Below are 55,414 nucleotides of genomic sequence, written 5' to 3'. Positions count from 1 at the left end.
GCCGGAGCGGTCACCCGGGCGGTCACTGGGTCGGTGTTCGGAGAGGGGGCCGGAGAGCGGGCCGGACAGGGGGTCGGACAGGCCGCCGGTCAGGCGGTGGAGCGCACCGTTCATGACCGGGTGCTCCGGGGGAAGGGCTGCGACGAGGCTCGTAACAGGGGCGGTCTGGGCATGCCGGTGCCTCCGGAAAGGGCTGGGGACAAGGAAGGGCACCGGTCGGACGGAACCGGGCCGGCGCCTGCGGTCGACGATAGGGAGCCGTTCACCCGTCTGCATGCCGCGGACTCCGTTCGGGTGTCGCTGCGCAGTTCGGACGGGTGCAGAACAGGCCGCCGAGGCTTAGGTCCTGAAGTATGACAATCCGGATGTCGCCTTTCCGTTCCCGCTAGAATGTCAACGACGCATCAAGATTCACGCGTCACAGGGCGCGCCGGGAAGTCTGGTCGGCACTGCACCACAGGTGCATCCGGACACCGTTCTCGCCGCCCCAGGAGGTCCCTCGTGGCCAGCCAGCCGCCCGTCCAAGAGCCGACGACCCGACGCCGCCAGCTCCTCGGCAGGCTGTCCCTCCCCGAGCGCACGTACGTCACCGACGCCCTGCGCACCGAGACGGTCGGCGGCATCCTGCTGCTGATCGCCGCGATGATCGCGCTGATCTGGGCCAACGTCTGGCCGCACGCCTACGAGAGCGTCCTCGACTACACCGTCGGCCCCTCCGGCCCGCTCCACCTGGACCTCACGCTGGACGCCTGGGCCAAGGACGGCCTGCTGGCGATCTTCTTCTTCGTGGCCGGCATCGAACTCAAGCGCGAGCTCGTCGCGGGCGAGCTGCGGAACCCGAGCGCCGCGCTGCTGCCGGTGGTGGCCGCGGTCTGCGGTGTCGCGGTACCGGCCGTCCTCTTCGCCCTCGCCAACGCGGGCGCCGGCGGCCACCCGGGCGGCTGGGCGATCCCGACCGCCACCGACATCGCCTTCGCGCTCGGGGTGCTGGCCGTCGTCGGCAGCCACCTGCCGTCCGCACTTCGCGCCTTCCTGCTCACCCTGGCCGTCGTGGACGACCTGATCGCCATCCTGATCATCGCGATCTTCTACAGCTCCGGCATCAAGTTCTGGGCGCTCGGGCTCTCCTTCGCCGGTCTGGTGCTGTTCTGGTACCTGCACCGGCGCGGGGTGCACGGCTGGTACCTCTTCGTCCCGCTGGCCTTCCTGATCTGGGCGCTGATGCACGAGAGCGGCGTGCACGCCACGGTGGCGGGCGTCGCGATGGGCCTGATCCTCCGCTGCCACCGGGAGGGCGACGAGAAGCAGTCCCCCGGCGAGCACATCGAGCACCTGGTCCGCCCGGTCTCGGCCGGGCTGGCCGTGCCGGTCTTCGCCCTGTTCGCCGCCGGGGTGACGATCACCGGGCCCGCGCTCGGCGAGGTGTTCACCCAGGCCACTCCGCTCGGCATCATCCTCGGCCTGCTGGTCGGCAAGACCGTGGGCGTCTTCGGCGGCACCTGGCTGGCCGCGCGCTTCACCCGCGCCGAGCTGAACCCACAGCTCAGGTGGGCCGACATGTTCGCCGTGTCGGTCCTGGCCGGCATCGGCTTCACCGTCTCGCTGCTGATCAGCGAACTGGCCTTCCCCGACGACCCGGCGCTCGCCGACCGGGCCAAGGCGGCCGTCCTGGTGGGCTCGCTGCTCTGCGCACTGATCGCCACCGTGCTGCTGAAGCTGCGCAACCGTCACTACCAGGAGCTGTGCGAGGAGGAGGACCGCGACCTGGACGGCGACGGCATCCCCGACGTCTACCAGCTCGACGACCCCGCCTGGCAGGCCCGCATGGCCGAGCGGGCCCGCGCCGCCGAGCAGGCCGGCACGGCCGAACCGCCCCGCGGAGCGGAGCCCACCCACCCCGGTGAGAACGGCCCGGACGGGACCCGCTGAGGCGGCCCGCCCACCGGGACACGTCCCTCCGGCGGGGCCCCCGGAGTGGTGTGCGCTCGGGCGGTAGGGGCATGATTCTGAACTGTCGACAGTCCACCGACGCCGCCGGGCCCGCCCCGGTCCCCCGGAACCGCCCGGGAGCCGCACCGCGCGGCGGCGTCACACGCCGCACGGCCGAAGAGGAGAACAGCTGATGCCCGCAGGAGCCGCAGACCCGTCCAGCAACGGCCGGGCGCCCTACGAGGGCGAGCGTTCGGTGGGGCAGCTGTTCGCGGCGGCCACCGCCGACCTGTCCGCGCTGGTCCACGACGAGATCGCGCTCGCCAAGGCCGAACTGCGCGCGGACGTGAAGCGCGGCGTCTCCGGCGGCGTCTCGCTGGCGGTCGCCGGCGTGGTGGCACTGGCCGCCGTCCCGATGCTGAGCGCGGCCGCCGCGTACGGGATCCACGCGCTGGGCCTCTCGCTCGGCTGGTCGTTCCTGATCGTGGCGGGCGCGTACCTGCTGCTGGCCGTCCTGCTCGGCCTGCTGGCGCTGCGGTCGTTCAAGCGGATCGAGAAGCCGCACCGGACCATCGAGGGCGCCCAGAAGACCGCCGACGTGCTCAAGAACGCCCGGCCGCGTCCCGCCACCAAGGAGGAGATCGACCGGGCCCTGGGCCGCATCCCGTAAGGGCGGAGCGGCCGGGCGCCACAAGCCGGACGGTCTGACAGGCTGACGCGCTGACGGGCGGACCGGCGGGCGCAGGCCGGCGGACACGCGGGCCGACCGGCAGGTCCCTGCAGGCGGGCGGTACGGGGCCCGGTACGTGGCGGCGGTTCGGCGCGGCGGTACGCGCCGTGCGCACGGCACTCCCTGACGCACCGAGTGCGAGTGCCGGGCACGTGTCCGGCACGGGGATGTGACACGCTCTCGGTATGTCGCCCGACCAGAAGCCCGTGCCCGCGCAGCCGTCCGCCCGCTCCGGCGGAACACCCGGTGACGGCGGCGACGCACACGACAGCAGCCTCGGCGCCGCCGAGGGCACCACCGGCGGGGCCGCCGACGGGATCACCGACGGGACCGACCACGGGACGGACCACGAGACCGACGGCGGGACCGCCGAGGGCACCACCGGCGGGGCCGCCGACGACGCTCCCCCCGGAGCGGACTGGGACATCCGGCAGGCGGGTCCGTGGACCCACCGCGACCTCGCCGCCAACGGCGCCCGGTTCCACATCGCCGAGCTGGGCGAGGGCCCGCTGGTCCTGCTGGTGCACGGCTGGCCCGAGTACTGGTGGGCCTGGCGCCACCAGCTGACCGCGCTCGCCGAGGCCGGCTACCGGGCCGTCGCGCTCGACCTGCGCGGGATCGGCGGCAGCGACCGCACCCCGCGCGGCTACGACCCCGGCAACCTCGCGCTCGACATCACCGGTGTGATCCGCTCGCTCGGCGAGAACCGCGCCCACCTCGTCGGCCACGCCTCCGGCGGCACGCTCGCCTGGGTGGCGGCGGTGATGCGGCCGTCGGTGATCCAGAGCCTCACCGTGGTCTCGGCGGCGCACCCCCGCGACCTCCGCCGGGCGCTGCTCACGGACCGGCGGCAGGTGGCGGCGTTCGAGCACGTCCTGGGCTTCCAGCGGCCGTGGATACCGGAACGCCGTCTCGTCGCCGACGACGCGGCGCTGGTCGGCCGCTACCTGGACGAGTGGACCGGCCGGAACCAGCTGGACCGGGCGACGGTGGCCGCGTACCGGCGGGCGATCCAGATCCCCAGCACCGCGCACTGTTCGATCGAGCCGTACCGGTGGCTGCTGCGGTCGATGGCCCGACCGGACGGCATCCAGTTCGCCCGGCGGATGAAGAAGCCCATCACCGCGCCCACGCTGCACGTGCAGGGCGGCGCGGACCCGGTGCTGCTGTCCCGCACCGCGCTGGGCGGCGGGGAGTACGTGGCCGCGCCGTACCGCTGGCGGCTGCTGCCCGGGCTCGGGCACTTCCCGCACGAGGAGTCGCCGGAGCAGTTCACCGCGGAGCTGCTGGACTGGATCGGCCGCCACAAGGACTGAGCGGGCCGCGTACCGGGGCGGCGTCCGGGGCCCTCCGGGTCCGGTCCGGGTCCGTCCGGGTTCCTCCGGGGCCGGACGGGCGAACGCGACCGGAGGCCCCAACTCCCTTTACAGTGTGCTCATATGACAAACGCATAGGCCAAGTTCGACACAACTCCCGTGGTTACCCCCGTCGGCCCAGGGGCATCCATTGCGGTATGACCTGGATGCCCGATCGCGACGGCGCCCCGCGCGGCCGACGCCACAACAGCCCGCAGCGCTCCGCCGCCCACCGCCGCGACTGGGCGGACGACCTGGGCTACGACGTCGTGGACCGCCACCAGCGCGCGGTCCAGCGGCAGCTCGGCATCCCACATATCCTCGGCCGCCGCGCCCGCTGGGTGGGCGCCCGGCTGCGACGCGAGAGCTGAGGCCCACCGCCCGGCAGCCGCCGCACCGAGCCCGCCCCCGGCGCAACCGGCGGGGCGGGCCAGGGGGCGGCCCGACGGGGCACCCCGGTGAGGCGGCCCGACGGCGGAACCGGCGGCGGAACCGGCGAACGGTCAGAGGGCGCAGCCCTGGGTGTCCACCCGGGCCGTCGCCGTACTGCCCTTCTCGGCGTCCTCCCGCACCTCGGCGGCGGTCAGCACGTACCCGGTGTCGGCGCTGTCCAGCGACTTCGCGAACACCATCCCGAAGACCTGGCCGTCCGGCGTGAGCAGCGGACCGCCGCTGTTGCCCTGGCGGACCAGCGAGCGCACCGAGTAGACGTCCCGGACCACCTGGCCGCGGTGGTAGATGTCCGGGCCGTTCGCCTGGATCCGGCCGCGGATGCGCGCCGGCTGCACGTTGAAGGCGCCGTTCTCGGGGAAGCCCGCCACGATCGCGCTGTCGTTGGTCTTCGCCTCGCCGGCGAAACCGAGCGGCGGCGCGTTGAGCTTGGGCACGTCCAGGATCGCGATGTCGCGCTGCCAGTCGTAGCGGACCACCGTCGCGTCGTACAGCTGACCGACCCCGCCGATCTGCACGGTGGGCTCGTCGACGCCGCCGACCACGTGGGCGTTGGTCATCACCCGGTGCGGCGCGTAGACGAAGCCGCTGCCCTCCAGCGTCTTGCCGCAGGAGGTGGCGGTGCCGACCACCTTGACCAGGCTCTGCTTCGCCTTCGCCACCGCCGGGCTGGCGGCCAGCGCCGGGTCCGGGATGTCGACCTGGGTGATGGGCTCGTGCTCGAAGGGGTTGAACACCTGGGGGAAGCCGTTGCGGGCGAGCACCTTGGAGAAGTCCGAGAACCAGTTGGGTGCGTCGGAGGGCAGGGTGTCCTGCACGCCGCCCAGGATCGCCGAGGTGCGGACCTGCTTGGAGACGGTCGGCAGGGACGTCCCGGCGAGCGCCGAGCCGATCAGCCAGGCCACCAGCAGCATCGAGATCACGTTGACCACGGCGCCGCCGGCCGCGTCCAGCGCCCGTGCCGGGCGGCGGTCGATGTGGCCGCGCAGCTTCCAGCCGAAGTGGGTGGTGACCGCCTGGCCGATCGCCGCCAGCACGATCACCACCACCACGGCGATCACCGAGGCGGTGGTCCCCGGGCTGAGGTGGTCGAGCAGCAGCGGCAGCAACTGGACCGCGATCAGGCCACCGCCGAGGAAGCCGAGGACCGACAGCACGCCGACCACGAAGCCCTGCCGGTAGCCCGACACGGCGAATCCCACGGCGGCGGCGATCAACAGCACATCCAGGACGTTCACCCGGACACCCTCCCATGCCGGGCCGCACACACGGACGGGCGGCCCGGGACGGTGCGGCCGACCGCTTCCTCCCGGACGGCGGCCCGGGCCGCCAGGCCCCCGCGGACGACCACGCGACCCGCGCCCCCGCGGACGACCACGCGACCCGCCGCAGCCCGGCGCGCGACGGCAGGACCTGCCACGCCCTCGCTCACGACGACCCGGCGTCGCGGCCGAGCACCGCGCGGGAGCGGTCACGGTCGCCCTGCACCAGCTCCAGCGCCTCGTCCGACAGGTCGACGATCCTGGCGGTGTCCCACGGCCGCTCCATGCCGCTGTGGTGGAGCACCCGGTCGATCACCCCGGCGGTGAAGCCCCACACCAGACGCCCGCCGACCGCGAAGGCCGGACCCAGGTGGCCGGAGGGGTGGCGGAGCCTGGCCCGGTTGGCCGGGTCGGTCAGCTCGTCGATCGTCACCCGGAACACCGCACCGGTCTCCCCCGTGTCCACCGGCCGGACCGGCGACTCCTCGCGCCACCAGCCGAGCACCGGGGTCACCACGAACCGGCTCACCGGGATGTAGAGGGCCGGCAGCGTCGCGAAGACCTGCACTCCGGCCGGATCCAGACCGGTCTCCTCCCAGGCCTCCCGCAGCGCCGCCGCGACCGGCCCGGGGCCGGCGGGGTCGCCGTCCTCCGGGTCCAGTGCGCCGCCCGGGAAGGACGGCTGGCCGGCGTGCGAGCGCAGCGACCGGGCCCGTTCGATGAGCAGCACGTCCGGCCCGCCGACGCCCTCGCCGAACAGCATCAGGACGGCTGCGGCACGGCCGCCCTCGGCGGGCGGCAGGAAGCGGCTCAGCTGCTCGGGCAGCACCCGTTCGGCGGCGTCCCGGACCGGCTCCAGCCAGGACGGCAGGCCGCCCCGCTCGATCCCGGCCGCACCGGCCGTCACTCGGCCACCGCCAGGTCGGCCACCTTGCCCCGGTGGGCGGCGGCGTCGGCACGGGCGGCCGCCTCGCCCGGGAAGTCGGCGGGCGGCCGCAGCCGCTGGCCGGGCTCGCCGCCCATCTCGTACTTGAGCAGCTTCCGCGCCTTCTCGGGGTCGGTCTCGCCCTCGCCGTACGAGGGGCAGAGCGGCGCGATCGGACAGGCCCCGCAGGCCGGCTTCCGGGAGTGGCAGATCCGGCGGCCGTGGAAGACGACCCGGTGCGAGAGCATCGTCCACTCGGACTTCGGGAAGATCTCCGCGACGACCGCCTCGACCTTGACCGGGTCCTCCTCCGCCGTCCACCCGAACCGCCGGGCCAGCCGCCCGAAGTGGGTGTCCACCGTGATCCCGGGGACGCCGAAGGCGTTGCCGAGGACGACGTTGGCGGTCTTGCGGCCGACGCCGGGGAGGGTGACCAGGTCCTCCAGCCGGCCCGGGACCTCGCCGCCGAACTCGTCCCGCAGGGCGATCGAGAGGCCGATCAGCGACTTCGCCTTGTTCCGGAAGAAGCCGGTCGGCCGGATGATCTCCTCCAGCTCCGACGGGTCGGCGGCCGCCATGTCCTCCGGCGCCGGGTACTTCGCGAACAGCGCGGGCGTCGTCTGGTTCACCCGCAGGTCGGTGGTCTGCGCCGACAGCACCGTGGCCACCAGCAGCTGGAACGGGTTGTCGAAGTCCAGCTCCGGATGCGCGTACGGATACAGCTCGGCCAGCTCCCGGTTGATCCGCCGAGCCCGCCGCACCATCGCCAGGTGCGACTCCGGCTTCCTCGGCCTGACCGCCTTCTGCGCCGGCTTCGCGACCGCCCCGGTCGCGGCCTTCCGGACCTTGCTCTCTGCCATGCACGAAGGCTACGCCGGACGGTCCGTCGCGTGCGGCGGATCAGCCATGCCCGGTGGCGGCACGACCGGCTCCGGCCGCCGGGCGACCGCGCGGCGGCCGCCCGGCGACCGAGTTCGCCGGGCGGGACGAGGGCCCAGGGCCAGGAGGCGCGGGAGCGAGAGGGAGCCGGGGCGGGGAGGGAGCAGGGGCGGGGGCACAGGGGCAGCGGCGCAGGGGATAGCGTCACCCGCATGGTCAGCACCGCCCCGAGGGCCCTCCCTCCGCCCCGGCCCGACGGCCTGTGCCGCGCGTGCGCCCGGTGAGCCGCCCCGTACCGCGGCAGCTGGTGGCGGACCTGCTCACCCCGCGTCCGCAGCCGCTGCCGCCGCTGGCCTGGCCGCGGCAGCTGCGGTGGCTTCCGCAGGCGGCGGTGGTCCTCGGGGCGCTCGCGCTGGCCGCGACGGGCGCGGACCCGGCCGCGCGCCTGCTGGCCGTCGTGCACGCGGCGACCCTGGTGGTCGCGCTGCACCGGCCGGTGGCCGCCTGGTGGCCGGCGACCGCGCTCACCGTCGTCATAGCCGTCGTCCACCCGCCCACGCACGACAACGAGCTGTGGACCTGGCTGGTCCAGGCCGGGGTACTGCTCCTGCTGGCCCTGCGGAACCGGCCGGCGGTGTCCGCCGCGGCTGCCGCGGGCAGCGCGCTCTGCGGCACGCTGCTGAAGCTGGCCGGCTGCCCGGTGGGGTCCTGGACCATGGTCGCGGTCGGCTGCGGGTGGTTCGCCCTGGCCGTCGTGATCGGCGCGGTACGGCGGGGACGCCGCGAGGACCGGGCCCGGCTGATCGAGCAGACCGCCGCGACCGCGCACGAACGGGCCCTGCGCACCGTCCTGGAGGAGCGCGCCAGGATCGCGCGTGAGCTGCACGACGTGGTCGCCCACCACATGTCCGTCGTCGCGATCAAGGCGGATGCCGCGCCCTACCGGGTGGTGGACCCGCCGCCGGAGCTGGTCGCCGAACTGGCCGCGATCCGCACGGTCGCGCTGGACGGCCTGAACGAGCTGCGCCGCCTCCTGGGGGTGCTGCGCGCGGACGGGCCGGACGAACGGTTCGGCGCCACCGCGCCGCAGCCCTCCCTGGAACGGCTCGACGCGCTGCTCGACACCGTCCGGTCCACCGGACTGACGGTGGGTCTGGTCGTCGACGGACCGCACCGCCCGCTGCCTCCGGGGGTGGGGCTGTCGGCCTACCGGATCGTCCAGGAGGCGCTGAGCAACACGCTGCGGCACGCGCCCGGGGCGCAGGCCGCGGTCGAACTCGCCTACCGGCCCTCGGCCCTCGGGCTGCGAGTCGTCAACGGCCCGGCGACGCGGGAGGCGACGGCCTCCCCCGGCAGCGGGCACGGACTCACCGGTCTACGCGAGCGGGCGGCGATGCTCGGCGGCGACCTCGCCGCCGGGCCGACGGCCGACGGCGGGTACGAGGTCACCGCCGTCCTGCCCACCGCCACCGTCACCGCCCTCACCGCCGTCACGACCCCCCACGAGGAGGGCCCGGCATGACGACCAGGGTCTTGATCGCCGACGACCAGGCCATGGTCCGGGAGGCCTTCTCCGTGCTGCTCGGGGCCCAGCCCGGCATCGAGGTGGTCGCCACGGCGCGGGACGGCGCCGAGGCCGTCGCCCGCGCGGAGGACCTGCGACCGGACGTGGTCGTGATGGACGTCCGCATGCCGGTCCTGGACGGGATCGAGGCCACCCGCAGGATCACGCGACTGCTGGGCGACACCACGCGGATCCTGGTGCTCACCACCTTCGACCTCGACGAGTACGTGTACGAGGCCCTGCGGGCGGGGGCCACCGGGTTCCTCCTCAAGGACGCGTCCGGGGTGGAACTCGCCGAGGCCGTCCGGGTGGTCGCGCGCGGCGAGGCGATGCTCTCGCCGGACCTGACCAGGCGCCTGATCAGCGAGTTCGCCCGCCTGGGCGGCGGTGCGGCCGAACCGGCGGCGGGTGGCGGCTCGCGCGGGCCGGCGGCGGGTGGTGGCTCGCGCGGGCCGGCGGGCCAGGGGACGGCGGGTCAAGGGACCGGCGGGCCGGCCGGCCTGCTCACGGGGCGCGAGTGCGAGGTGCTCGTCCAGATCGCGCGCGGCCGCTCCAACGCCGAGATCGCCCGCGAGCTGGTGGTGGCCGAGGAGACCGTGAAGACCCATGTGGGCCGCATCCTGCGGAAGCTGAGTCTGCGTGACCGCACCCAGGCCGCCGTCTTCGCGTACGAGAACGGCCTGGTCACGCCGGGGAGCGACGCGGCGGACCGCTGAGCGGTGTCCCCCACGAGAGCCACGTCCGGGTTGGCTCCGCCGGGGGACGCGGAGTGCGGCCGGGGTCGGGGAGGCTCGGAGGTGCCGGCGGGCGGCCCGCAACCGCGATCCCGCACCCGCGTTCCCGCACCCCGCACCCCACACCCCGCCCAGGAGCACCGGTATGACCCTGCCCGTCCGAACCGCCCTGTCGGCGGTCCCCAGGTGGCTCAGGCGAGCCGTTCTGGTCGCCGCCGCCCTGTTCGCCTCGCTGCTGACCTTCCTAGTCGCGGTGATCATGCTCGGGGCGTACCTGCCGGCGATCCCGAAGGCGGGGATCATCGGACCGGTGCTCGGCGGCCAGTACCCCTTCCTCGTCGCCCTGATCGGCCTGGTCGGCGCCGCGCTCGCGACCGCCGTCCGGCGCGGCGGCCTGGTGCGCTGGGGCCGCACGGTCACCGTCGTCGCGGCGCTGTCGACCGTCGCCGCCCTGGTCGTCGGCGGGATCCAGTACGCCGACGCGCGGCGGGCGGGCGCGGACGTCTCGTTCGGACAGGTCTTCGGCGAGCTCGCCTACCCCGACACCGCGCCCGACACGACGGAGACCTACGCGACCGCCGACGGCGAGGAGCTGCGGGCCGACGTCTACCTCCCCGCGCGGCACGACGGCAGGACGCCCGCCGTGGTGCTCGCCCACGCCGGAGGCTTCCACACCTTCGACAAGGCCGACCTGCGCGGCACCGGACGCTGGCTGGCCGACCACGGCGTCGCCGTCTTCGCCGTCGACTACCGGCTCGCCCGGCCCGACCGCCCCACCTGGGACAAGGCCCCCCAGGACCTCCTCGCCGCACTCCGCTGGGTGCAGGCCCGCACCGACGCCTACGGCCTCGACCCCGACCGGATATCGCTCGGCGGCATGTCCGCCGGGGGCACGCTGGCCATGAACGCCGCCTACCGCCTGCAGAACGGGACGATCCGGTCGGCGGACGGCCCCACGCCCAGGCCCCCGGCCTCCGTCGTGGGCTTCTACCCGGGCGTCGACGTCACCGGAATGTGGCGGCGCGACGTGGCCGGCTCCCGTGACGCCGCCGAGCTGTACACCGGCGGCACGCCCGAGCAGTACCCGGACCGCTACCGCGAGGTGTCCCCCGCCCCGGAGGTCCGCTCGGGCCTCCCGCCCACGCTCCTGGTGGTCGGTGACCGGGACCGCAGCGCCCCGCCCGGAGGCGTCCGGGCCCTGGGCGAGGGGCTGCGCGTGGCCGGGGTCCCCACCACCGTGCGCGTGCTGCCGTTCGCCGAGCACGCCTTCGACGACGCGTACGGCAGTCTCACCTCCCAGACCGGCCGCCGGGTCCTCCTCGACTTCCTCACCGGCCGACCGGTGCACTGAGCGACCGTCCGGCCCCGCTCCCTCGCCCGGCGGGGGAGCGGGGCCGGACCCGTCCGGTCCTCAGCGCCGGAACAGGCCGTCGACGTCGCCGAAGCCGAGAGCGCCGGCCGGCTCCGTCATCGTGCCCGCCCCGAGCAACTCGGCGGCGGCCGCGCGGGCGGCGCTGTAGGCGAGCTGGGCCACGCCGGTGCCGACGCTGATCCGGCGCGCTCCGGCCGCGGCGAGCTCGGCGACGGTCGGTCCGCCGGCCACCGCCATCGCGTTCACCGGCAGCGGCGAGCGGGCGCAGAGCCCGGCCAGCGCGTCGAGGTCCAGCAGACCCGGCACGAAGAGGCCGTCGGCGCCCGCCGCCGCGTACGCCTCGGCACGGACGAGGACGTCGTCGAGGCCGCCCAGCCCGAACAGGAAGACGTCCGTCCGGGCGTTGACCACCAGCTCCGGCAGTCCCGCCCCGGCCGCCGCCGTCCGGGCCGCGCGCAGCCGGTCGGCCTGCTCCTCGACCGCGAACAGCGGGCCGCCGACGGCCACCGAGTCCTCCAGGTTGACGCCCACCGCGCCGACCCCGATCAGCGCCCGGACGGTCTCGGCGACATCGGCGGGCTTCGGGCCGTAACCGCCCTCGGCGTCCACGGTGACCGGCAGGTCGACGGCGGCGGCGATCCGGCGGGCCGCCTCGACCGCCTCCGCCCGGTCGAGGCGCTGGCCGTCGCCGCGGCCGAGCGACCACGAGACGCCGCCGCTGGTGGTGGCGATCGCGGCCGCACCGGCCGAGGCGATCACGGCGGCGCTCCCGGCGTCCCAGGCGTTCGGCAGGACGAGCACGCCGTCCGCCACCAGTGCCCGCAGGCGCGCCGCCCGCTCGCGGAGGACGGCGACGGGGAGAGCGGCGGGCGAAGGGGCGGAGGCGGAGGAGGAGGCAGCGGCGGAGGTCATGCGGGTCACCGGCTTTCACACGGAGGGGATCGTGGTGCGACACCGGAATCCTGCCGCCGCCGTCGGCCGTGCTCCAGTGATTAAGCTGGGACCGAATCTTGGCCCCGGACGGGAGGACCGCGACGATGCGGACCGAGCTCGCGTTCTCGGCGGACGACCTGGCGCGGACCAGGTTCGCCGTCTCCCCGATGTGGGAGGTGGTGACCAGCCTCCGGGCGCTGGCCCACTCACCGGTCCCCGCGCTGCACCGGCGCTGGGCGGGGCAGGTCCGCCCCCGGCTGGCCGCCGCCGGGCCGGCGTACCGGCGGCTGGCCGCGATGGTCCCGCCCACGGGCCACCTGCCCGACTTCCTCACCCCCGTCCCGGCCACCGCCGCCCCGACGCTCGCCGACGAGCTGGCCGCGATCACCGCCACCACCCCCGCCCAGGTCCGGGCCGACCTGGACGTCCTGGCCGCCGAGCACGACGGGCGGCTCCCGGCCCCGCTCGAACCGCTCCACCGGGACCCGGCCGGCCGGCTGCCCCGGCTGACGGCCGACATCGAGGCGTACTGGCAGCTCGCGCTGGCGCCGTACTGGGCCCGGATCCGCGCGCTGCTGGACGCGGACGTGCTGCACCGCGCCCGCCAGGCCGTCGGGTACGGCACCGCCCGCGTCCTCGACGACCTCCACGAGACGGTCCGCTGGGACGGCGGGGCGCTCCGGCTGGAGCAGCGGCACTGCGCGGTCCAGCGGCTGGACGCCGAGGCCGGACTGCTGCTGGTGCCGTCGGTGTTCGCCTGGCCGCGGGTGCTGACCCGGTCGCTGCCGCCCGACCCGCCGCAGCTCGCCTACCCGGCCCGCGGCATCGCCACCCTGTGGGAGCCCCGGCCCGGCGCCGGCTCCGACACGCTCGCCGCCGTCCTCGGCCGCTCCCGGTCCCGGCTGCTCGCCGAACTCGACTCGCCGGCCTCCACCACCGAGCTGGCCCGGCGCACCGGCCTCTCCGCCGCCGGGGTCTCCCAGCACCTCACCGCCCTGCGCGCGGCCGGGCTGACCAGCGCACACCGGGCCGGTCACGCCGTGCTCTACGCTCGCACCGCCGTCGCCGACGCCCTGCTCGACCCCGCGGCGGCGACCGCGGCCTGACGCCGGGCGGCCCGGCCCCGGCACCGGCCGCAGGCGGCGCGGGGCGGGCCGGAAAGCGGCCCTCGACGGCGCGGCGAGGGCCCGTGGTGGCCGTGGCGAGGGCCCGTGACGGCCGTGGCGAGGACCCGGATACGGCTCGGGAAGCCCCTCCGGCAAGGCCGGCAACGGCCCGGCACGGGGCCGGGGGCGGCGGCTGACCTGGCTGTACGGGCGGTACGAATGGCCCCGCGCAGCACACCTCGGCGCACCCCCTCCTCATATGATCGGAGCGACATGCGCCATGCTTGGTGATGCAGAGCACTGTACGAACTTGTGCCGGAGGGCTTGACGGTCGGCCGGCCGAGAAGGAGGAAGCACGTGGACGACGTTCTGCGGCGCGCCGCACTCTTCGCGGCACTCGACGACGAACAGGCCGGCGAGCTGCGCGCTTCCATGACCGAGGTGACGCTCGCCCGTGGTGAGTCGCTGTTCCACGAGGGCGACCCGGGCGACCGGCTGTACGTCGTCGCCGAGGGCAAGGTCAAGCTGCACCGCGCCTCGCCGGACGGCCGCGAGAACATGCTCGCCGTCCTCGGGCCCAGCGAGATGATCGGCGAGCTGTCGCTCTTCGACCCGGGCCCGCGCACCGCCACCGCCAGCGCACTCACCGAGGTCAAGCTGCTCGGCCTCGGCCACGGCGACCTGCAGCCCTGGCTGCACGCGCGCCCCGAGGTCTCGATCGCGCTGCTGCGTGCCATCGCCCGCCGCCTGCGCCGGACCAACGACGTGATGTCCGACCTGGTCTTCTCCGACGTGCCCGGGCGCGTCGCGAAGGCCCTGCTGGACCTCTCCCGCCGCTTCGGCGTGCAGTCCGACGAGGGCATCCACGTCGCCCACGACCTCACCCAGGAGGAGCTGGCCCAGCTGGTCGGCGCCTCCCGCGAGACGGTCAACAAGGCGCTCGCCGACTTCGCCGGCCGCGGCTGGCTGAAGCTGGAGGCACGCGCGGTGGTCCTGATGGACGTCGAGCGGCTCTCCCGCCGTTCGCGGTAACCCGCACACGGCCGGTACCGACCGGCGAGGGCCCGTACGCTCCGGCGTACGGGCCCTCGTGCTGTGCGGCGTGGGGTGTGCGGTGTGCGGTGTGCTGCGCCGGTCGGCCGGCTCACCGGTTCCCCGGTTGCCGGTCGCCGGTTCAGTCGGGGATGAGCCCGTGCTCCCGCAGGTACTGGAGCTGGGCCCGGACCGACAGTTCGGCGGCCGGCCAGAGCGCACGGTCCACGTCGGCGTAGACCCGCGCCACCACCTCGGCCGCCGTCCGGCAGCCGGCCTCGACCGCCGTCTCCACCTGGGCCAGCCGGCCGGCCCGGTGCGCCAGGTAGTAGTCGACGGCGCCGAGCGCGTCCGCGAGGACCGGCCCGTGGCCGGGCAGCACGGTCCGCACCCCGTACTCGGCGGCCATGGTGTGCAGGTGCCGCAGCGAGTCGAGGTAGTCGCCCAGCCGGCCGTCCGGGTGGGCGACCATCGTGGTGCCCCGGCCGAGCACGGTGTCGCCGGTGAGGATCGCCCCGTCGGCGGGCAGGTGGAAGGTCAGCGAGTCCGAGGTGTGCCCGGGCGTGGCGACCACCCGCAGGTCGAGGCCGCCGACGTCCAGGCGCTGCCCGTTCGTGAGGCCCTCGGAGCCGAGCCGGTGCGCCGGGTCCAGCGCGCGGACCTCGGAGCCGGTCAGCTCCGCGAACCTGGCGGCCCCCTCGGAGTGGTCGGCGTGGCCGTGGGTGAGCAGGGTGAGCGCCACGCGCTTGCCCTGCTGTTCGGCGGTGTCGATCACCCGGCGCAGGTGGCCCTCGTGCAGCGGGCCCGGGTCGATCACCACCGCGAGGTCCGAGCCGGGCTCGGAGAGCAGCCAGGTGTTGGTGCCGTCCAGCGTCATCGGCGACGGGTTCGGCGCCAGCACGCACAGCGCCCGGGAGGTGGCCTCGCCGCCGATGGCGGCGGCGGGGTCACCCGGCAGGAGTCCGCTCACCGGCCGCCCTCTCCGTCGCGATGCAGCACACGCAGCGGGAGGACCCGGGTGATCGCGCGCTGGGCCAGCTCGCTGAAGGGCACGAGGCCGCTGTCACAGGCGGGGGTACGGGGGTACAGGCTGCGGGCGGGCATCTGGCGTGCCGTCCGGCGAGCCACGTCGTTGTGGGTCATCGGGCGTCGGTCCTTTCACATCGGATTCATCGGGTTGATCGGGTCGATCGGATTCGTGGGATTCGTGGGAGTCGTGGAGGTCGGTGGGACGGGTGCACCGGGCGGGCTCAGCGGACGCGGTCCTCGTCGGGGAAGGATCCGTCGATGGTCAGCTCGTCGTACCCCGACCAGCGGACCGTGAGCCGGTCGCCCCGCACCTCGGCCCGGCCGAGCACCGGCGACAGCGAACGGCCGCCAGCCACGGTCAGCGCCTCGGCGGCGCTGCGCACGGGCAGCAGCTCTCGCAGCACCGTGACGGTCGGCGGCAGCATGCCGTACCGGCCCTCCTCGTAGCCCCTGACCGCCTCGGCCGGGGTGAGCCACGCGACCCGGTCGGCCTCGCCGACCTCGCGGGCGGCCCGCTGGCCGGGCGGCAGGGCCGCGACGAAGAACCAGGTGTCGTACCGGCGCTCCTCGAAGGCGGGGGTGACCCACCGGGCCCAGCCGGCCAGCAGGTCGCTGCGCAGCAGCAGTCCGTGCTCGCGCAGGAAGTCGGCGAAGGAGAGCTCGTGGGCCTCCAGGGCGGCGCGCTCGGCGCTCCAGTCCCGGGGCTCGGCGACGCTGTGCGCGTCCGGTCCGGCCAGCAGGACGCCGGCCTCCTCGAAGGTCTCGCGGACGGCGGCGCACACCACCGCCTGCGCGGTCCGGGCGTCCACCCCGAGCCGCTCGGCCCACTCCTGCGGGCCGGGGCCGGCCCAGCCGAGTTCGGCCTCGGCGTCGCGCCGGTCCACCCCGCCGCCCGGGTAGGCGTACATGCCGGCCGCGAACGCCATCGAGGTGCGGCGGCGCAGCAGGTAGGCCTCGGGCCCCGGGGCCGTCGCCGTCGCGGGGTCGTGGGCCTTCGCCGGAGCCGGGTCGGCCGCCCGGTCCGTGTCCGCGTGCGCGTCCTCGGCCGCATCCGCGGCCGCATCCGCTTCCTCGGATGCGTCCCGGAGCAGCACCACGGTCGCGGACGGCTTGGGCACGGGCGGGGTCAGCTCGCCGGACTCGACCGCCCGGATCCGGGCAGGCCAGCCGGGCGGCATCGGGAGCGTCGTTGCTCGCTGGTCCATGCCCGGATGCTAAGCGCCCGGGGGCGGGGTTGGACAGGGGTGATCCGCTGTCCGACCCCGCTCCGGGGATGTCCTTCGGTCACACCGCGGGTCAGGCCCCGGCGCGGACCCGGACCTGGAGCTCCACCTCGACCGGGGCGTCCAGCGGCAGCACGGTCACGCCGACGGCGCTGCGGGCGTGCACGCCCGCGTCGCCGAACACCTTGCCGAGCAGCTCGCTCGTACCGTTGATCACGCCGGGCTGGCCGGTGAAGTCCGGGGCGGAGGCGACGAAGCCGACCACCTTGACGACCTGCTCGACCAGGTCGAGGTCACCGATCACCGACTTGACGGCGGCCAGGCCGTTGAGCGCGCAGACCTGCGCGAGCTCCTTGGCCTCCTCCGGGGTGATCTCGGCACCGACCTTGCCGGTGTTCAGCAGCTTGCCGCCCACCATCGGCAGCTGGCCGGAGGTGAAGACGAACTCGCCCGAGCGCAGTGCCGGGACGTAGGCGGCGACCGGGGCGGCCACCGGCGGCAGGGTCAGGCCCAGCTCGGCAAGCTTCTCCTCGACCTTGCTCATGCCTGCTTCTCCCGCTTGAAGTAGGCCACCAGCTGCTCCGGGTTCGGACCCGGTACGACCTGGACGAGCTCCCAGCCGTCCGCGCCGAAGTTGTCCAGGATCTGCTTCGTGGCGTGCACGAGCAGGGGTGCCGTCATGTATTCCCACTTGGTCATGGCCAGACTCTAGACGCTCCGCCTCGGCGACCGGCGCGGCCCGCGCTCGCGCGTGTGAGGTGGCCCACAATCCGGGCATGATTCAGGCCTGGCCCCCCGGGTAGTCCCGGCATCCGGTGCGGTCCCTGGTTACCCTCGCGGGAGGGCACCTGAGCGGTGCCGCCCTCGGAGACGGACGGAGACGGAGCGTGGCACGCACCCCCGGCCAGGCGGCCCGGCGCGATCCCGACTGGGAGGGCGTGCGGTTGCACGTGGTCAGCGGCAAGGGTGGCACCGGCAAGACGACCCTGGCCGCGGCACTGGCACTGGCGCTCGCGGCGGAGGGCCGCCGGACCCTGCTGATCGAGGTGGAGGGCCGGCAGGGCATCGCCGAGCTGTTCGGGATAGCGGCACTGCCGTACGAGGAACGCCGGATCGCCTCGGTCTCGCCGGCCCAGCTGGGGCTGCCCGGCGGCGGCCCGGGCGGCGAGGTCCACGCGCTCGCCATCGACACCGAACAGGCGCTGCTCGAGTACCTCGACATGTTCTACAAGCTCGGCCGGGCCGGCAAGGCGCTGCAGAAGGTGGGCTTCGTCGACTTCGCGACCACCATCGCGCCCGGCGTCCGGGACGTGCTGCTGACCGGCAAGGCCTGCGAGGCGGCCCGGCGCAAGGGCCCGGACGGGCGGCGCCGGTACGACGCGGTGGTGATGGACGCGCCGCCGACCGGACGGATCACCAGGTTCCTGAACGTGAACTCCGAGGTGGCCGGGCTGGCCCGGATAGGGCCGATCCACACCCAGGCGCAGGCCGTGATGCGGGTGCTGAAGTCGCCGGAGACGGCGGTGCACCTGGTCACCCTGCTGGAGGAGATGCCGGTGCAGGAGACGGTCGACGGCTTCGAGGAGCTGCGCGAGGCCGGCCTCCCGGTCGGCGGGGTCCTGGTGAACATGGTCCGGCCGCCGCTGCTGGACGCCGCGGCGGTGGCCGCGGTGGACGGCGACCACCGGGAGGAGGTCGCGCTCGCCCTCGGCGAGGCCGGGCTCGGCGGCCGCTCGCGCAAGCCGGAGACCGTCCGGGCGGCGATCGAACCGCTGCTCGACCCACTGCTGGAGCAGGCCCGGGAGCACGCCGAGCGGGTGGAGCTGGAACGCGCGCAGCGTGCCGACCTCCAGCAGCTGAAGCTCCCGACGTACGAACTGCCGCTGCTCGGCGAGGGTGTGGACCTCGGCGGGCTCTACCGGCTGGCGGGCGAACTGAAGCGTCAGGGGGCAGCGTGAGCGGGAACGGGCAGGGCAACAGGACCGGGCAGGGCGGCGGGAACGTGCGGAGCGGCGGCAGCCGGCTCGCCGTCGACGAGCTGATCGACAACCCGAAGACCAGGATCGTCGTCTGCTGCGGCTCGGGCGGCGTCGGCAAGACCACCACCGCGGCGGCGATCGGCCTGCGGGCGGCCGAGCGGGGCCGCAAGGTCGTCGTGCTGACCATCGACCCGGCCCGGCGGCTGGCGCAGTCGATGGGCCTGACCGAGCTGGACAACACCCCCCGGGTCGTCAAGGGCGTCACCGGCGACGGCGAGCTCCAGGCCATGATGCTCGACATGAAGCGGACCTTCGACGAGGTCGTGCTGGCCCACGCCGAGCCCGAGCGGGCCCGGACGATCATGGAGAACCCCTTCTACCAGTCACTGTCGGCCGGCTTCGCGGGCACGCAGGAGTACATGGCGATGGAGAAGCTCGGCCAGCTCCGCGCGGCCGAGGAGTGGGACCTCATCGTCGTCGACACCCCGCCGTCCCGCTCCGCGCTGGACTTCCTGGACGCGCCCAACCGGCTCGGGTCGTTCCTCGACGGCAAGGTGATCCGCATCCTGACCGCGCCGGCCAAGGTCGGCGGCCGGTCCGCCATGAAGTTCCTCAACGTCGGGATGGGCCTGCTCACCGGCACCCTCGGCAAGATCTTCGGCGCCCAGCTGCTGACCGACGTGCAGACCTTCGTCAGCGCGACGGACTCGATGTTCGGCGGCTTCCGGGAGCGCGCGGACCGCACGTACCAGCTGTTGCAGGCCCCGGGCACGGCGTTCCTGGTGGTGGCCGCGCCGGAACGGGACGCGCTGCGCGAGGCGGCGTACTTCGTGGACCGGCTGGCCGCCGACCGGATGCCGCTGGCCGGGCTGGTGCTCAACCGGGTGCACGGGACGGGCGCCCCGCAGCTCACCGCGGAGCGGTCGCTGGCGGCGGCCGAGGCCCTGGAGGAGAACGGCTCGGAGCACGCGTCGCCGGAGGCGGAGCTGCTCGCGGCCGGACTGCTGAGGCTGCACGCCGAGCGGGTGCAGGTGGTGTCGCGGGAGCGCCGTACGCGGGACCGCTTCGTCTCGGTCTACCCGGACGTGCCGATCGTCGAGGTCGGTGCGCTTCCCGGTGACGTCCACGACCTGGAGGGCCTGCGCGCCATCGGTGAACGGCTCAGCGGGCCCACCAGCTGAAGGGGCCACCGCCTGGTGACGGTCCGTCGGCCGACTGAACAGGTCGGCCGGGCAGGTCAACCGGCCGGCCAGGTCGGCCGCGGACCCGGGCGGAGCCACGGGCCCGGGCTGTACCACCGACCGGATGAGCCGAGGCCCGGGCGAACCACGGGCCCGGACGTGACCACCGACCGAACGAAAACCACCGGCCGAGCGAAGACCGTCGACCGAACGAAGACCGCCGGCCCTACGGGGACCACCGGCTGAACACGGACCACCGACCGCACGGACCGGGGCTCCGACCCGGGGGCTCAGCCCGCCTGGGCGTAGTCCGTCAGTATCACGCCGGTGGCCAGCGAGGTCTCGTACTCGGTGCGGGCCGTCTCCAGCAGCCGCCGCCACGAGATCACCGTCGGCCGGCGGCGCAGCAGCGCCCGTCGTTCCCGTTCGGTCATCCCACCCCAGACCCCGAACTCCACCCGGTTGTCCAGCGCGTCCGCCAGGCACTCCGTGCGAACGGGGCACCCGCTGCACACCGCCTTGGCGCGATTCTGCGCCGCCCCCTGGACGAACAGTTCGTCCGGATCACTCGTGCGGCAGGCGGCCTGCGCACTCCAGTCGTCTACCCAGCCCATGCCGGCGCCGTCCTCTCCCGAATCGAGGCTCCCCCACGGCGGCAACGGCATATTCACCGTTGCCAGTTGAGGACGTTACGGAAGAACGACAGGTTGCAACAGCCCCTTCGGGCTCAATCTCGAATGACCCGATTGGACTATGGGTATCGATCAGCTCACTCGTTGGAGTGATCGCAGGTCGCAAGCCTTGCCAGGACCACGGGCGCCACTCTCGCCACGCGGGTCGTCACTGAGCGCTACGGGACACAGGTGCACAGCCAGCGACAGCTGCCTCAAGACCACCTCAGGAACGGGCAATTCGGGCAATTCTCATCACTCACAAGAGTGATCGATGCTGACAGAGCGAAGCTGTCGCAAGCTTGTGACAAGCCTAGGCGAACACCTGCCCCGGTGTGCGGGAATCGGCAACGTAGGGTTCTCCCCATGGCACCGAAGCGCCCCCAGGCACCCCAGCCCCCAGGCAACCCCGGAGCTCCGCGCGGCAAGCGCCGCGGGTCACCGCTGGAGTACGCGGGACACGGAGTGAAGTTCCTGGGGGTCAGCGTGCTCTCCGGAGTCCTGCTGGCCGGCATGGCCCTGCCCGCCGTCGGCGCGCTCGGCCTCACCGCCAAGAACACGGCGGAGGGCTTCTCCAACATCCCCGACGACTTCAAGACCCCCCCGCTCTCGCAGGCGACCCAGATCTACGACGCCAAGGGCGGGCTGATCGCCAAGGTCTACGAGCGCGACCGCACCGTCATCGCCGCGGACCAGATGTCGCCGTACATGCGGCAGGCCCAGGTCGACATCGAGGACGCCCGCTTCTACGAGCACGGCGCCGTCGACCTCAAGGGCGTGCTCCGCGCGATCAGCAAGAACGCCGAGAGCGGCACCGCCTCCCAGGGCGCCTCGACGCTGACCCAGCAGTACGTGAAGAACGTCAACGTCGAGAAGGCCGGCGACGACCAGGCGGCCGTCCTGGAGGCCCAGCGCAAGACCCTGGGTCGCAAGATCCAGGAGCTGAAGGTCGCGATCAAGCTGGAAGAGGACCTGACGAAGGACCAGATCCTCACCAACTACCTCAACATCACGTTCTACGGCCACCAGGCCTACGGCGTGGAGGCCGCCTCCCAGCGGTACTTCAGCAAGAACAACAAGGACCTGACCATCGCCGAGGCCGCCACCCTGGCCGGCGTGGTGCAGAACCCCTCGCAGTACGACCCGGTGCGCTTCCCCGAGAACACGGTCAAGCGGCGCAACGTCGTGATCGACAAGATGCTCGAGAACAAGCACATCACCGCGGACCAGGCCAAGGAGGCCAAGGCCGCCCCGCTGGGCCTGAAGTTCAAGGACCCGCAGAACGGCTGCATCACCGCCCAGGCGGGCATGGGCTTCTTCTGCGACTACGTCCGGCACGTGGTCAAGCAGGACCCGGTCTTCGGCAAGAACGCCGCCGACCGGAAGAAGTTCTGGGACCAGGGCGGTCTGAACATCTACACCACCCTCGACCCGGACAAGCAGGCCGCCGCCCAGAACGCGGTGACCTCCAAGGTCAAGGTCACCGACCCGGTCTCGGCCGCCGCCACCATGATGGAGCCCGGCACCGGCAAGATCCTGGGAATGGCCCAGACCCGCCCGTACGGCCTGGACCCGAACAAGAACCAGACCGTCGTCAACCTCAACGTCGACGCGGCGATGGGCGGCGGCAACGGCTTCCAGACCGGTTCGACGTTCAAGCCGGTCCTGGCCGCGGCCGCACTGGAGTCGGGGATGTCCCCGACCCAGGAGTTCCCGTCCGAGAACAAGATCGAGTACCCCTCGATGTCCACCTGCTCGGGCACCTGGAAGAACACCGCCAAGGGCAAGGAGCGCAGCGTCGGCAACGAGTCGCCCAGCGAGGTCGGCCCGTACGAGCTGAAGCAGGCCATGGCCCTGTCGGTCAACACCTACTTCGTGCAGATGGAGCAGAAGGTCGGCCTCTGCGCGATGAAGCAGATGGCCAACAAGCTCGGCATCAGCCAGACCGCCAAGGGCGACCCGTTCGTCGAGGTCCCGTCGATGGTCCTCGGCACCCTGGAGCTCTCCCCGCTGACCATGGCGAACGTCTACGCGACCTTCGCCGCGCGCGGCAAGTACTGCACCCCCATCGCGATCAACAAGATCACCACGGTGGACGGCAAGGACGTCAAGGTCCCGCAGACGACCTGCAGCCAGGCCTACTCGCAGGAGACCGCGGACGCCCTCAACGCCGTCCTGCTCAACGTGACCGAGAAGGGCACCGGCGCCTCCCTCGCCCTCGAAGGCGGCCGCCAGATCGCCGGCAAGACCGGTACCACCGACGAGAAGAAGGCCGCCTGGTTCAGCGGCTACACCCCGCAGCTCGCCACCGCCGTCTGGCTCGGCGGCCCGGCCGGCGGCGTGAAGATGAAGAACATCAAGATCGGCGACACCTACTACGGCTCCGACGGCGTCTTCGGCGCCACCGGGCCCGGCCCGATCTGGCAGATGGCGATGAACCAGGCCATGCGCGGCGCTCCCATGGAGACCCTGCCGACCATCAACATCCCGGACCCGGCGCCCAAGATCGACCCGAACGCCACCCCGCCGGCCACCCCGCCCGCCACCGGCAACCCCAACCCGGGCGGCAACCCGCCGCCGGTCCCGCCGGCCCCCAACACCGACGGCGGCGGCACCAACGCCGGCGGCCTGATCGGCGGCGGGATCACCCTTCCGCCGGGCATCATCGGCGGCGGCGGAAACGGTGGCGGGAACGGCAACGGGAACGGCGGCGGGCACCGCTGACCGAACGGCCGGCGGACACCGCCGACCGAACGGCCCGCACGACGCGAAGGGGTGCCCCCGAGCCAGTGGCTCGGGGGCACCCCTTTTCCTACGGCCCCGTCCTGCCGCCGGGACGGATGCCGGCCGTCCCGGCGTCCGGGCCCGCCCTCGGAGACTTCGGAGTCCGCGGAGTTCTTGAAGTCCTCGGAGTCCTTGGAGCCCTCGGAGTCCGCGGTGTGCGGCCCCGGTGTGCGGTCTCCCGGGCTCTCAGCCGGTGAGCGCGGCCTTCACCACGGCGGCGACCCGCCCGCCCTCGGCCAGCCCGTCGACCTTCGGCTTCACCAGCTTCATCACGGCGCCCATGCCCTGCGGCCCGGTCGCCCCGCTCTCGGCGACGGCGGCGGCGACGATCGCCGCCAGTTCCTCGTCGGAGAGCTGCTTGGGCAGGTAGCCGGCCAGCACCTCCCCCTCGACCCGCTCCCGAGCGGCCTGCTCGGTCCGGCCCGCGGTGTCGAACGCCTCGGCGGCCTCCCGGCGCTTCTTCGCCTCCCGGCCGATCACCTTCAGCACCTCGGCGTCGGAGAGCTCCCGCTTCTCCTTGCCCGCCACCTCCTCGCTGGTGACCGCGGAGAGCGTGAGCCGGATGGTGGACGAGCGCAGCTCGTCCCGGTCCCTGATGGCAGCCGTGAGGTCCTCCTGCAGCTGCGCCTTGAGCGTCGTCATGGCCCCGAGTCTTTCACCTGCTGCGTTCCGCTGCCCGGCATTAAGCGGCGGACCGTCGGGCCGTCGGACGGACGGGGTCCTTCGCGCCCGCCGGGATCCCTCCCGCCGGGTGGACCGCTGCACCCGCCGCTTCCCCTACCGCCTCCCACGGCTTCCCCCACACCGAGTAACTCCTTATAGTGGTTACATGGTCGACGAGCGAGCCCCCGGGCTGGTCCTGCACCCCTCCGAAGGGGCCCCGTACCGCTTCGACCCCGGCGCGCTCTGCCTGGAACTGCTCGCCACCGGCGGACCGGGCCCGTACGCCCGCTACGAGGCACTGCACCGCCCGGCGGACCTCGCCGGGTGGCTCGGGCAGTCCCGACTGGGGCTGCCGGCCGACGCCGTCCGGGTCAGCGAGGAGCAGCTGGCCGGGATCCGCGGCCTGCGGGACGCCCTCTGGCGCCTCACCGCCGCCCGCGCACACGGCGGCGCGCCCGGGCTGCTCGACGCGGCTCACACGGCCGGTCCCGCCGGTCCCGCCGACGACCACGCCGTGCTCAACCGGGCCGCCGCCCTGCTCCCGCTCGTCCCGCAGATCGCCCCGGACGGCACCGCCGCCCCGCCACTGCCCGGCGACGGCGACCAGCTCGCCTCGACCATCGCGCGCGACGCGATCGCCCTGCTCACGGGCCCGTACGCGGAACGGATCCGCGAGTGCGGCGGCCACAACTGCTACCTGGTCTTCGTCGACACCTCGCGGCCCGGACGGCGGCGCTGGTGCTCGATGGAACGGTGCGGCAACCGGCACAAGGTCCGGGCCCTGCGGGCCCGCCGCGAACAGACCGAGGAGTGACCCCGTGAACACCGAGCCCCCGACCCCCGCCGACCGACCCGGCCGACCCGGCCCGCCCGACTCGCCGGGCCCCGCCGACCCGCCCGGCCGCCCCGTCGGGCTCACCCGGGACGCCGGCTGGGAGATCGGCGTCTCCCGCACCCTGCCCCACCCGCCCGAAGCCGTCTGGGCCCTGCTCGCCTCGCCCGAGGGCACCGCGCTCTGGCTCGGCCCCGGCGCCCGCCTCGCCGACCGTGCGGGCGGCGTCGTCACCGCCGCCGACGGCTCCCGCGGCGAACTGCGCAGCCTCCACCCCGGCTCGCGGATCCGCCTCACCTGGCAGCCCGCCGGACGGGCCGGGACGACCACCGTGCAGCTCACCGTCACCCCGAGCCGCGGCGGCACCGTCCTGCGCTTCCACCAGGAGCGGCTCGACGACGCCGAGGAACGCGCCCGGCAGCGCGAGCACTGGCGGTCCGTGCTGGACGCGGTGTCCGCCGGGCTCGCACCGGCCGACCGCTGAGACACCCGGCCAGCCGCACCCGCGTGTCCCCCTGCGCCCACCGGCCGTTCACCCGCTGATCCGCCGTCTGAGAGCATGGACCGATGCGACCGCTGTACTCCGTCCCCCTCGGAATCGCCGCCACCGGCGCCGCCTGCCTCGCCTACTCCGTTGGGTACGAGGTCCGTTCCTTCCGCCTCCGCCGGGTCGAGATTCCGGTCCTCCCCCGAGGCGCCCGCCCCATCCGGGTACTGCAGGTCTCCGACATCCACATGGTGAGCGGACAGGGCAAGAAGCAGCGCTGGCTCCAGAGCCTCGCCGGGCTCCGCCCCGACCTGGTGGTGAACACCGGCGACAACCTCTCCGACCCGCTCGGCGTCCCCGCGACGCTCGACGCGCTCGGGCCGCTCATGGACTTCCCCGGCGTCTACGTCTTCGGGTCGAACGACTACTACGGCCCCGCCCGGAAGAACCCGGCCCGGTACCTCCAGGCCATGCGCAGCGGCGTCCACGGCATGAACAACCCCGACGGCAGCGCCGGACGCGGAATCTCCGGCGCCGTCCACAACCCCTGGGAGAAGCTGCGCGACGGCTTCGACGCGGCCGGCTGGCTCGACCTCACCAACGCCCGGGGCCGGCTCACCGTCGGCGGGCTCGACCTGGAGTTCACCGGCCTGGACGACCCGCACATCCGCCGCGACCGCTACAGCGCGGTCACCGGCGGCCCCTCCCCCGACGCCGACCTCTCGCTCGCCGTCGTGCACGCCCCCTACCTGCGCGTCCTCGACGCCTTCGCCGCCGACCGCTACCCGCTGATCCTGGCCGGCCACACCCACGGCGGCCAGCTCTGCATCCCCTTCTACGGCGCCCTGGTCACCAACTGCGACCTCGACGCCAAGCGGGTCAAGGGCCTCTCCACCCACCAGGCCGGCGGCAGCCGCTCCTACCTCCACGTCTCGGCGGGCTGCGGCACCAACCGCTACACCCCCGTCCGCTTCGCCTGCCCGCCCGAGGCCACTCTCCTCACCCTCACCCCCGCCCCCCGCTGACCCGCCCCGGACGCTCGCCGAGAACCGGATTTCGTCTCTCGGCGAGCGTCCGGTAGAGTTCTACTCGTCGCGAAGGAGACGGAGCGACAAACCGCAAGACCGGGGTGTGGCGCAGCTTGGTAGCGCGCTTCGTTCGGGACGAAGAGGCCGTGGGTTCAAATCCCGCCACCCCGACCCAATGCAGAGGCCCTGCCGGAGAGATCCGGCAGGGCCTCTGTCGTGCGTGCCCGAGCGGCAACTGCCGTAGCTGTCGGCGGGCTTCGCCCGTGGGAGGTCCAGCCGCCCTGTGGATTGCCCGGCCTGACCATGGGTCGGCGTGCTCCCGGTCGGACGAAGGTGTCCGGGTGACTGACGGCGCGTCGGCGGCTTCCGGGGGAGCCACGGCCGTGGTCTGCGGAGGTGCGCTGCGTGAGGGCCTGCGGGCGGGTCGTGGCCGGGCGGCGGACGTGGTCCTGGCGACCATGCCGGGTTCGGGCCGGACCGAGAGTAGCCTGGACATCACCGAAGGCACTTCGCATGCCGGCACCGGACACTGGCGTCGTCTCCGGCGAACGGCAACACCGGACCCGCTCTCGCGGGTCGGGCCCGGGGACAGGCCCTTGATCATGACCACGACCTTCGACCGTGCGACGACGCCCGCCACCCCGGAATCCACCGCGCGCCTCTCCCTCGCGCCCGTCGGCGCGCGGGCGGGACGCCTGGACGGAGCCTGGTGGCCCCGCTCGCGTGATCTTCTCCTCGAACTCCCCTCCCTGGCCACCGAGATCGACGAGCGGTGGGGCCGGATCACCCGGATCACCGTGAACCCCGCGCAGTGGCCCGTCATCCCCTCGCGCATCCCGGTCACCGGACACACCGTCCACGCGGGCTGGTTCACCACCGAACAGGACGAGCACACGATCGCGGTGTTCTCCTACGCCCCGCGCCGACTGAACCTGCTGATCGTCCCCCCGGAGACGAACGCCGTCGACGCCGCCCGGCTGATGTCCGAGGCCACCGACCCGGCCGACACCCGGACCGCGACCGACCTGCTCGCCGCGGACAAGGGTCGCGGTGGCGAGGCATCCGCCTTCCTGCCCTCGGCCGTCGCGCCCGCCGAGGGTACCGACGAGGCCGGCAGGCGTGCGGACCTCGCCCGGGGCCGGGCCGCCTCCTGGCCGGCTCCGGCCTGACCACGCCCCGGCCGGCACCGGCCGGGGGCCGGATCTCCGCAGCCGGGTGCGTCACTCGCGTGACCACTCGGTCTCCGCCTGGGGCTCGCCGGTCGGCTCGGGCCCGTCCCAGAGGCGGATCCGGACCGCCCGGGGGCCGGGAGCGGGCTGGGAGAGCGTGCGGACGAACACGTCCCGCAGGTGGTTGGCCGCCCGCCGGGGCGGCCCGTCGTACTCCAGGGGGTCAGGGGTGGAGCCGCCGTCGTGACGGGACCAGCGGCCGTCGTCGTCCTGGGTCTCCAGGACCCATCGGTAGTGCGGCATCCCGGCCTCCTGTGGCGACGCTCCGACCCCAGGACAGACCGTAAGGGCCCGAGCGGCCTACGGCGACCGGGGGCGTCGCGGCAGCGGTGGGTCCAAGGCCCCACGCCCGCGAGGTCGGGGCGGTACGAGGGGCCCGGCCGCGCTGGCGCGGGGCGACGGTCGTCGCCGGTGGAGGCCGCCGGGGTGGCGCACTCGTCGGCGGCCGTCCGACGCCCCGCGGCGCCGTGGGCCCGGGGACGGGCGAGGGCGGGCGAGGGGCGGGGCCGGGGGCCGGGGGCCGGGGGCCGGGGGCCGCTTCTAGAAGGGGCCCAGGAGTGGGGCGGCGGCGGACAGTACCTGCCAGCCTGCCAGGGTCGGGGAGCCGGTGAGGGCGCGTCGGCAGAAGCGTTCGGCTCCCGCTTCGGCGGCCTCCAGGCTGTCGGTGAGGAGGTAGACGCCGACCACCGGGTGCGCCGCCCGGCGCGGGTGGACGGCGATGTGCTCGACGCGGTCGCCGGGACTCACGGCGGCCCACAGCGAGGCGAGGGTGTCGGCCGGGAGTTCGCCGCCGCCGGGCCGGTGCAGGGCGATGTGGACCAGATGCATGCTCCTAGCGTGCCGAACCGACCAAATCGCGTATAGGGAGCCAACCTGGACTCTTCGGGCCGTGGCCGGAACCGTCCAGGGGTGCAGCCTGTTCAGCGGTGAAGACCACGTGCGACGATTACGAAGCATCGGTGTTCGGGTTCGTCATCGGGGGAGGCGAAGGGTGCTCACGACGCTCGGCCTGGACGCTACGTCGGAGGCGGTCTACCGGGCCATGCTGTCCGACCCCCGTGCAGGGGTCGCCGCCCTGGCCGAACGTCTGGCGCTGCCCGAGAGTGCGGTCCGGTCCGCCCTGGACACCCTGAGCGAGCTCGCGCTGCTGCAGCCGTCGGCCGAGCACACCGGACAGCTCCGCGCGGTCTCGCCCGACATCGGGATGGAACTCCTGATCGCCCACCAGCAGGCGCAGTTGGCGGCCCAGCAGCTGCGGATCGAGGCGTCCCGGGCCGTCGCCGCGCAGCTGATCGCCGAATACGCCGACCTGCGGCCCCGGGCCGCCCAGCCGGGGGTCGAGCAACTGGTCGGCCTCGACCGGATCCGCGACCGGCTGGCGGTGCTCACCCGGGACGTGCGGGAGGAGGTCATGACCTTCGCCCCGGACGGCGGCCAGCGGCCGGAACACATCGCGGCGGCCAGGCCGCTCGACCAGGACCTGCTGGACCGCGGCATCCGGATGCGGACGGTGTACCTGGACAGCGTCCGCAACAGTCCGCACACCGTGGAGTACGTCAACTGGCTCGCGGAGCAGGGCGGCCAGGTCCGAACCGTTCCCGCGCTGCCCACCCGGATGATCCTGGTGGACCGCAGCACCGCGGTCATCCCGGTCAGCGGTGACGACACCGCGGCCGGCGCCGTCGTGCTGACCGGACAGGGCACGCTCCTGGCGCTGTGCGCGCTGTTCGAGAACATCTGGGCCGGCGCGCAGCCCATCGGCACGGACGCCGGCCGGGACTCCCACGGACTCAGCCCGCAGGAGGCCACGGCGATCGGGCTCCTCGCGGAGGGCCACACCGACGACGCGATCGGCAAGCGGCTCGGGGTGTCCCCGCGCACCGCCCGCCGGCTGGCGACGGACCTGATGGAACGCCTCGGCGCCCGGAGCCGGTTCGAGGCCGGAGTGCGTGCGGTCCAGATGGGGTGGCTGCCGAGCCGACGGCCCTGAGCGCGCGCCCCGCGGACGCCGCAGGCCGGGGAGCGACCCGGCCCGCCGGCCCCGTCAGGCCGGGTGCGCCGCCGCGTACAGGACCTCGCGGATACCGGGGACCGCCTCCCGGTCCGCCCGCCAGACCAGCCGCAGGTGCAGCGGGCGCAGTGGCGACGCCAGCCGCAGCCTGACCAGCGACCCGGCGGCCAGCTGCTCCCGCACGGCGAACTCGGGCAGCAGCGCCATGCCCAGGCCGCGCTCCGCGCACGCGCGGGTCACCGCCACCCCGCCGGTCTGCACCCGGTCGACGCCCGGACCGAAGAGCTGGTCCCCGGCGAGCCGGAACGAGCAGGCCGGGGCGTTCACCAGCAGGCGACGGCCGTTCAGGTCGGCTCGGTGCAGGGCGGACGCACCGCCCAGCGGGTGGCCGGGCGCGGCGACCAGGGCGAGGGGGACGTCCTCCAGGTCGAGGTGGTCCAGCCGGACCGGCGGCAGGTCGAAGCCGAGTTCGCCGAGCGGGCCGGCGGTGTCCAGGATCATCGCCGCCTCCAGCCCGCCGGCGGCGACCGCGCCCAGGAGGCCGTCCCGGGCCGCGTCGGTGTGCAGCGAGACGTCCAGGTCGGGGCGGCGTTCGGCGAGCCGGGCCAGCACCCGGGGAGCGTGGGTGGCGGCGACGGTCTCCAGGGCTCCGAGCCGCAGCTCCGGGCGGGCGGCGGCCACCTCGCGGCGGGCCTGTTCGGCCTGGTCCAGCAGCCGGCGGGCCCAGGGCAGCAGGCGGTGGCCGGCCGGGGTGGGCGTCATGCCGCGCGGCGTGCGCTCGAACAGGGCGGTGCCCAGGGAGCGTTCCAGGGTGCGGAGCTGCTCGGAGACGGAGGACGGTGCGAGGCCGAGGGCCACCGCGGCGTCGGTGACGGTGTGGTGGACCACGACCGCTTCGAAGGTGCGCAGTTGCCTGAGTTCCACCCGGTCCCCCTCGACTCCCGGTCGCCGCCCGGCGGGGTGCGGCGGCGCCCGGCGGGGTGCGGCGGCGCCCGGCGGGGTGCGGCGGCGTACAGCGGTCCAGCGTACGGCGGGAGCGTTCGGGCTTCCCGAACGGGGTCTGCGGTCGCGGCGGTGGAGCGGTGGGGCGGCGGGGGCGGATGGTTGACGACACCTCACCCCCGATACCGCCGGAGCCGCTCCGTGTCCGTGCCCGTGCCCGCCACTCCGCCCGTGCCTGTACCTGTACCTGCGTCTGGAGCCGCGCCTGCACCCGCCGCCGGAGGGCCGTCCGCCGTGGGCCGGCCGCGGGGGCGGGGACGGGCACTGTCCGGACTCGCCCTCGGCTACTTCGCGGTGCTGCTCGACACCACCGTGCTGGCGGTGGCCGAGCCCGATCTCGCCGATTCGCTGGGGAGTTCGACGGCCGGGCTGCAGTGGGTGGTCACCGGGTACAGCGTGGCGTTCGGCGCGCTGCTGCTGTCGGGCGGCGCGCTCGCCGACCGGTACGGCGCCCACCGCGCGTTCCGGTACGGCATCGCGGCGTTCGGCGCCGGTTCGGCGCTGAGTGCGCTGGCACCGGGCCTGACGGCGCTGGTGGTGCTGCGCGCGGTCCTGGGGATCGCGGCCGCGGCCGCGGTACCGGCCGGCATGGCGATGATCACCCGGCTCTACCCCGACGTCGCCGAACGGGCCCGGGCGATCGCGGTCTGGGCGGCGGTCAGCGGCTGCGCGATGGCCTTCGGGCCGGTCGTCGGCGGGCTCCTGGTCGGCCTGGGCGGCTGGCGGGCGGTGTTCTGGGCGAACGTGCCGCTGACCGTGCTGGTGCTGGCGCTCACCGCCGGGCGGGTGGTGCACTGCCCTCGCGGCGAGCGGCGGATCGACTGGTGGGCGCAGCTGGCGGCCTGTGCGGTGCTGGCGCTCGCCACCGACGTCCTGATCGAGGCCGGTTCGGGCGCCTGGGCGCGGGCCGGCTGGTCGGCCGGGGCCGCGCTGGTGGCCGGGGCGGCCTTCGTCCGGCGTGAACGGCGCAGCCCGGCACCGGTGTTGCAGTCGGCGCTGCTGCGGGCGCCCGGAATGCGGTCGGTGCTGGCGGCGGGGGCGGCGGTGAACTTCGCCATGCTGGGGCTGCTCTTCGTGCTGCCCCTGCTGCTGCGGGACGACCTGCACCTGTCGCCGGCGGCCGCCGGGGCCGCGTTCCTGCCGATGACCCTGCCGCCGGGCTTCAACCCGCTGCTGACCGGGCGGATCGTCGCCCGGGTCGGGCCGTGGCGGCCGACCGTGGGCGGGCTGGTGCTGCTGACGGCGGGCTGCCTGGTCACCGGGGCCGCGGTGGCGGCCGGGACGCCGTACCCGCTGCTGGCGGTGGGGCTGCTCTGTGCCGGGTTCGGGGTGTCGTTCGCGCTGCCGGCGCTGGTGACGGCCGTGGTGTCCGCGGCGCCGGAGGGCGGTGCGGGTGCCGCGGGCGGGCTGTTGAACGCCGTCCGGCAGGTGGGTGCGACGCTCGGGGTGGCCGTGATGGGGGCCTTCGTCGGGGTGGAGGGGGACGTCGGGGGTGCGGCGGCGGGGGCGGCACTGCTGCTGCCGGCGGCGGGCTGCGCGCTGGCCGGGCTGCTGCTCGTCCGCCGGGCTCGGTAGCGGCGGCGGGGACGGCGGGGCGGCGCCCTCGGGGGACCGCTGCCTTCGAGGGCCCGCCGGCGCGGAACCGGCGGGCCCTCGAAGGCGTGGGGGTGCGGTGCGGTGGAGCGGGGGGCGCCGGAGGGGTGCGGCGGGTTCCGTCCCGGTGGGGGCCGGGCGGGGCGGGACGTCAGTCGGTCGGCAGCGGGGCGACCGTGACGATGATCGAGCACGACGGCGCGCCGTTCCCCTGCTGCAGGATCACGCCGGCGCGGTCGCGGCGGGCCGGGTCGCGCGGCAGCTGGGTCACCTCCACCGTGCAGGGCTCGTCCAGCTCGACGTAGCGGGTGAAGTCGCACTCCATCGCGACGGCCGCCACCGGTGCCGGGTGGCTGAGCGCCTGCGCGGCCTGGCGGGCGGCGTCGAGCAGCAGGGAGCCGGGCGCGTGGTCGACCGGGTGGTCGAAGTGGACCGGGTGGTTGGTGTCGACCCGCAGCTGCCAGCGCCGGGCCCGGTCGGTCGCGGAGAGCGCGACCTCGCGCGGGAGGGCGCGGCCGGCCCGGGCGACCGGGATGGGCGGGGCCAGCGGCACGGCGCGCGCCATCATCTCCCGGGCGTCGCCCCGGCCGGCCCGCAGGCGCTGGTAGATCGCCGGGGTCTGGACGGTGAAGCGGGTCTGCGCGGTGGCGATCGGCTCGCCGTCCCGGGTGACCACGTAGGCCAGCGTGAGGGCGACCACCCGGTTGCCGCGGCGGACGAGGTCCTGGCAGACGGCGTCGACCTGGACCTCGTCGTAGCCGTGGCCCCGGCCGACGGCGCGCTCGCTGCCGCGCTGCGCCGGTACCGCGTCGCGGGCGCCGGCGCGCAGGCCCCCGGGGATCAGCGCGTAGCTGAAGTGGTCCCAGATCAGGTGGTGTCCCATCGGGACCTCGAAGGCGACGTGCGAGAGCAGCGGGAAGGTCTGCCGGACCGTCTCCACCAGCAGCATCGGGTCGTGGTACCCGTTGCGGGCGCCGTAGGTGCGGTGGTCGCGCGGCCACCGGGCGGAGATCCGGTAGGAGTCCTCGGCGATCCGCTCCCAGCCGGTCAGCAGCACTTCGTCGGCCGCGTGCTTGTGGACGTGCTCCTTGGGGACCGCGGTCGGGCCGGCCCCGGGTGCGGCGGGCTCCGCGGCGGACGCGGAGGCGGTCGCCACCGCGGTGGCGGTCGCGGCGACGGTGGCGGCGACGGTGCTGGTCATGGTGGTGCTGTGGTCTGTGCGAAACATGGATGCACTCCCCCAGAGTGGCCACAGGCAGGTGAAAGTCGGTGCTCCGGTGTGTACGCCGGGCTCCATGGCGAATAACATAGAGGTCGTTCTTTTTGTTTGTCGAGGCGTTTGGAGCTACTCGTGGCAAGAGCCAAGCAGGACCGAGCCGTTCGCACCCGGGACACGATCCTGCGCGCCGCCGCCCAGATCTTCGACGAGTACGGCTTCAGCGGGTCCAGCGTCAGCAAGATCATCAACCAGGCCGGCACCACCCAGGGCGCGATGTACTTCCACTTCAAGTCCAAGGAGGACCTCGCCAAGGCGGTCATCGACGAGCAGGCCTCCGACCTCGACCTGCCCGGCCAGCCGACCGGCCTGCGCCAGCTCATCGGGCTCAACCTCTACCTCGCCGACGAGCTGCAGGACAACGTGCTGCTGCGCGCCGGCGTGACGCTCGCCGTCGAGCAGGGACAGCTCGGACTGCGCGACTTCAGCCCGTACGAGATGTGGGCCGAGCAGTTCCGCGCCGAGCTGGAGGCCGCCCGGCTGAGCGGCGAACTGCTCGACGACGTCGACATCGAGGAGCTCGCCCAGGTGCTGGTCGCGGCGTACACCGGGTCGCAGATCATGTCGCACCTGCGCACCGGCCGCGCCGACCTGCCGCAGCGGATCATCCAGCTCTGGTGGTACCTGCTGCCGGGCATGGCGCCCGCGCCGGTGGTCGCGGACCTGCGGGCGTACCTCACGGAGCACGGGCAGCGGGCATGAGCCGGGCGGCGGGGAGCGGCCCGGCGGCGAGCGGGACGGCGGCGAGCGGGACGGCGGTGAGCGGGACGGCCGGAGACGGGACGGCCGGAAGCGGCGCGGCGGCGGACGGCTCCGCCGGACCGACCGTCCTGCTGACCGGGGCCGGCGGGTTCATCGGCTCCGCCGTACTGGCGGCACTGCGCGCGACGCCGGGACTCGGCGAGGTAAGGGCCCTCACCCGGTCCGCCGCGCCGGCCGGGACGGTCCGGGTGGCGGGGGACCTCGCCGACCCCCCGACGCTGCGCGGCGCGGCCGACGGCGCCGACGTCCTGGTCCACCTCGCCTCACTGGTCGCCGGCCCGGACGAGGCCTGCGCCGCCGTCAACGTGCACGGCACCCGGGAGCTGCTCGCGGAGGCCGGACGGGCCGGCGTCGGGCGGATCGTCCACCTCTCGACCTCGGCGGTGTACGGCGCCGGGCCGCACCGGGACCTCGACGTGGACGGGGTGGCGCCGGCCCCCGTCTCGGCCGCCAGCCGGACCAGGCTGACCGGCGAGCGGGCCGCGCTGGACGCCGGGGCGGTGGTGCTGCGAGCGCCGCTGGTGCTGGGCGCCGGGGACCGCTGGGTGGTGCCCTGCCTGGCCGAGCTGCTGCGGCGGGTCCCGGCCCGCTGGGACGGCGGCGGGGCGCTGCTCTCGCTGGTCGCGGTGACCGACCTGGCCCGGCTGGTCGCCGCGCTGGCGCTCGCCCCGGAGCCGCTCCCCGTCCCGGCACCCGGGGTGTACCACGCCGGGCACCCCCGACCGGTCGCCATCGGCGGCCTGCTGGCGGCACTCGCCCACCACGGGGTGCTCCCCCCGGCGCCCTCCGCCGACTGGCCGTGGGACCGCTGCACCGCCGAACTCCGCCGGACGCCCGGGATGTACGGCGAGCGGCAGTTCGACCTGATGGCCCGCCACCACTGGTACCGCAGCGAGGAGATCTGGCGGCTGACCGCCACCGACCCGGGGCCGGGACCGCTGGAACGGCTCGCCGCCGCCGCACCCTGGTACCGCGCGCACCTCGCGGCGAACCCTCCGGCGGGGCCGACGTTCCCGGCGCCGACGAGTTTTGCGAAGGAGATGCCAAAGCTGCGGGGGGATGCGGCGGAATCCGTGCGTATGCGCCCATCCGGGGCTTAGCGTCGGAACGTCATCGGACCGCCACACACCGGTCATCCGACCGTCCCGACCGCCTCGAAGGAGCCACGCCCACCCATGTGGTTCGTCACCCCTCACCCTCAGACCGCCCCCGCGGCACCGTCCGGACCGCACGCACGCCCAGGCCCACTCACCCGGGCGGGCGGTGGGCGATGAAACAGGAACGGGCCCAGCAGACCCACCGGGCACTGCTCCGGGCCGCCGCCGCCGAGTTCGACGAGCACGGCTACGCGGGCACCTCGCTGGCCCGCGTCAGCCAGGCCGCCGGCGTCACCATGGGGGCGCTGACCTTCCACTTCCCGTCCAAGGCGGCCCTGGCCGACGCGGTCCGGGCGGACGCGGCCGCGCTCACCAGGGCGGCGGTGGAGGCCGGTTCGGGGCAGGCGCCGCCCCGCTCAGGGGACGTGGCGGAGCTGACGGACACGCTGACCCGGCTGCTCCAGGAGGAGTCGAGCGTCCGCGCCGCGGCCCGGCTGACCTGGGAGCAGCCGGAATCGGCCGGCAACTGGCACGCGGGCTGGAGCCCCGACCTGCGCGACCGGCTGGCCCGGGAGCGGACCGGCGCCGGGCAGCAGGCCGCAGCGGGGTCCGGGGACCTCGACACCCTCGACACCCTCGATCTGGAGACGCTGGCGCACTGCCTGGTGGTGGGCGCGGAGGCGCTGCGGCGCGGCGTCGTCAGCCTGGGCGGAGGTGTTCCGGCCTCCGAGGAGGAGACCCGTCAGCGGCTGCGACGGCTCTGGCGGCGCGCGGTGGCGGGGCCGCCGGCGCCCGGCGGGGCGGCCTGACACGGCCCACCCCGGGCGGGACCGGCCGTCCCGCCCTCGGCCGCTCGCACGGCGGCCCCGCCTGACGCGTTCTCGACGCCGGGCACGGCGCCCCGCCTGGCGCGTTCTCGACGGTGCGCCCGGCGGCGCCCCGCGCCGCAGGCGCCGTCCGACCCACCGCCCGCGCCTCAACCCACCGCCCGTACCGGCAGCCTGACGCCGGTGCGGGCGGTTTCGCGTGGGCGGGCGGAGCCGCGGACGGCGCCCCGGACGAGGGGCGCGGACTTGCCAAAACCGGCCCAGCGCCCACCGGGGACTCAAAAACAAAGCGATCGTTCGCTATTCTTTTGAGGACGGCACCTCACGGCACCTCACGATCCCGGGGAGCTCACATGGACGCGCAACCCTTCTCACCTGCCGGCGAAGCCGCGGTCTCCCGGTTCGCCGAGCAGGTCTTCGCCCACCTCGCCCGGATAGACCAGCGCCGCTGGGCCCGGGCCTACCTGCACGGACTGCTGGCCGCGCCCGGCCGCAAGACGCTGTCGAACATGGCCGCGAGCCTGTCGACCGGGTCCGCGGCGGCCACCGCCTCGCTCTCGCTCCAGCAGTTCATCAACGGCAGCCCCTGGGACTGGCGCCCGGCCCGCCGCGTGCTCGCCGGCCTCGCCGCCGGGGACCGGCCGGTCCGCGCCTGGACCGCCACCCTGGCGGTCATCCCCAAGCGCGGCGACCAGGCGGTGGGCGTCCACCGCCGGTTCGTCCAGGAGGCCGGACGCACCATCAAGTGCCAGGCCGCACCCGGACTGTTCGTCGCCACCGACCGGGACGCCGTCCCGGTGGACTGGTCCCTGCTGCTCGACCCGGAGTGGACGGCCGACCCGGACCGGCGGGCCCGTGCCCGGATCCCGGAGACCGCCGCCCCGCGCCCGGTGGGCGAGTTGCTGGTCGAGATGGTCGACCGGCTCGCCGCCCACCGGCCGGTGGCCCCGCTGGTCGCCGACCTCACCGTGGTCGACGACCCGGTCCGGCTGGCCGCCGCACTCGCCCGCCGTTCCGTCCCGTACGTCCTGGAGGTCCGGCCCAACCAGGCCGTCCGGCCGGTGCTCCAGGCCACCACCGGACGCCACGGGCGGGTGCAGCAGAGCACCATGCCGGCCGAGGCGCTGTTCCCGCGCCGACGGCCGCGGACGCCGGGGGCCCCGCAGCCGGTGCTGCGCGGCGCGCCCGTCCTGCTGCCGGGCCCGCCCGGCGCACCGGGCGCGGCGGGCGGGCCGGTGCACCGGCTCTGGGCGCACGGCGGCGGACCCGGCGGGCCCCGGCGGTACTGGCTCACCAACCTGGCCGAGGACGCCCCGGCCGTGCTCACCCTGCTCGGCACCGCGACGACCACCCGGACCGCGGTGGACCGGCTCGGCGCCGACTTCGGGCTGCTCGACTTCTCCGGCCGCTCGTACACCGGCTGGCACCACCACATGACGCTGGTCTCGGCCGCGTACTCGCTCGGCCGCGACCTGGCGGAGCCGGCCGGGGAACGCGGTGCCCGCACCCTGACCGGCGCCCTGACCGGTGCGCCGGCCGACGCCCGGATCGACGCCCGGATCGGCGGCCGAATCGACGCCCGGATCGGCGGTCGCACCGGCGAGGAGAACCTCCGGAATTCCGCCTAGCGGACCGCCCGGCACGACTTGCCGAACACGTCCGAACCGGATTGACCGGAATCGGCGGCACCGCCGAGAATTCTGGTACCGGCCACCGGGAAACAATCCCGGAAACACCGGGGAATCCACCGGACGAAAGCACCGAGAAAGGAGGTGAAACACCGTGGACGCAGCCGCGATCGAATCCCCGACCGACGGTCTCCCGAATCTCCTGGGCGACCACATATTCTCGTCGTTCGACCGCGCCGACTACCGCATCAAGGCCGAGGAATACCTCCGCGGCCTCCTCGGGACAGCCGGCCGGAAATCCATCAGCAACATCGCCCGGACGCTCGGCGACCCGGGGGCGGTCCAGCGGCTGCACCACTTCATCCGCAACTCCCCCTGGGCCTGGGCACCGGTCCGGGAGGCGCTCGCGGCCAGGCTGGTCGAGGCGTGCACCCCCCGCGCCTGGCTGGTCCGGTCGATGTTCATCCCGAAGTCCGGCACCCGGTCGGTCGGTGTCGGCCGGCGTTACGTCCCCGAGCTGGGCCAGCTGGCCGGCGCCCAGCAGGCCGTCGGCCTCTGGTACCTGGCCCCGCGGCTCAACGCGCCGGTCGACTGGCAGCTCCAGCTGACGGACCCGCCCCACCGGGCCGTCGCCCCGGGCGCCACCGGCCCGGCCGGGGACTCGCTGGACCGGCAGGCCGCGCTGCTCGGACCGCTCGCGGACCGGCTGCCGGCCACCGCCTCGGCCACCCTGATCTGGGACGGCTGCCCGGCCGAACCGGGCGGGCTGTTCGCCGCCGGCCGGGCACTCGGCCTCCGGGTGGCCGTCCGGGTCGACCCGACGACCCGGCTCACCCCGGTCACGGCCCCCACCCGTGACCGCGGCCGGCCGCTCCCGGCGTACCAGCTGTTCGCCTCCGCCGGGGCCCGCCGGCTGGCCGGCACCTCGGGCCCGCCCGGGGTCGAGGCGCACGTCGTCCGGGTCGCCCTGCCGCCCACCGGACCCGAACTGCTGCTCTACGCGGAGTCCGGGGCGCGTCCCACCGCGTTCTCCGGGTTCTGGCTGACCGATTCCGGGCCGGACCGGGCCGCCGAATTCCCCCGCCTCTTCCGACTGGCCGGCGGCGTCGAGGAGGACCGCACCACCATCGGCGAACGGGTCGGCCTCCGGGATTTCGAGGGCCGCTCCTTCGAGGGCTGGCACCGGCACATGACGCTCGCCTCGGCGGCCTACGCCGCCGTCGCGCTCGGCCGCCGCCCCGGATAGCCGGCGCACCCACCGGAAACCCGCCCCGGCTCCGGCCGGCCCGATTGCTTCACCACCTCTCCCCCCGCACCCGCACCGCACCGCAGTGAATTCACCGATGCCTTCACAAGGGAAAAGGACATGCTTGTCTTCGACAATTATCCGAGCGGTCTCACCTACAGCCAGTCCTCGAAGTCCTGGCGGGTGCGCGCGGTCAAGCCGGTCGAGTACGAGGTGCGCGTCTGCGACGGCGTCTTCGATCCGGCGAGCACCGCCCTGGTGGAGAACTCCGCCGGAACCGCGGGCGGCAACCGCCGGTTCGTGGTGATCGACGCGGAGGTCGACCGCCTGCACGGCGACCGGGTCCGCAGCTACTTCGAGCACCACGGCGTCGACTACTTCATGCAGGTGGTCCGCGCCGACGAGACCCTCAAGGAGTTCGAGACCGCCTCGGACATCGTGGTCGCGCTGGACTCCTTCGGCCTGGACCGCCGGCGCGAGCCGATCATCGTGATCGGCGGCGGCGTCCTGATGGACATCGTCTGCCTGGTCGCCAACCTCTACCGCCGGGGCACCCCGGTGGTGCGCGTCCCCACCACGCTGATCGGCCTGGTCGACGCGGGCGTCGGGGTCAAGACCGGGGTCAACTTCAACGGCCACAAGAACCGCCTGGGCACCTACTTCGCCCCCGTGCTCACCCTGCTCGACCGCTCCTTCCTCGCCACCGTCGAGCGCCGGCACATCGCCAACGGCATGGGCGAGATCCTCAAGATGGCGCTGATCAAGGACGCCCGGCTGTTCGCCCTGCTGGAGCAGCACGGCCGGTGGCTGGTCGAGCAGAAGTTCCAGGACGACTCCCGCCCGGGCGACCCGGCCGGGGAGGTGATCCGCCGGGCCATCCACGGCATGCTGGAGGAGCTGCAGCCCAACCTCTGGGAGGCCGAGCTGGAGCGGATCGTCGACTACGGCCACACCTTCTCCCCCACGCTGGAGATGCGCGCCCTGCCGGCCCTGCTGCACGGCGAGGCGGTCTCCGTCGACATGGCGCTCACCACGGTGCTCGCCTGGCGCCGCGGACTGGTCGACCTGGAGCAGCGCGACCGGATCCTCGGTGTGATGCGCTCGCTGGAGCTGCCCAGCTGGAACGAGCTGCTCGACGCCGAACTCCTCGACGCCGCCCTCCAGGACACCGTCCGCCACCGCGACGGCCAGCAGCGGCTCCCGCTGCCGGTCGGCATCGGCGACGCGGTCTTCGTCAACGACGTGACCCGCGAGGAACTCGCCGTCGCCGTCGAGGACCTGAGGGTGCTCGACGCCCGGGAGCTCAGCCGTGTCTGACCCGACGACCCGACCGTCGGCACCGGTCACCGGGCCGACGCCCCGCGGCCCGATCGTCGCGGACACCCGGGACGCCTCCGAGATCTACGGCGTGCACGGCGCCCCCGGGCTCACCTACTGGAAGGCGCTCGCCGGCCGGCAGCACCTGGAGGCCGAGGTCGAAGCGATCGAGGTCGCCCGGATCCCGCCCGGCGGGCTGAGCGGCGAGCACCGCCACACCCGCACCGAGGAGATCTACTTCATCCTCCGCGGCCACGGCGAGTTCCTGGTCGACGGCGAACCGCGCCCCGCCCGCCCCGGATCCCTGCTGCTCACCGGGATCGGCACCGTGCACGGCCTGCGCAACACCGACGCCCCCGCGGGCGTCACCGACCCCGGCTACGGCAGCGCCCCCGAGGGGCACCTGGAGTGGCTGGTCATCGAGATGCCGGCCCCGGCCACGTCCGAGGTCCTGCACGGGCTGGAGCCCGGCCCCACGACCACCCGCCTGCGCGAGAGGAAGACCGAGACGATGAGGCTGCACGACCTGCGGGAGGAGAAGGCGGTCGACCCGGCCGGCGTCTTCACCGGTCCGCTGCGCCTGGTGGAGATCCGGGAGCTGGCGGCCGGCGCCTCCGCCGCGTACAGCTCGCACGACGGCGAGCACACCGTGTTCGTGCTGACCGGCTCCGGCACCGCCACGGCCGGTTCCACGGAGGTGGAGGTCGCGGCGGGCACGGCGGTCACCCTGCCGTTCGGGGTGGACGCGGTGATCACGGCCCACGAGGGCGGCCTGGAGTTCTTCCACGCCGAACTCGCGGTGCCGGGACGGGCCGAGCGGTGATCGTCAGCCGCGCGCTCCGGCCGGTGGACTGCGCTCCGGCCACCGTCGGGCCGCAGCAGCGGACCTGGTCCTGCCTGGCCCGCCGGGGCATGCTGCACAGCGAGACCGAGACGGTCGACCTGTGGCGGCTGCCGCCCGGCGACACCCTGGTCCACGAGGTCCACGACGGGGTCGAGGAGGCCCTGTTCGTCCTCGCCGGGAGCGGCACCGCCACCCACGGCCTCGACGAACTCCCGGTCGCGGAGGGCGCCTTGCTGCTCGCCCGGCACGACTCCGAGATCACCGTGACGGCCGGCCCGGACGGGCTGCGGCTGCTGAGCACCCGCGTCCTGCCGCAGCCGCTCAGCGCCGCCCTGCCGCCCAGAATCCCCCAACTCGGCTGAACCGCGCCGTAACAGACAGGAAGTGGGAAGAGTTCCATGCGTAATCTCAGTCGCCGCACGTTCGTGGCCGGTGCCGGTGCGACCGTCGGCGCCGCCACCGCGGGCGGGCTGCTCGCCCCGGCCACGAGGGCGGTCGCGGAGGACGCCGGTCAGGCGTCCAGAGCGGTGCGGAACGGGGACCTGATCACCGTCACCTCCGAGAATCCGCGCTACATCGACCTGATATCCGGCTTCAACCCGCGCTGGGAGGCCAAGCCGAAGGGCGTCCGGCTGCCGCGCACCACCGCCCAGGTGGTGCAGGCCGTCCAGGACGCGGCCGACAAGCGGCAGCGGCTCACCGTCCGGGGCGGCGGGCACTGCTACGAGGACTTCGTCTACAACCCCGAGGTCGAGATCGTCGTCGACATGAACCTCATGGACGCGGTCGGCTACGACCCCGGCCGCCGGGCGTTCGAGGTCGAGGCCGGGGCCACCCTGCTGAAGGTCTACCAGACCCTGTACGAGGGCTGGGGGGTCACCGTCCCGGGCGGCGTCTGCTACGCGGTCGGCGTCGGCGGGCACGTCCAGGGCGGCGGCTACGGCAACCTGTCCCGCAAGCACGGCCTGGTGGTCGACCACCTGTACGCGATCGAGGTCGTCACCCTCGGCGCCGACGGCCGGGCCCGGGCGGTCGTCGCCACCCGCGAGCCGGGCGACCCGCACCGCGACCTGTGGTGGGCCCACACCGGAGGCGGCGGCGGCAACTTCGGCGTCGTCACCCGGTACTGGTTCCGCTCGCCGGACGCCACCGGCAGCAACCCCTCGGACCTGCTGCCCAAGCCGCCGGCCGAGGTGCTGATCGCCATCCCGAGCTGGTCCTGGGAGAACATCACCCAGCGCGGCTTCAGCGACATGGTGCGCCACTACGGTGCCTGGTTCGAGCAGAACAGCGCCCCCGACTCGGTGTACAACGGCCTGACCAGCTGGCTCTTCCTCAACCACAAGGTGTCCGGCAGCCTGGTCCTGCTGCTCCAGGTCAACGGCGACGTGCCGCAGGCCGAGCAGCGCGCGAACGACTTCGTCCAGGGCCTCAGCAACGCCCTCGGCGTGCCCCACCAGGGCGAGGTCGTCCGGCTGCCGTGGCTCAAGGCGGTCAAGTACATCGGCACCATGGACGCGACCCAGACCAACCCGCAGCTGCGGGCCGGCCACAAGTCCGCGTACATGCGCCGGGGCTTCCCGGAGAACCAGATCGCGGCGATCTGGAAGCACCTGACCCGCACCGACTACACCAACCCGCGCGGCGGCGTCGCGGTGATCTCCTTCGGCGGCCGGATCAACAGCGTCGCCGCCGGCGCCACCGCCCTGCCGCAGCGCGACGCGATCTTCAAGCTGCTGTACCAGACCTACTGGACGGCGCCGGCCGACGACGCCCCCAACACGGCCTGGCTGCAGGAGTTCTACCGCGAGGTGTACGGCGACACCGGCGGCGTCCCGGTCTCCAACCGGGTCACCGACGGCTGCTACATCAACTACGCGGACCGCGACCTCGGCGACCCGGAGCAGAACACCTCGAACGTCCCGTGGAGCACGCTCTACTACAAGGACAACTACCCGAGGCTGCAGCGGATCAAGCAGCAGTACGACCCGAAGGACTTCTTCCGGCACCGCCAGTCGATCCGGCTGCCCGGGAGCACCCGGTGAGCGCGCCCACCAGGGAGGGGCTCTCCCGGCTGCCGTCGCTGACCGGCATGCGGTGGATCGCCGCGCTGCTGGTCTTCCTGACCCACGTGTCGGTCGCCAAGCCGTTCGACCGGCCCGGCCTGAACGACTTCATGTCGACGTACCTCAGCCGGGCGGGCTTCCTCGGCGTCGGGTTCTTCTTCGTGCTGAGCGGCTTCGTTCTCACCTGGTCGGCCCGGGACGGCGACCGGCCCGCCGCCTTCTACCGCCGCCGGCTCTTCAAGCTGTACCCCAACCACGCCGTCACCTGGCTGGTCGGGCTGCTGCTGATGGCCCGGGCGGGGGCGGAGCTGACCACCGCCGGGACGGTCCCCTCGCTGCTGCTGCTGCAGAGCTGGATCCCCTCCCTGGAGGTGATCGGCGGGACGAACGGCCCGAGTTGGTCGCTCGCCTGCGAGGTGCTGTTCTACCTGAGCTTCCCGGTGCTCCTGCCGCTGGTGAAGCGCATCCGGCCGGAGCGGCTCTGGCTCTGGGTGGGCCTGGTGACGGCGGCGCTGTTCGCCCTCCCGCTGCTCGCCCAGCTGCTCCCGGGGAGCCCGGACTCGCCCTGGCAGCCGCTCTCCTTCTGGCGGTACTGGTTCGTCTACTTCCTCCCGGCCTCCCGGCTGCCGGAGTTCGTGCTCGGCATCCTGCTGGCGCGGATCGTCCGGACCGGGCAGTGGGTGGCGATCGGCTGGCCGGTGGCGGCCCTGCTCACCGCCGGCGGCTACGCGCTGATGATCACGCTGCCGGACGCCTGGGGCATGGCCGCGCCGACCGCGCTGCCGGTCGCACTGCTGATCGCCGCGGTGGCCGCCAAGGACGCCGCGGGGGTGGGGACGCCCTTCGCCGGCCGGACCATGGTCTGGCTCGGCGAGGTCTCCTTCGCCTTCTACATGGTCCACTTCCTGGTCATCCAGTACGGACCGCTGGGCCTCGCGGCGACCGGATCGGCCGGCGCGAACACCTGGGACACCCCCGGGGCCCTGGGTGTCATGGGGATCACCCTGGCGCTGAGCATCGTCCTCGGCTGGGCGCTGTACCGCCTGGTCGAGGTGCCGGTGATGCGTCGATGGGGTCGGTCCCGGCCCGCCACCCGACCGGCCGCGGCCCCCGCCGCAGCCGCCGGGGCCGCGGGAACCACGGGTACGGCCGGAACCACCGTGCCCGCCCCGGCCGCCACCGCGGCGGCCGAGTAACGGGCACCGGGGCGGAGCGCTACACCAGGGCCGGCTCCGCCGCCTCCCGCCGGGCCGCCGCGACGATACCCGCCAACGCGGCCCGGCTCGCCCCGAGCGACAGCATCTGCCGGTCCAGCAGGTCCAGCCGGTGCTCCAGCACCTCCAGCATGCAGGGCGCCACCGAGCCGTCGCCGCTCACGCAGGGCAGCACGTCCCGGATGGCGCTGGTCGAGAGCCCCGCCCCCAGCAGGGCCCGGATGTTCCGGACCACCGCCGGCGCGTCCTCCCCGTACCGGCGGTGGCCGCCCTCGCGACGGTGGGTCTCCAACAGGCCCTGCTCCTCGTAGTACCGCAGCAGGCGGACGCTGACCCCGGTCGCCGCCGCCAGCTCACCGATCCGCATGTGACACCCCTCACATCCACTTGAATCTCACACGAATGGGAGATTGTACCGTGACCAGCATGACGAACACCGAGATCACCGCCCAGATCGACCGTCAGTCCTTCTCCGTCGGAGGCGACCTGACGGTCCGCCGGATCGGCTACGGCACCATGCGCCTCGCCGACACCCCGGACATCAAGCCGACCGAGGCGATCGTCTGGCACGCCCCGACGCCGCGCGCCGACGCCGTCGAGGTGCTGCGCTCCGCCGTCGAGCACGGCGTCCAGCTCATCGACACCGCCGACTCCTACGCCCTCGGCGGCAGCGAGGAGCTCATCGCCGAGGCGCTGCACCCGTACGCCCGGGACGTCGTGGTCGCCACCAAGATCGGCATGACCCGCCCGAGCCCCTCCGAGTGGGTCCCCGTCGGCCACCCGGCCTACCTCCGCCAGCAGGCCGAGCTGAGCCTGCGCCGGCTCCGCGTCGAGCGGATCGACCTGCTCCAGCTGCACCGGATCGACCCCGAGGTGCCGCTCGCCGACCAGATCGGCGCGCTCAAGCAGCTCCAGGACGAGGGCAAGGTCCGCCACATCGGCCTCTCCGAGGTCACCGTGGAGGAGCTGGAGCAGGCCCTGGAGATCGCCCCGATCGCCTCCGTGCAGAACTGGTACAACCTGGCGACCCGCCAGCACGACGCGGTGGTCGACTTCACCGCCGAGCGCGGCATCGCGTTCCTGCCGTTCTTCCCGATCGCCATCGGCGGCCACGCGGGCGAGGACAGCCCGGTCTCCGAGGTGGCCCGCGAGATCGGCGCCACCCCGGCCCAGACCGCGCTCGCCTGGCTGCTGCACCGCTCGCCCAACATCCTGCCCATCCCGGGCACCACCTCCGGCAAGCACCTCGCGGAGAACCTGGGCGCGCTGGCCGTCGAGCTGAGCCCCGAGCAGTACGCCCGCCTGGACGGCATCGCCGCCGCCGAGGCCGCCAAGGCCGCCGAGGCGGAGGCCGCCTCGGCGGAGTGACCGCCGCGCGCGGCGACCGCGGGGTGGTGACCGCGGTGCGATGACCGCCGCGCGCGAGGACGGCTGTGCGGTGGCTGCCGTACGCGGCGACCCGTGCGGTGACCGCCGTGCAGTGACCGCGGTGCAGTGAGCGCGGTGCAGTGAGCGCGGTGCAGTGACCGGTGCCCCACCCGGCGGCGTGCTCCGCCGGGTGGGCCGCCCACCGACCGGAAAGGGCCCCCCGCCCCCGTGGGGGCCCTTTCCGGTTTCCGCCCGCTCCCACCGGACGGGTCACCGTGCCGGCCTCCGCCGCTCCCGCCGGGCGGACCTCAGGACCGGCTCCCGCGCATCAGCCCCAGGTCGGTGACGTCCGCCGCCAGCGCCTTGAGCAGCGAGCCGGCCCGCTTGTCGTCGGGACCCAGCGCGATCAGCCGGTTCATGACGTACGAGACGCCCAGGCCGACCCGGGGCCACGCCTGGTTCGCCGAGCCGCCGCCCCCGTCGTGGCCGAAGGTCTCGCCGTCCGGACCGGGCCGCTCGGCCGTGCGCAGCCGGTACCCGCCGCCGCCGTACGCCATCACCACGTCGATCAGCTGGTCGGTCTTGCGGGCGTACACGCTGCGCGCCTCGTCCACGGTCTTCCGGGAGAGCAGCAGCGGGGTGTCGTCCTGCGGGCGGGCGGCGTCCTCGGCCAGGATCCCGTACAGCGTCGAGAACGCCCGCGCGGTGCCGCTGACGTTGATCGCCGGGATGAGCGCGGACCGCCGCTCCGGGCGGCCCCAGACGCCCTCGTCGTCCGGGAACGGCTGCGGGTTCTGCCAGATCCGCTGCGTCAGCGGGTCGTCGCTGTGGAAGAAACCGGTGAACTGGGGCAGGAAGTTGGTCCCGTAGGTGGTGCGGGCCAGCCGGGGCCAGTCCGCCGGGCCGGTGCCGTAGTGGATGTCGAGGTCCAGCGGAACGGCGATCTCCTCGCGGAAGAACCGGTCCAGCGGGCGGCCGTCCACCCGGCGGATCAGCTCGCCGACGATCCAGCCGGCCGACAGCGGCCCGTACAGGATGCCGTCGGCGCGCGGGTCGCTCTCCAGCTCCTGGGCGGCGATCAGCTTCGCCATCAGGATCGGGTCGTTGGCGTCGTCCTGGCTGACCGGGGCCCACGTGCCGGGCAGCCGCCCGGTGAAGGTGACCACCTCCCGGACGGTCACCGCTCCCTTGCCGGCCGCCGCGAACTCCGGCCAGTAGTGGGACACCGGGCGGTCCAGCTCGATGCCGCCTCGGTCCACCAGCTTCAGCAGCGCGGTGACGGTGATGCCCTTGCTCCCGGAGAAGATCGTCTGGAGCGTGTCCCGCTCCCAGCGCGCACCGGTCCGCGCGTCCGCCGTCCCGCCCCAGAGGTCCACCAACGTCTCCCGGCCCAGGTGGACCGAGAACGCGGCGCCCAGGTCGTCCCGTTCGAGCAGATTGCGCTCGAACTCGGCACGGACCCGCTCGAACCCCGGGGCCACCCGGCCGGCGACGTGCACCTCGGACGTGATCGTCATGTGAACCAGCTCCGCTCGAATACGTGAGGGAAATCCTCGATCGGCCCAACAGCAGAACACAGCCGCCGGGAATCGTGAACGCCCCGGGCCCCGGTTTGGCACCTTGACAAAGTCCACCGGAGCTCGTTGCCCCCCGCTGTCGGGCAGGCCCATTCTCGAATCAGTCGGCTGCGGACAGCCGACCGGAATTCCCGCCGGACCCACCCGCGGGATCCCCCGAAACGGGATCGACCGAAAGAGGATTCCCATGGCCAAGATTCCGGGCGCCAGGGCCGTCCACCACATCGCCTACACCGTGCCCGACCTCCGGCAGGCGGTCGACTTCTTCGTCGACGTCATCGGCGCCGAACTCGCCTACCGGCTCGGCCCGGTCGAGGACCCGGAGACCGACTGGATGGCCCGCAAGCTGAACGTCGACCCGCGCGCCTCGGCGAACATCGCCATGCTGCGCCTCGGCCCCAACGCCAACCTGGAGCTCTTCGAGTACACCGCCCCCGAGCAGGACCGCGAGCAGCCGCGCAACAGCGACGTCGGCGGCCACCACTTCGCGATCTACGTCGACGACGTCGACAAGGCCGCCGACTACCTGCGCAAGCACCCCGGCGTCACCATCCTCGGCGAGCCCGAGACCATCGAGGAGGGCCCGATCAAGGGCGACCGGTGGGTCTACTTCACCACCCCCTGGGGCATGAGCATGGAACTCATCAACATGCCCGCCGGGATGCCGTACGAGGACGCCACCGAGACCCGCCTCTACCTCCCCTCCGAATACTGGCCGGAGAGCTGACCGCCATGCCGGAGAAAAGCCCGGAAGGGCACCCGGAGAACGTTTCGGAAACGCCTTCCGGAAAAGGCTCGGCGAAGGCCTCCGGGAAAACCGGGGCGGACCGCCCGGCATTCCTCGCGCTGGCCCTCACCGCCTTCGTCGTCGGCACCTCGGAATTCCTCGTGGTCGGAATCCTCGGCCCGATCGCCGACGGACTGGGGACCGGGCTGGGCACCGTCGGGCTGCTGGTCACCGGCTACGCCCTGGGCATCTCCCTCGGCGGTCCGGGCCTCACCGCGCTGACCCTCCGGCTGCCGCGCCGCACCCTGCTGCTCGGCGCGCTCGCCGCCTACGTGGCGGCGAGCGCCGGAGCGGCGGCCGCCGGGAACGTCGCCGTCCTGCTGGCCGCCCGGTGCGCGGCCGGGCTCGCCCACGGGGTGATCGTCGGCGCCGCGACCAGCGTCGCCGTCGCCCTGGCCGGTCCCGGCCGGCAGGGGCGGGCCATCTCGCTGGTCTTCGGCGGCATCTCGGTCGCCACCGTGCTCGGCGTGCCGCTCGGCACGCTGGCCGGCCAGTGGCTCGGCTGGCGCGCCGCGCTCGCCGCCGTCGCCGCGCTCGGGGCGCTCGCCCTGCTGGCCGTCCGGCGGACCGTCCCGCCGACGGCGGCGATGGGCGCGGCGAGCCTGGCCGGACAGCTCCGGGGCGCGCTCTCCGGCCCGGTACTGGCCGTGCTCGGCATCGCCGTGGCGCTGTTCACCGGCCAGTTCACCGCGTACACCTACCTGGCCGGCTACCTGGAGACGGTCACCGGCGTCCCCGGCGGTCTGGTCAGCGCGTACCTGCTCGCCTTCGGCGCGGCAAGCGCCGTCGGCACCTTCGCCGGCGGCCGGCTGGCCGACCGCCGGGCCGCGGGCACGCTCACCCTGGGCTGCGCCGGGCTGACCGCCGCACTGCTCGCGCTCCACCTGTCCGGCCGCTCCGGGGCGGCGGTCGCGGTGATCGTCGCCTGCTGGGGCCTGGTCGGCTTCGGACTGGTCCCCGCCCTGCAGTCCCGGATCGTCGAACTCGCCGGTCCCGGCGGCGACTTCGCCGCCACCCTGGGCGTCTCGGCGGCCAACGCCGGGATCGCCGCCGGGGCCGCGCTCGGCGGCCGGACGGTCACCGCGCACGGCGTCGGGCCGGTGGTCCCACTCGCCGCGGCGATCTGCCTGGCCGCCCTGCTCGCGGTGGCGGCCAGCGCGCGGCTGCGGCCCGCCGTCCCGGCCGCCGCCTCCCCACCGTCCCCGCCCGCTCCCGGAACCGTGCCACCCATCCCGCACCCCCACCCCCTCGACCAGGAAAGGACCGTCCGAGCATGATCGGCACCCTGGAGCGCCCCCCGGTACGCACCGCCACGGGCCTCGGCGTCTGGTACCAGCACACCCCGTCCGGTGCCGCCGGCCACGACCGGATCCGCCGACTCGCCGAGAGCGGCCGGATCACCTCCGTCGCCCTCACCGGCCCCGCACCCGACCACGAACTCCGCACGCTCTGCGACCTGTTGGGCCCCATCCACAGGAGCAGCGCGGGCCGCGACGGACTCGTCTCCGTACCGGTCGCCGCCCGCACCCGCACCGCCTGCGCCCAGCTGCACGCCGCCCGTCGGCTCGCCACCGCCGTCGACCGCCCCAACCTGCTGCCCGCCCTCGCCGCCTCCGACGCGGGCATCGCCGCCCTCACCCCGCTGCTCGGCGAGGGCGTCGGCGTCCGGCTCGGCCCGGTGCACTCCACCGCCCGCTACCGGCAGGCCGTCCGGGCCCACCTCGACGGGCTCGAACTCGCCCGCTGGCGCGGCTTCGACCTCACCGTGCTCAGCTCCGTCGCGGCCTTCGGCGTCGGCGGCATCGACGTCGAGATCGACGCCCTGCTCGACCGGGCCGGCAGCCACGAGGCCAAGGCCCTGCGCGGCATGGCCGGGACGGCCGCCGCCCGGCTGGCCCGCCGGATCCACGCCGCCGCCCACGACCCCGAGGTCTCGGCCCGCTGGCGGGCCCTCGTCGCGGCCGGCGCCCGCCCGCAGCAGCTCGTCTGGACGCAGCTCTACCACGGCGTCCCCGGCCACCGGACCGACCGCTACCTGGACGGGCTCGCCGCGCCCGGCGACACGGTCGAACTCTGCGCCCCGGCCCTGGAGTCGCTCGACGGGCCGCTCCCCGCGCGGGCTCCGCGGAGCCCGCGCGAGGAGGAGGACGCGCACGCGTTCACCGAGCGGCTGGTCGCCTACCTGCGGTGGTTCGACATCCGCCACGAGTCCGTCCTGCACGCGCTCGACGCCTCGCACGCCCACGACTGACCGACCGACCCGTCCGACCGACCTCGTCCGCGCCCCGTCCGCGCCTCATCCGTCCTGTCCGCCCTGTCCGCCCTGTCTGCCCCAGGAGGGGGAACCCGCTCATGGCACCGCAGCTCCACCTGGACGTCGCACCGCCCGTCGCACCTGATCCGACCTCACCCCCCGTTCCACGCATGGCCCTCGCCACCGGCGTGGTGGCGCTCGGCGGGCTGCTGTTCGGCTTCGACACCGGCGTCATCTCCGGCGCACTGCTCTTCCTCAAGGACCAACTGGCGCTGAACGCCTTCCAGGAGGGCGCGGTCATCTCCGCGCTGCTGCTCGGCGCGGCGGCCGGCGCGCTGGCCGGGGCCCGTCCGGCCGACCGCTTCGGACGGCGGAAGGCGCTGATCGGCATCGCCGCCACGTTCACCGTCGGGCTGCTGCTCGCCTCGGTGGCGCCGGACTTCCCGACCCTGCTGGCGGCCCGGGCCGTCCTCGGCCTCGCGGTCGGCAGCGCGTCGACGATCGTCCCGCTCTACCTCGCGGAGATCGCACCGCCGGGACTGCGCGGGCGGATGATCACCGTGAACCAGATCCTGCTGACGGTGGGCATCCTGGTGTCCTACCTGGTGAACCTGGCCTTCGCGGACGGCGGCAACTGGCGGGCGATGTTCGCGGTCGGGCTGGTGCCGTCCGTGGCGATGCTGATCGGGACGCTGTTCATCCCGGAGACCCCCGCCTGGCTGGACGGCCGCACCCGGACGGTGCGGACCGACCGGCCGCGGGCACTGCTTACCACCCCGGGGGCACGGGCCGCGCTGGTCATCGGCGTGACACTGGCGGCGGTGCAGCAGTTCGGCGGGATCAACTCGATCATCTACTACGCGCCGAGCATCATGGCCCGGGCCGGGCTGCCGGCCACCGACTCGATCGGCTACTCGGTGGCGATCGGCACGGTGAACGTGCTGCTCACGATCGCCGCGATCCCGCTGATCGACCGGGTCGGACGGAGGCCGCTGCTGCTCTGGTCGCTGGGCGGCATGGCGGTGTCGCTGGTGGCGCTGGGCGTGGCACTCGGACCGGGCCAGTCCGGGCCGGTGGCGAACGCGGTCGCGCTGGTCGCGATGACGTCGTACGTGGGGGCGTTCGCGATCGGGCTGGGGCCGGTGTTCTGGATCCTGGCGGCGGAGATCTTCCCGCCCGAGTCACGGGCCCGGGGGACGGGGCTGTGCGCGCTGGTCAACTGGGCGGCCAACTTCGTGGTCGGCCAGGCCTTCCTGCCGACGGCGGACGCGGTGGGCGAGCGGTGGGTGTTCTGGTTCTTCGCGGCGGTGTCGCTGGGGGCGGTGCTGTTCGTGGCGCGCAGGGTGCCGGAGACGAAGAACCGTTCGCTGGGGGACATCCAGCAGGCCCTGGCCGCCCGATGAGCGCGGCCGGGGAGCAGCGGCCCGCCCCGCTCGCGGACGGTTCGACCCTCCTGGCCCGCTGGCGCGCCGGCCTTCCGCCGCCGCCCGCGCCACCGCAGCCCGAGGAGGACGAGTGACAGGCAGGCCCCGCCCGGTTCGGGCGGGGCCTGCCCGGGCTTCCGGCGTCGGCGTCGGCGTCGGCTGCGGCGGAGAAAGGTTTCCCGCCCGCACGACATCCTGACGTCTCGCGTAGTCATGAGGGGTATGCACGGGGATCACAGCACAAGGGGACGGGCGGCGACCGAGTGAAGTCAGCACAGGAGGACGAGTACCTGGAGTTCGTGGCCGCGAGGGCGAAGGCGCTGTACCGCTCGGCGTACGTCCTCGCGGCCGGCGACGCCCATCTCGCCGAGGACCTGGTCCAGGAGACCCTCAGCCGGGTGTACGTGCACTGGAAGCGGGTGGCCGGCGCGGACAACCCGGCGGCCTACGCCCAGACGGTCCTGGTCCGCGCCTTCCTCAGCCTGCGGCGCCGACGGAGCACCGGCGAGCGCCCCGTCGGAACCATGCCCGACGGTGCGGCGGCCGGCCCGGACACCGCCCTGCGGCTCACCCTGCTGGACGCGCTCGCGCAACTGCCGCCCCGCGACCGGGCGGTACTGCTGCTGCGCTACTGGGAGGACCGCAGCATCGAGGAGACCGCCGGGATGCTCAGGCTGAGCAGCAGCGCGGTCCGCTCCCAGGGCACCCGGGCACTCGGCAGACTGCGCGTGCTACTCGGCGACAGCCTGTCCGACCTCGTCCCGCACTGAGCACCGGTGCCGGTGCCGGTGCACGCGGGTCAGAGCCGCTACGAAGCCCCCATCAGCGACAGAACAAGGTGACCGCCAGCATGCCGTTCGAAGCAGACCTCGCACACGCCCTGGACCGCACGACCGACTCCCTCGAACCCGACATCACCACGTTCCTGAACGGAGCCGTCGAGCGCGGGCGGAGCCGCCGGCGCAGGCGCCGGGCCGGCGTCGCCGCCGGGGTCGGCGTCTGCGCCGCGATCGCGGCAGCCGCCCTGGTGCTTCCCGGCACCATCGCGGGGATGCGCAGCTCGGGGTCCGACATCGAGCCCGCGGCGCTGGCGATGCCCCGTTCCGCGATCACCGACGCCCAGATGATCCAGGCCCTGGAGCAGACGCTCCCCGAGGGCCGGTTCAGCCAGGTGACCGGGCAGAGCAACAACCCCTCCGACCCGTCCGCCGGGCACGTCGCCAACGCTGGCCTGGTCGTCGACGACGGTCACGGCGCCGCCTACGTCGGCGTCTCGGCCGTGCGGCTCAAGCTGCCGCTCAGGGACGGCGACGGGCTGAGCTGCGAGCGGACGCCCCCACGGGCCAAGGGTGACACCTGCAAGGTGAGCGAACTGCCGAGCAGTGCCGCAGTACCCGGCGGGGCCCTGGTGATGTCGGAACAGAACGCGGCCGAACACCCGGCCCGCGCCGACACCGCGCGCCGCTGGACGATCACGGTCACCCTGAAGTCGACCGGTGCGCAGCTCCAGCTGGTGGAGTGGAACAGCACCGGCGGCAGCAGTGACGGTACGACGCCGAAGCCGACCCGCGCCGCTCCCCCGCTCACCGAACAGCAGGTGGTGGCCGCACTCACCGGCCCCGTCTGGGCCCCGATCCTCGGCGCCGTCGGCTGACCGGTTGCCCTACGAGAAGGGAGCGACGGTGGCCCTGACCACCAACCGGCCAGGGCCACCGGAGCGCGGCTACTCAGACCTCGCCGAACTCCCCGGCCCGGACGGCGGCGAGGAAGGAAGCGAAGGCATCGGCGGGGAAGAGAAGAGTCGGCCCGTGAGGGTCCTTGGAGTCACGGACAGGAACAAGGCCGGGGAAGTCAGGGGCGACTTCGACGCAGTTCCCGCCGTTTCCGCTGTACGTGCTCTTGCGCCACCGGACGGCGGTGAGGTCGACGCTCGTCATGCGATAGCCCTTCCACGACGGAGTTAGTCCCACCACCAACACGGTACGCACGCCGAACCACCACACATAGCCCCGAACCAGCCGATGAACGACGATGGCCCTGACCGCCAACCGGCCAGGGCCATCGGAGCGCGGCTACTCAGACCTCACCGAACTCGCCGGACCGGAGAGCGGCGAGGAACGAGCCCCAAGCCTCGGCCCGAAAGACGAGCGCCGGACCAGACACATCCTTGGAGTCACGGACGGCCGCCAGCTCGGCGAAGCCGATCGCCATCTCAACGCAGTCGCCGCCCTGCTGGCTGTACGTACTCTTGCGCCACCGGACAGTGGCGAGGTCGACGCTCGTCATGCGATAGCCCTTCCACAAGGGAGTCGGTCCCACCACCACTCACGGTACGCGCGCCAAACGACCGGGTGAACCCCCGAACCGGCCGTCGCAGCGCGACAGCTCAGACCTCGCCGAACTCGCCAGCCCGGACTGCGGCGAGGAAGGAAGCGAAGGCATCGGCCGCGAAGAGGAGCGCCGGGCCCTCGGGGTCCTTCGAGTCACGGACAGGGACAAGACCAGGGAAGTCTGCGGTGATCTCGACGCACGTACCCCCGTTGTCGCTGTACGTCGACTTGAACCAGGAAGCACGAGACAGGTCTTCGAGTCGGAGCGTCATAGAGCCAATTCCTCCCGCGCTTTACGGACCATCGCTTGGGAAGCCCGCTTCGACAGCGCTTCCACCTGCAAACGATGGTAGTCCTCCTCCCAAGCGGCGACGGCGCCAGGCGTCCGCATGACATAGCCACGTTCAAGCGACTCGGAGTAGCCGACGACACTCCGGTCCGCGAAGGTCAGGAGCGTCATCGAGACCCGGAACGGAGCCTCCTCCGCAAGACTGAACGGCGAGATCTGGAGGATGATCCTCGGATTGGCGAACGAATCCTCCAGATGGGCGAGTTGCTCACGCATCACGGCGACTCCCCCTATCGGCCGACGGATGCAGCTCTCATCCAGTACCGCATGGAGCATGGGGGGCTCTGGCCGCTGGAGCAGCCTCTGTCGGTTGGCGAGAAACTTGAGCCGCTCATCGGCCTGCCCCTTGGTAATCCGCCCGCGACGGACCGCAGCCACTGCCAATGCCGCCGCGTACGAGCCGGTCTGAAGCAGACCAGGGACGATGTTCGCCTCGAAGACTCTGATCTGGGTGGCCCGCGACTCCTGGGCAGCATGTTCTGGAAACCCGTCCAGCAGAGCAGCTGCCTTGAGGCCCCACCACATCGTCTCCAACGTGCCCTCAGCACCCAGCACTTCATCGCACTTCTGTGCGAAGTCACGCGTGGGGGATTTCAGGGCTGTTTCTACAGCCGAGATGTGGGTGTCCGAGTAGCCGATCATTTTGCCTAGTTGATCTTGCGTCAGTCCAAGGTGTTCCCTTGACGTGCGGAGACGTCGACCGAAAGCAGCGCGAGGTGACGACTGAGGATCAAGCTTCTTCCGATTCAAGGAGCTTCTCCCTATTCCTCTTTGCCAGCTGGGAAGTTGAGGATCTAGCCATCGTACGGGAGCGTAAGCCAACCTGGATACACGCCGTGATGCTCAGAGAGCACAGAGCAACCTTCCCTGGAGGCCCCCAATGCCCAGCTGCCGCCGTATGCCCGTATACGCCCCCGTTGTCGGCGAGGTGGTGCGCGACCTCGGCCACCGTGCTCCCACCGGCGGGGTTGTCGAAGGGGTCTACATGGACACCCTCAACGGCCTCGCCTACCTCCGGCACGAGGGCGGCGGCTGCGAGTGGACCACCAAGCCCGAGCACGTCCA

At 74.0% G+C, this 55,414-nt stretch carries 56 protein-coding genes, 1 tRNA gene and 1 pseudogene (1 of these 58 cut by a window edge); 36 read left to right on the top strand and 22 right to left on the bottom strand.

Translation table 11 applies throughout. From position 1 onward, the window contains the following. On the bottom strand, positions 1-114 hold the 5' end (the start) of the coding sequence (locus AC067J_RS04095) for a serine hydrolase domain-containing protein (RefSeq protein ID WP_478296417.1). Its footprint begins 1,314 nt before the window's first position; the window shows 114 of its 1,428 coding nt (coding positions 1-114); it begins with the start codon at positions 112-114; the stop codon falls past the left edge of the window. A gap of 387 nt (positions 115-501) precedes the next feature. On the opposite strand from AC067J_RS04095, the gene nhaA reads away from it, so the two are divergent. The 4 genes from nhaA (at position 502) to AC067J_RS04075 (ending at position 4,385) form a co-directional block, all read left to right on the top strand. Further along, positions 502-1,929, top strand: coding sequence for a Na+/H+ antiporter NhaA (nhaA, locus tag AC067J_RS04090; protein ID WP_478296416.1), 1,428 nt, complete (start codon positions 502-504; stop codon positions 1,927-1,929). Positions 1,930-2,122: 193 nt separating this feature from the next. Beyond that, positions 2,123-2,599: a phage holin family protein gene (locus AC067J_RS04085; RefSeq protein WP_327678500.1), complete on the top strand. Its 477-nt coding sequence runs from the start codon at positions 2,123-2,125 to the stop codon at positions 2,597-2,599. Between the two features lie 245 nt (positions 2,600-2,844). Next, on the top strand, positions 2,845-3,975 hold the full coding sequence (locus tag AC067J_RS04080; RefSeq protein WP_478296415.1) for an alpha/beta fold hydrolase: 1,131 nt from the start codon (positions 2,845-2,847) through the stop codon (positions 3,973-3,975). A 197-nt stretch (positions 3,976-4,172) separates the two neighbouring features. Beyond that, positions 4,173-4,385, top strand: coding sequence for a hypothetical protein (locus AC067J_RS04075; RefSeq protein WP_478296414.1), 213 nt, complete (start codon positions 4,173-4,175; stop codon positions 4,383-4,385). 132 nt (positions 4,386-4,517) lie between these two features. Here the strand turns inward: AC067J_RS04075 and AC067J_RS04070 are convergent, their stop codons facing one another. From AC067J_RS04070 to nth, 3 genes are all read right to left on the bottom strand, one after another. Next, a complete protein-coding gene (locus AC067J_RS04070; RefSeq protein WP_478296413.1) occupies positions 4,518-5,702 on the bottom strand; it encodes a MarP family serine protease in 1,185 nt (394 codons plus the stop codon). 190 nt (positions 5,703-5,892) lie between these two features. Continuing rightward, positions 5,893-6,633 carry an NUDIX hydrolase gene (locus AC067J_RS04065; protein ID WP_478296412.1) on the bottom strand — a complete coding sequence of 247 codons (741 nt, stop codon included), beginning with the start codon at positions 6,631-6,633 and terminating at the stop codon, positions 5,893-5,895. Beyond that, positions 6,630-7,511, bottom strand: a complete 882-nt coding sequence (gene nth, locus AC067J_RS04060; RefSeq protein WP_478296411.1) for an endonuclease III — start codon at positions 7,509-7,511, stop codon at positions 6,630-6,632. The genes AC067J_RS04065 and nth overlap by 4 nt, the downstream gene beginning before the upstream one ends. A gap of 299 nt (positions 7,512-7,810) precedes the next feature. Between nth and AC067J_RS04055 the strand changes: the two genes are divergently transcribed. From AC067J_RS04055 to AC067J_RS04045, 3 genes are all read left to right on the top strand, one after another. Further along, entirely contained in the window at positions 7,811-9,052 is a 1,242-nt protein-coding gene (locus AC067J_RS04055; protein ID WP_478296410.1) for a sensor histidine kinase, read from the top strand. Then, positions 9,049-9,810: a response regulator gene (locus AC067J_RS04050; protein WP_478296409.1), complete on the top strand. Its 762-nt coding sequence runs from the start codon at positions 9,049-9,051 to the stop codon at positions 9,808-9,810. Before AC067J_RS04055 ends, AC067J_RS04050 begins: the two co-directional genes overlap by 4 nt. Before the next feature lie 163 nt (positions 9,811-9,973). Beyond that, entirely contained in the window at positions 9,974-11,179 is a 1,206-nt protein-coding gene (locus tag AC067J_RS04045) for an alpha/beta hydrolase (protein WP_478296408.1), read from the top strand. 60 nt (positions 11,180-11,239) lie between these two features. Here AC067J_RS04045 and AC067J_RS04040 read toward each other — a convergent pair whose 3' ends face one another. Continuing rightward, positions 11,240-12,112, bottom strand: coding sequence for an isocitrate lyase/PEP mutase family protein (locus AC067J_RS04040; RefSeq protein ID WP_478296407.1), 873 nt, complete (start codon positions 12,110-12,112; stop codon positions 11,240-11,242). Between the two features lie 125 nt (positions 12,113-12,237). Between AC067J_RS04040 and AC067J_RS04035 the strand changes: the two genes are divergently transcribed. Further along, complete coding sequence (locus AC067J_RS04035) at positions 12,238-13,239, top strand: helix-turn-helix domain-containing protein (RefSeq protein WP_478296406.1); 1,002 nt, start codon at positions 12,238-12,240, stop codon at positions 13,237-13,239. Positions 13,240-13,596: 357 nt separating this feature from the next. Continuing rightward, positions 13,597-14,271 (top strand): Crp/Fnr family transcriptional regulator, encoded by a 675-nt coding sequence (locus AC067J_RS04030; RefSeq protein ID WP_030392646.1) that lies wholly within the window; start codon positions 13,597-13,599, stop codon positions 14,269-14,271. Between the two features lie 142 nt (positions 14,272-14,413). Here AC067J_RS04030 and AC067J_RS04025 read toward each other — a convergent pair whose 3' ends face one another. The 5 genes from AC067J_RS04025 to AC067J_RS04005 all read right to left on the bottom strand — a co-directional run bounded on the left by AC067J_RS04025 (position 14,414) and on the right by AC067J_RS04005 (position 17,222). Then, positions 14,414-15,241, bottom strand: coding sequence for an MBL fold metallo-hydrolase (locus tag AC067J_RS04025; RefSeq protein WP_478296405.1), 828 nt, complete (start codon positions 15,239-15,241; stop codon positions 14,414-14,416). Next, the gene (locus AC067J_RS04020; protein ID WP_478296404.1) at positions 15,238-15,414 is read right to left on the bottom strand and encodes a hypothetical protein; all 177 of its coding nucleotides are present in this window, start codon (positions 15,412-15,414) and stop codon (positions 15,238-15,240) included. The genes AC067J_RS04025 and AC067J_RS04020 overlap by 4 nt, the downstream gene beginning before the upstream one ends. A gap of 107 nt (positions 15,415-15,521) precedes the next feature. Beyond that, positions 15,522-16,505 (bottom strand): NUDIX hydrolase, encoded by a 984-nt coding sequence (locus tag AC067J_RS04015; protein ID WP_478296403.1) that lies wholly within the window; start codon positions 16,503-16,505, stop codon positions 15,522-15,524. 91 nt (positions 16,506-16,596) lie between these two features. Continuing rightward, positions 16,597-17,067: a RidA family protein gene (locus tag AC067J_RS04010; protein ID WP_478296402.1), complete on the bottom strand. Its 471-nt coding sequence runs from the start codon at positions 17,065-17,067 to the stop codon at positions 16,597-16,599. Continuing rightward, positions 17,064-17,222 (bottom strand): Sp36 family protein, encoded by a 159-nt coding sequence (locus AC067J_RS04005; protein WP_327678528.1) that lies wholly within the window; start codon positions 17,220-17,222, stop codon positions 17,064-17,066. The genes AC067J_RS04010 and AC067J_RS04005 overlap by 4 nt, the downstream gene beginning before the upstream one ends. 188 nt (positions 17,223-17,410) lie before the next feature. On the opposite strand from AC067J_RS04005, the gene bagA reads away from it, so the two are divergent. Together bagA and bagB are read left to right on the top strand one after the other, a co-directional pair. After that, positions 17,411-18,481, top strand: coding sequence for an ATPase BagA (gene bagA / locus AC067J_RS04000; protein ID WP_478296401.1), 1,071 nt, complete (start codon positions 17,411-17,413; stop codon positions 18,479-18,481). A 44-nt stretch (positions 18,482-18,525) separates the two neighbouring features. Then, complete coding sequence (gene bagB / locus AC067J_RS03995; protein WP_478296922.1) at positions 18,526-19,683, top strand: ATPase BagB; 1,158 nt, start codon at positions 18,526-18,528, stop codon at positions 19,681-19,683. Positions 19,684-19,973: 290 nt separating this feature from the next. On the opposite strand, the gene AC067J_RS03990 is transcribed toward bagB, so the two are convergent. Continuing rightward, positions 19,974-20,297, bottom strand: a complete 324-nt coding sequence (locus tag AC067J_RS03990) for a WhiB family transcriptional regulator (RefSeq protein WP_037779213.1) — start codon at positions 20,295-20,297, stop codon at positions 19,974-19,976. 423 nt (positions 20,298-20,720) lie between these two features. Here AC067J_RS03990 and AC067J_RS03985 point away from each other — a divergent pair, with 423 nt between their 5' ends. Continuing rightward, positions 20,721-23,078 (top strand): transglycosylase domain-containing protein, encoded by a 2,358-nt coding sequence (locus AC067J_RS03985; protein WP_478296400.1) that lies wholly within the window; start codon positions 20,721-20,723, stop codon positions 23,076-23,078. A 246-nt stretch (positions 23,079-23,324) separates the two neighbouring features. Here AC067J_RS03985 and AC067J_RS03980 read toward each other — a convergent pair whose 3' ends face one another. Further along, positions 23,325-23,780, bottom strand: a complete 456-nt coding sequence (locus AC067J_RS03980) for a GatB/YqeY domain-containing protein (protein ID WP_478296399.1) — start codon at positions 23,778-23,780, stop codon at positions 23,325-23,327. A 187-nt stretch (positions 23,781-23,967) separates the two neighbouring features. Between AC067J_RS03980 and AC067J_RS03975 the strand changes: the two genes are divergently transcribed. The 5 genes from AC067J_RS03975 to AC067J_RS03955 all read left to right on the top strand — a co-directional run bounded on the left by AC067J_RS03975 (position 23,968) and on the right by AC067J_RS03955 (position 27,317). Next, complete coding sequence (locus AC067J_RS03975) at positions 23,968-24,615, top strand: CGNR zinc finger domain-containing protein (protein ID WP_478296398.1); 648 nt, start codon at positions 23,968-23,970, stop codon at positions 24,613-24,615. 124 nt (positions 24,616-24,739) lie between these two features. Further along, a complete protein-coding gene (locus AC067J_RS03970) occupies positions 24,740-25,117 on the top strand; it encodes an SRPBCC family protein (protein WP_478296921.1) in 378 nt (125 codons plus the stop codon). An 83-nt stretch (positions 25,118-25,200) separates the two neighbouring features. Beyond that, positions 25,201-26,145: a metallophosphoesterase gene (locus tag AC067J_RS03965; protein WP_478296397.1), complete on the top strand. Its 945-nt coding sequence runs from the start codon at positions 25,201-25,203 to the stop codon at positions 26,143-26,145. A 100-nt stretch (positions 26,146-26,245) separates the two neighbouring features. Then, positions 26,246-26,319 (top strand) — tRNA-Pro (locus AC067J_RS03960). 431 nt (positions 26,320-26,750) lie between these two features. After that, positions 26,751-27,317, top strand: a complete 567-nt coding sequence (locus tag AC067J_RS03955; RefSeq protein WP_478296396.1) for a DUF5994 family protein — start codon at positions 26,751-26,753, stop codon at positions 27,315-27,317. Positions 27,318-27,368: 51 nt separating this feature from the next. Here the strand turns inward: AC067J_RS03955 and AC067J_RS03950 are convergent, their stop codons facing one another. Together AC067J_RS03950 and AC067J_RS03945 are read right to left on the bottom strand one after the other, a co-directional pair. Continuing rightward, a complete protein-coding gene (locus tag AC067J_RS03950) occupies positions 27,369-27,620 on the bottom strand; it encodes a hypothetical protein (RefSeq protein WP_478296395.1) in 252 nt (83 codons plus the stop codon). A 297-nt stretch (positions 27,621-27,917) separates the two neighbouring features. Then, entirely contained in the window at positions 27,918-28,205 is a 288-nt protein-coding gene (locus AC067J_RS03945; RefSeq protein ID WP_478296394.1) for a hypothetical protein, read from the bottom strand. A 163-nt stretch (positions 28,206-28,368) separates the two neighbouring features. On the opposite strand from AC067J_RS03945, the gene AC067J_RS03940 reads away from it, so the two are divergent. Next, a complete protein-coding gene (locus tag AC067J_RS03940) occupies positions 28,369-29,367 on the top strand; it encodes a LuxR C-terminal-related transcriptional regulator (protein WP_478296393.1) in 999 nt (332 codons plus the stop codon). A gap of 54 nt (positions 29,368-29,421) precedes the next feature. Here the strand turns inward: AC067J_RS03940 and AC067J_RS03935 are convergent, their stop codons facing one another. Then, a complete protein-coding gene (locus AC067J_RS03935) occupies positions 29,422-30,312 on the bottom strand; it encodes a LysR family transcriptional regulator (RefSeq protein ID WP_478296392.1) in 891 nt (296 codons plus the stop codon). Positions 30,313-30,624: 312 nt separating this feature from the next. On the opposite strand from AC067J_RS03935, the gene AC067J_RS03930 reads away from it, so the two are divergent. Then, positions 30,625-31,965: an MFS transporter gene (locus AC067J_RS03930; RefSeq protein WP_478296391.1), complete on the top strand. Its 1,341-nt coding sequence runs from the start codon at positions 30,625-30,627 to the stop codon at positions 31,963-31,965. Between the two features lie 169 nt (positions 31,966-32,134). On the opposite strand, the gene AC067J_RS03925 is transcribed toward AC067J_RS03930, so the two are convergent. Next, positions 32,135-33,211: a ScbA/BarX family gamma-butyrolactone biosynthesis protein gene (locus AC067J_RS03925; RefSeq protein WP_478296390.1), complete on the bottom strand. Its 1,077-nt coding sequence runs from the start codon at positions 33,209-33,211 to the stop codon at positions 32,135-32,137. 123 nt (positions 33,212-33,334) lie between these two features. Here AC067J_RS03925 and AC067J_RS03920 point away from each other — a divergent pair, with 123 nt between their 5' ends. The 10 genes and pseudogenes from AC067J_RS03920 (at position 33,335) to AC067J_RS03875 (ending at position 44,242) form a co-directional block, all read left to right on the top strand. Further along, positions 33,335-33,961 (top strand): ScbR family autoregulator-binding transcription factor, encoded by a 627-nt coding sequence (locus tag AC067J_RS03920; RefSeq protein WP_478296389.1) that lies wholly within the window; start codon positions 33,335-33,337, stop codon positions 33,959-33,961. Continuing rightward, positions 33,958-35,121, top strand: coding sequence for an NAD-dependent epimerase/dehydratase family protein (locus AC067J_RS03915; RefSeq protein WP_478296388.1), 1,164 nt, complete (start codon positions 33,958-33,960; stop codon positions 35,119-35,121). The genes AC067J_RS03920 and AC067J_RS03915 overlap by 4 nt, the downstream gene beginning before the upstream one ends. Before the next feature lie 170 nt (positions 35,122-35,291). Continuing rightward, complete coding sequence (locus tag AC067J_RS03910; protein WP_478296387.1) at positions 35,292-35,927, top strand: TetR family transcriptional regulator; 636 nt, start codon at positions 35,292-35,294, stop codon at positions 35,925-35,927. 371 nt (positions 35,928-36,298) lie between these two features. Beyond that, a pseudogene (locus tag AC067J_RS03905) lies at positions 36,299-37,465 on the top strand (IS701 family transposase); the annotation flags it as partial. Between the two features lie 262 nt (positions 37,466-37,727). Continuing rightward, on the top strand, positions 37,728-38,819 hold the full coding sequence (locus AC067J_RS03900) for an IS701 family transposase (RefSeq protein WP_478296386.1): 1,092 nt from the start codon (positions 37,728-37,730) through the stop codon (positions 38,817-38,819). Between the two features lie 120 nt (positions 38,820-38,939). Next, positions 38,940-40,136, top strand: coding sequence for a sedoheptulose 7-phosphate cyclase (locus AC067J_RS03895; RefSeq protein WP_478296385.1), 1,197 nt, complete (start codon positions 38,940-38,942; stop codon positions 40,134-40,136). Continuing rightward, positions 40,129-40,959, top strand: coding sequence for a cupin domain-containing protein (locus AC067J_RS03890; protein ID WP_478296384.1), 831 nt, complete (start codon positions 40,129-40,131; stop codon positions 40,957-40,959). The genes AC067J_RS03895 and AC067J_RS03890 overlap by 8 nt, the downstream gene beginning before the upstream one ends. Next, complete coding sequence (locus AC067J_RS03885; protein WP_478296383.1) at positions 40,956-41,342, top strand: cupin domain-containing protein; 387 nt, start codon at positions 40,956-40,958, stop codon at positions 41,340-41,342. The genes AC067J_RS03890 and AC067J_RS03885 overlap by 4 nt, the downstream gene beginning before the upstream one ends. Before the next feature lie 36 nt (positions 41,343-41,378). Beyond that, positions 41,379-43,025, top strand: coding sequence for an FAD-binding oxidoreductase (locus AC067J_RS03880; RefSeq protein ID WP_478296382.1), 1,647 nt, complete (start codon positions 41,379-41,381; stop codon positions 43,023-43,025). Further along, positions 43,022-44,242, top strand: coding sequence for an acyltransferase family protein (locus AC067J_RS03875; protein ID WP_478296381.1), 1,221 nt, complete (start codon positions 43,022-43,024; stop codon positions 44,240-44,242). Before AC067J_RS03880 ends, AC067J_RS03875 begins: the two co-directional genes overlap by 4 nt. Before the next feature lie 19 nt (positions 44,243-44,261). Here the strand turns inward: AC067J_RS03875 and AC067J_RS03870 are convergent, their stop codons facing one another. Beyond that, the gene (locus AC067J_RS03870; RefSeq protein WP_478296380.1) at positions 44,262-44,627 is read right to left on the bottom strand and encodes a MerR family transcriptional regulator; all 366 of its coding nucleotides are present in this window, start codon (positions 44,625-44,627) and stop codon (positions 44,262-44,264) included. 59 nt (positions 44,628-44,686) lie between these two features. On the opposite strand from AC067J_RS03870, the gene AC067J_RS03865 reads away from it, so the two are divergent. Then, positions 44,687-45,628 carry an aldo/keto reductase gene (locus tag AC067J_RS03865; protein ID WP_478296379.1) on the top strand — a complete coding sequence of 314 codons (942 nt, stop codon included), beginning with the start codon at positions 44,687-44,689 and terminating at the stop codon, positions 45,626-45,628. A gap of 308 nt (positions 45,629-45,936) precedes the next feature. Here AC067J_RS03865 and AC067J_RS03860 read toward each other — a convergent pair whose 3' ends face one another. Then, positions 45,937-47,145, bottom strand: coding sequence for a serine hydrolase domain-containing protein (locus tag AC067J_RS03860; protein WP_478296378.1), 1,209 nt, complete (start codon positions 47,143-47,145; stop codon positions 45,937-45,939). A 247-nt stretch (positions 47,146-47,392) separates the two neighbouring features. Here AC067J_RS03860 and AC067J_RS03855 point away from each other — a divergent pair, with 247 nt between their 5' ends. From AC067J_RS03855 to AC067J_RS03830, 6 genes are all read left to right on the top strand, one after another. Then, positions 47,393-47,932 carry a VOC family protein gene (locus AC067J_RS03855; RefSeq protein WP_478296377.1) on the top strand — a complete coding sequence of 180 codons (540 nt, stop codon included), beginning with the start codon at positions 47,393-47,395 and terminating at the stop codon, positions 47,930-47,932. A 5-nt stretch (positions 47,933-47,937) separates the two neighbouring features. Then, positions 47,938-49,269, top strand: a complete 1,332-nt coding sequence (locus AC067J_RS03850; RefSeq protein ID WP_478296376.1) for an MFS transporter — start codon at positions 47,938-47,940, stop codon at positions 49,267-49,269. Beyond that, entirely contained in the window at positions 49,266-50,243 is a 978-nt protein-coding gene (locus AC067J_RS03845) for a transaldolase family protein (protein ID WP_478296375.1), read from the top strand. The genes AC067J_RS03850 and AC067J_RS03845 overlap by 4 nt, the downstream gene beginning before the upstream one ends. A 173-nt stretch (positions 50,244-50,416) precedes the next feature. Next, the gene (locus AC067J_RS03840) at positions 50,417-51,649 is read left to right on the top strand and encodes an MFS transporter (protein WP_478296374.1); all 1,233 of its coding nucleotides are present in this window, start codon (positions 50,417-50,419) and stop codon (positions 51,647-51,649) included. A 284-nt stretch (positions 51,650-51,933) separates the two neighbouring features. Beyond that, positions 51,934-52,440 (top strand): SigE family RNA polymerase sigma factor, encoded by a 507-nt coding sequence (locus tag AC067J_RS03835; protein WP_478296373.1) that lies wholly within the window; start codon positions 51,934-51,936, stop codon positions 52,438-52,440. An 80-nt stretch (positions 52,441-52,520) separates the two neighbouring features. After that, positions 52,521-53,324, top strand: coding sequence for a hypothetical protein (locus AC067J_RS03830; protein ID WP_478296372.1), 804 nt, complete (start codon positions 52,521-52,523; stop codon positions 53,322-53,324). A 73-nt stretch (positions 53,325-53,397) separates the two neighbouring features. Here the strand turns inward: AC067J_RS03830 and AC067J_RS03825 are convergent, their stop codons facing one another. The 4 genes from AC067J_RS03825 to AC067J_RS03810 all read right to left on the bottom strand — a co-directional run bounded on the left by AC067J_RS03825 (position 53,398) and on the right by AC067J_RS03810 (position 55,099). Beyond that, positions 53,398-53,607, bottom strand: coding sequence for a DUF397 domain-containing protein (locus AC067J_RS03825; RefSeq protein WP_478296371.1), 210 nt, complete (start codon positions 53,605-53,607; stop codon positions 53,398-53,400). A gap of 139 nt (positions 53,608-53,746) precedes the next feature. Next, positions 53,747-53,956, bottom strand: a complete 210-nt coding sequence (locus tag AC067J_RS03820; protein WP_478296370.1) for a DUF397 domain-containing protein — start codon at positions 53,954-53,956, stop codon at positions 53,747-53,749. Between the two features lie 100 nt (positions 53,957-54,056). Next, positions 54,057-54,272, bottom strand: a complete 216-nt coding sequence (locus AC067J_RS03815) for a DUF397 domain-containing protein (RefSeq protein WP_478296369.1) — start codon at positions 54,270-54,272, stop codon at positions 54,057-54,059. Beyond that, positions 54,269-55,099, bottom strand: coding sequence for a helix-turn-helix domain-containing protein (locus AC067J_RS03810; protein ID WP_478296368.1), 831 nt, complete (start codon positions 55,097-55,099; stop codon positions 54,269-54,271). The genes AC067J_RS03815 and AC067J_RS03810 overlap by 4 nt, the downstream gene beginning before the upstream one ends. Positions 55,100-55,414 lie beyond the last annotated feature (315 nt).

The organism is Kitasatospora sp. NPDC042419 (assembly GCF_056437345.1).
Note: the sequence above shows the minus strand (reverse complement) of the source record. Positions and strands in the feature narration are given on the sequence as shown.

Coding starts and splice junctions, on each gene's coding strand:
- AC067J_RS03820 (WP_478296370.1), bottom strand. CDS start 53,956: ATGACGAGCGTCGACCTCGCCACTGTCCGGTGGCGCAAGAGTACGTAC.
- AC067J_RS03945 (WP_478296394.1), bottom strand. CDS start 28,205: ATGCATCTGGTCCACATCGCCCTGCACCGGCCCGGCGGCGGCGAACTC.
- AC067J_RS03955 (WP_478296396.1), top strand. CDS start 26,751: ATGACCACGACCTTCGACCGTGCGACGACGCCCGCCACCCCGGAATCC.
- AC067J_RS04005 (WP_327678528.1), bottom strand. CDS start 17,222: ATGACCAAGTGGGAATACATGACGGCACCCCTGCTCGTGCACGCCACG.
- AC067J_RS03865 (WP_478296379.1), top strand. CDS start 44,687: ATGACGAACACCGAGATCACCGCCCAGATCGACCGTCAGTCCTTCTCC.
- AC067J_RS03965 (WP_478296397.1), top strand. CDS start 25,201: ATGCGACCGCTGTACTCCGTCCCCCTCGGAATCGCCGCCACCGGCGCC.
- AC067J_RS03975 (WP_478296398.1), top strand. CDS start 23,968: ATGGTCGACGAGCGAGCCCCCGGGCTGGTCCTGCACCCCTCCGAAGGG.
- AC067J_RS04045 (WP_478296408.1), top strand. CDS start 9,974: ATGACCCTGCCCGTCCGAACCGCCCTGTCGGCGGTCCCCAGGTGGCTC.
- AC067J_RS04085 (WP_327678500.1), top strand. CDS start 2,123: ATGCCCGCAGGAGCCGCAGACCCGTCCAGCAACGGCCGGGCGCCCTAC.
- AC067J_RS04075 (WP_478296414.1), top strand. CDS start 4,173: ATGACCTGGATGCCCGATCGCGACGGCGCCCCGCGCGGCCGACGCCAC.
- AC067J_RS03910 (WP_478296387.1), top strand. CDS start 35,292: ATGAAACAGGAACGGGCCCAGCAGACCCACCGGGCACTGCTCCGGGCC.
- AC067J_RS04040 (WP_478296407.1), bottom strand. CDS start 12,112: ATGACCTCCGCCGCTGCCTCCTCCTCCGCCTCCGCCCCTTCGCCCGCC.
- AC067J_RS03925 (WP_478296390.1), bottom strand. CDS start 33,211: ATGTTTCGCACAGACCACAGCACCACCATGACCAGCACCGTCGCCGCC.
- AC067J_RS04080 (WP_478296415.1), top strand. CDS start 2,845: ATGTCGCCCGACCAGAAGCCCGTGCCCGCGCAGCCGTCCGCCCGCTCC.
- AC067J_RS03915 (WP_478296388.1), top strand. CDS start 33,958: ATGAGCCGGGCGGCGGGGAGCGGCCCGGCGGCGAGCGGGACGGCGGCG.
- AC067J_RS04050 (WP_478296409.1), top strand. CDS start 9,049: ATGACGACCAGGGTCTTGATCGCCGACGACCAGGCCATGGTCCGGGAG.
- AC067J_RS03825 (WP_478296371.1), bottom strand. CDS start 53,607: ATGACGAGCGTCGACCTCACCGCCGTCCGGTGGCGCAAGAGCACGTAC.
- AC067J_RS04020 (WP_478296404.1), bottom strand. CDS start 15,414: ATGACCCACAACGACGTGGCTCGCCGGACGGCACGCCAGATGCCCGCC.
- AC067J_RS03830 (WP_478296372.1), top strand. CDS start 52,521: ATGCCGTTCGAAGCAGACCTCGCACACGCCCTGGACCGCACGACCGAC.
- AC067J_RS04015 (WP_478296403.1), bottom strand. CDS start 16,505: ATGGACCAGCGAGCAACGACGCTCCCGATGCCGCCCGGCTGGCCTGCC.
- AC067J_RS03980 (WP_478296399.1), bottom strand. CDS start 23,780: ATGACGACGCTCAAGGCGCAGCTGCAGGAGGACCTCACGGCTGCCATC.
- AC067J_RS03845 (WP_478296375.1), top strand. CDS start 49,266: ATGATCGGCACCCTGGAGCGCCCCCCGGTACGCACCGCCACGGGCCTC.
- nth (WP_478296411.1), bottom strand. CDS start 7,511: ATGGCAGAGAGCAAGGTCCGGAAGGCCGCGACCGGGGCGGTCGCGAAG.
- AC067J_RS03950 (WP_478296395.1), bottom strand. CDS start 27,620: ATGCCGCACTACCGATGGGTCCTGGAGACCCAGGACGACGACGGCCGC.
- AC067J_RS03815 (WP_478296369.1), bottom strand. CDS start 54,272: ATGACGCTCCGACTCGAAGACCTGTCTCGTGCTTCCTGGTTCAAGTCG.
- AC067J_RS03990 (WP_037779213.1), bottom strand. CDS start 20,297: ATGGGCTGGGTAGACGACTGGAGTGCGCAGGCCGCCTGCCGCACGAGT.
- AC067J_RS04035 (WP_478296406.1), top strand. CDS start 12,238: ATGCGGACCGAGCTCGCGTTCTCGGCGGACGACCTGGCGCGGACCAGG.
- AC067J_RS04010 (WP_478296402.1), bottom strand. CDS start 17,067: ATGAGCAAGGTCGAGGAGAAGCTTGCCGAGCTGGGCCTGACCCTGCCG.
- AC067J_RS03870 (WP_478296380.1), bottom strand. CDS start 44,627: ATGCGGATCGGTGAGCTGGCGGCGGCGACCGGGGTCAGCGTCCGCCTG.
- AC067J_RS03895 (WP_478296385.1), top strand. CDS start 38,940: ATGCTTGTCTTCGACAATTATCCGAGCGGTCTCACCTACAGCCAGTCC.
- AC067J_RS03855 (WP_478296377.1), top strand. CDS start 47,393: ATGGCCAAGATTCCGGGCGCCAGGGCCGTCCACCACATCGCCTACACC.
- AC067J_RS03860 (WP_478296378.1), bottom strand. CDS start 47,145: ATGACGATCACGTCCGAGGTGCACGTCGCCGGCCGGGTGGCCCCGGGG.
- AC067J_RS03985 (WP_478296400.1), top strand. CDS start 20,721: ATGGCACCGAAGCGCCCCCAGGCACCCCAGCCCCCAGGCAACCCCGGA.
- AC067J_RS03850 (WP_478296376.1), top strand. CDS start 47,938: ATGCCGGAGAAAAGCCCGGAAGGGCACCCGGAGAACGTTTCGGAAACG.
- AC067J_RS03840 (WP_478296374.1), top strand. CDS start 50,417: ATGGCCCTCGCCACCGGCGTGGTGGCGCTCGGCGGGCTGCTGTTCGGC.
- AC067J_RS03880 (WP_478296382.1), top strand. CDS start 41,379: ATGCGTAATCTCAGTCGCCGCACGTTCGTGGCCGGTGCCGGTGCGACC.